38 protein-coding genes and 1 pseudogene (1 of these 39 running past the window's edge) are annotated in these 57671 nt (G+C 70.5%); 17 read left to right on the top strand and 22 right to left on the bottom strand.

Features of this window, described 5'->3' with window-relative positions; all coding sequences use genetic code 11:
* The 3 genes from ABZU25_RS22850 to ABZU25_RS22840 form a co-directional block, all read right to left on the bottom strand.
* On the bottom strand, positions 1-40 hold the 5' portion of the coding sequence (locus ABZU25_RS22850) for a hypothetical protein (protein WP_355031391.1). Its footprint begins 134 nt before the window's first position; only the first 40 of its 174 coding nucleotides appear in the window; the start codon lies at positions 38-40; the stop codon falls past the left edge of the window.
* Positions 41-274: 234 nt separating this feature from the next.
* Entirely contained in the window at positions 275-1525 is a 1251-nt protein-coding gene (locus tag ABZU25_RS22845) for an NAD(P)/FAD-dependent oxidoreductase (RefSeq protein ID WP_355031390.1), read from the bottom strand.
* Positions 1526-1614: 89 nt separating this feature from the next.
* Positions 1615-2106 (bottom strand): MarR family transcriptional regulator, encoded by a 492-nt coding sequence (locus ABZU25_RS22840; protein WP_355031389.1) that lies wholly within the window; start codon positions 2104-2106, stop codon positions 1615-1617.
* Between the two features lie 64 nt (positions 2107-2170).
* Here ABZU25_RS22840 and ABZU25_RS22835 point away from each other — a divergent pair, with 64 nt between their 5' ends.
* On the top strand, positions 2171-2890 hold the full coding sequence (locus ABZU25_RS22835) for a DUF3159 domain-containing protein (protein WP_355031388.1): 720 nt from the start codon (positions 2171-2173) through the stop codon (positions 2888-2890).
* Positions 2887-3243, top strand: a complete 357-nt coding sequence (locus tag ABZU25_RS22830) for an antibiotic biosynthesis monooxygenase (protein WP_355031387.1) — start codon at positions 2887-2889, stop codon at positions 3241-3243. Before ABZU25_RS22835 ends, ABZU25_RS22830 begins: the two co-directional genes overlap by 4 nt.
* A gap of 387 nt (positions 3244-3630) precedes the next feature.
* Here the strand turns inward: ABZU25_RS22830 and ABZU25_RS22825 are convergent, their stop codons facing one another.
* From ABZU25_RS22825 to ABZU25_RS22765, 13 genes are all read right to left on the bottom strand, one after another.
* Entirely contained in the window at positions 3631-9195 is a 5565-nt protein-coding gene (locus tag ABZU25_RS22825) for an amino acid adenylation domain-containing protein (RefSeq protein ID WP_355031386.1), read from the bottom strand.
* A complete protein-coding gene (locus tag ABZU25_RS22820; RefSeq protein WP_355031385.1) occupies positions 9192-12308 on the bottom strand; it encodes an amino acid adenylation domain-containing protein in 3117 nt (1038 codons plus the stop codon). Before ABZU25_RS22820 ends, ABZU25_RS22825 begins: the two co-directional genes overlap by 4 nt.
* Positions 12305-12493, bottom strand: a complete 189-nt coding sequence (locus ABZU25_RS22815) for an MbtH family NRPS accessory protein (RefSeq protein ID WP_355031384.1) — start codon at positions 12491-12493, stop codon at positions 12305-12307. Before ABZU25_RS22815 ends, ABZU25_RS22820 begins: the two co-directional genes overlap by 4 nt.
* The gene (locus tag ABZU25_RS22810; RefSeq protein ID WP_355031383.1) at positions 12493-13446 is read right to left on the bottom strand and encodes a TauD/TfdA family dioxygenase; all 954 of its coding nucleotides are present in this window, start codon (positions 13444-13446) and stop codon (positions 12493-12495) included. Before ABZU25_RS22810 ends, ABZU25_RS22815 begins: the two co-directional genes overlap by 1 nt.
* A 22-nt stretch (positions 13447-13468) precedes the next feature.
* Positions 13469-18940, bottom strand: coding sequence for an SDR family NAD(P)-dependent oxidoreductase (locus tag ABZU25_RS22805; RefSeq protein WP_355031382.1), 5472 nt, complete (start codon positions 18938-18940; stop codon positions 13469-13471).
* Between the two features lie 14 nt (positions 18941-18954).
* Positions 18955-22476: an amino acid adenylation domain-containing protein gene (locus tag ABZU25_RS22800; protein ID WP_355031381.1), complete on the bottom strand. Its 3522-nt coding sequence runs from the start codon at positions 22474-22476 to the stop codon at positions 18955-18957.
* Positions 22473-22715, bottom strand: coding sequence for a hypothetical protein (locus ABZU25_RS22795; RefSeq protein ID WP_355031380.1), 243 nt, complete (start codon positions 22713-22715; stop codon positions 22473-22475). The genes ABZU25_RS22800 and ABZU25_RS22795 overlap by 4 nt, the downstream gene beginning before the upstream one ends.
* A complete protein-coding gene (locus tag ABZU25_RS22790; protein ID WP_355031379.1) occupies positions 22712-22906 on the bottom strand; it encodes a hypothetical protein in 195 nt (64 codons plus the stop codon). Before ABZU25_RS22790 ends, ABZU25_RS22795 begins: the two co-directional genes overlap by 4 nt.
* Positions 22903-25986, bottom strand: a complete 3084-nt coding sequence (locus tag ABZU25_RS22785; protein ID WP_355031378.1) for a thioesterase domain-containing protein — start codon at positions 25984-25986, stop codon at positions 22903-22905. The genes ABZU25_RS22790 and ABZU25_RS22785 overlap by 4 nt, the downstream gene beginning before the upstream one ends.
* Complete coding sequence (locus tag ABZU25_RS22780) at positions 25983-29495, bottom strand: AMP-binding protein (protein WP_355031377.1); 3513 nt, start codon at positions 29493-29495, stop codon at positions 25983-25985. The genes ABZU25_RS22785 and ABZU25_RS22780 overlap by 4 nt, the downstream gene beginning before the upstream one ends.
* A 748-nt stretch (positions 29496-30243) precedes the next feature.
* The gene (locus ABZU25_RS22775; protein ID WP_355031376.1) at positions 30244-31278 is read right to left on the bottom strand and encodes a PQQ-binding-like beta-propeller repeat protein; all 1035 of its coding nucleotides are present in this window, start codon (positions 31276-31278) and stop codon (positions 30244-30246) included.
* A gap of 207 nt (positions 31279-31485) precedes the next feature.
* Positions 31486-32745 carry a HAMP domain-containing sensor histidine kinase gene (locus ABZU25_RS22770; RefSeq protein ID WP_355031375.1) on the bottom strand — a complete coding sequence of 420 codons (1260 nt, stop codon included), beginning with the start codon at positions 32743-32745 and terminating at the stop codon, positions 31486-31488.
* Positions 32742-33392 (bottom strand): response regulator transcription factor, encoded by a 651-nt coding sequence (locus ABZU25_RS22765; protein ID WP_355031374.1) that lies wholly within the window; start codon positions 33390-33392, stop codon positions 32742-32744. The genes ABZU25_RS22770 and ABZU25_RS22765 overlap by 4 nt, the downstream gene beginning before the upstream one ends.
* A 135-nt stretch (positions 33393-33527) precedes the next feature.
* Between ABZU25_RS22765 and ABZU25_RS22760 the strand changes: the two genes are divergently transcribed.
* The 7 genes and pseudogenes from ABZU25_RS22760 to ABZU25_RS22730 form a co-directional block, all read left to right on the top strand.
* Positions 33528-34058, top strand: coding sequence for a hypothetical protein (locus tag ABZU25_RS22760; protein ID WP_355031373.1), 531 nt, complete (start codon positions 33528-33530; stop codon positions 34056-34058).
* Positions 34055-35158: a peptidoglycan-binding domain-containing protein gene (locus tag ABZU25_RS22755; protein ID WP_355031372.1), complete on the top strand. Its 1104-nt coding sequence runs from the start codon at positions 34055-34057 to the stop codon at positions 35156-35158. The genes ABZU25_RS22760 and ABZU25_RS22755 overlap by 4 nt, the downstream gene beginning before the upstream one ends.
* Entirely contained in the window at positions 35155-35847 is a 693-nt protein-coding gene (locus ABZU25_RS22750) for an ABC transporter ATP-binding protein (RefSeq protein ID WP_355031371.1), read from the top strand. Before ABZU25_RS22755 ends, ABZU25_RS22750 begins: the two co-directional genes overlap by 4 nt.
* A gap of 11 nt (positions 35848-35858) precedes the next feature.
* Positions 35859-37064, top strand: coding sequence for an ABC transporter permease (locus ABZU25_RS22745; protein ID WP_355031412.1), 1206 nt, complete (start codon positions 35859-35861; stop codon positions 37062-37064).
* Between the two features lie 255 nt (positions 37065-37319).
* Positions 37320-38552, top strand: a complete 1233-nt coding sequence (locus ABZU25_RS22740) for a hypothetical protein (RefSeq protein WP_355031370.1) — start codon at positions 37320-37322, stop codon at positions 38550-38552.
* A 476-nt stretch (positions 38553-39028) separates the two neighbouring features.
* Positions 39029-39334 (top strand): DUF1877 family protein, encoded by a 306-nt coding sequence (locus ABZU25_RS22735; protein WP_355031369.1) that lies wholly within the window; start codon positions 39029-39031, stop codon positions 39332-39334.
* An 18-nt stretch (positions 39335-39352) separates the two neighbouring features.
* Positions 39353-39619 (top strand): annotated as a pseudogene (locus ABZU25_RS22730) (alpha/beta fold hydrolase); the annotation flags it as partial.
* Between the two features lie 339 nt (positions 39620-39958).
* Here ABZU25_RS22730 and ABZU25_RS22725 read toward each other — a convergent pair.
* Together ABZU25_RS22725 and ABZU25_RS22720 are read right to left on the bottom strand one after the other, a co-directional pair.
* Entirely contained in the window at positions 39959-42064 is a 2106-nt protein-coding gene (locus tag ABZU25_RS22725) for a hypothetical protein (protein WP_355031368.1), read from the bottom strand.
* 1206 nt (positions 42065-43270) lie between these two features.
* Positions 43271-43633, bottom strand: coding sequence for a VOC family protein (locus ABZU25_RS22720; RefSeq protein WP_355031367.1), 363 nt, complete (start codon positions 43631-43633; stop codon positions 43271-43273).
* Positions 43634-44017: 384 nt separating this feature from the next.
* Between ABZU25_RS22720 and ABZU25_RS22715 the strand changes: the two genes are divergently transcribed.
* Genes ABZU25_RS22715 through ABZU25_RS22705 form a run of 3 tightly spaced genes read left to right on the top strand, consistent with a single transcriptional unit; the run spans position 44018 to position 46787 of the window.
* On the top strand, positions 44018-44608 hold the full coding sequence (locus ABZU25_RS22715; protein WP_355031366.1) for a transposase family protein: 591 nt from the start codon (positions 44018-44020) through the stop codon (positions 44606-44608).
* Between the two features lie 47 nt (positions 44609-44655).
* Positions 44656-45339, top strand: a complete 684-nt coding sequence (locus ABZU25_RS22710; RefSeq protein WP_355031365.1) for a response regulator transcription factor — start codon at positions 44656-44658, stop codon at positions 45337-45339.
* Complete coding sequence (locus tag ABZU25_RS22705) at positions 45336-46787, top strand: HAMP domain-containing sensor histidine kinase (protein ID WP_355031364.1); 1452 nt, start codon at positions 45336-45338, stop codon at positions 46785-46787. The genes ABZU25_RS22710 and ABZU25_RS22705 overlap by 4 nt, the downstream gene beginning before the upstream one ends.
* Positions 46788-46950: 163 nt before the next feature.
* On the opposite strand, the gene ABZU25_RS22700 is transcribed toward ABZU25_RS22705, so the two are convergent.
* From ABZU25_RS22700 to ABZU25_RS22690, 3 genes are all read right to left on the bottom strand, one after another.
* On the bottom strand, positions 46951-49092 hold the full coding sequence (locus tag ABZU25_RS22700) for an MMPL family transporter (RefSeq protein ID WP_355031363.1): 2142 nt from the start codon (positions 49090-49092) through the stop codon (positions 46951-46953).
* A gap of 85 nt (positions 49093-49177) precedes the next feature.
* On the bottom strand, positions 49178-49516 hold the full coding sequence (locus tag ABZU25_RS22695; protein WP_355031362.1) for a hypothetical protein: 339 nt from the start codon (positions 49514-49516) through the stop codon (positions 49178-49180).
* Positions 49517-49568: 52 nt separating this feature from the next.
* Positions 49569-50249 carry a hypothetical protein gene (locus tag ABZU25_RS22690; RefSeq protein ID WP_355031361.1) on the bottom strand — a complete coding sequence of 227 codons (681 nt, stop codon included), beginning with the start codon at positions 50247-50249 and terminating at the stop codon, positions 49569-49571.
* Positions 50250-51174: 925 nt separating this feature from the next.
* Here ABZU25_RS22690 and ABZU25_RS22685 point away from each other — a divergent pair.
* From ABZU25_RS22685 to ABZU25_RS22670, 4 genes are all read left to right on the top strand, one after another.
* Positions 51175-52977: an RHS repeat-associated core domain-containing protein gene (locus tag ABZU25_RS22685; protein ID WP_355031360.1), complete on the top strand. Its 1803-nt coding sequence runs from the start codon at positions 51175-51177 to the stop codon at positions 52975-52977.
* Positions 52978-52986: 9 nt separating this feature from the next.
* Entirely contained in the window at positions 52987-53223 is a 237-nt protein-coding gene (locus ABZU25_RS22680) for a hypothetical protein (RefSeq protein ID WP_355031359.1), read from the top strand.
* A 131-nt stretch (positions 53224-53354) separates the two neighbouring features.
* Entirely contained in the window at positions 53355-53744 is a 390-nt protein-coding gene (locus ABZU25_RS22675; protein WP_355031358.1) for a transposase, read from the top strand.
* A gap of 635 nt (positions 53745-54379) precedes the next feature.
* A complete protein-coding gene (locus ABZU25_RS22670) occupies positions 54380-54739 on the top strand; it encodes a hypothetical protein (protein WP_355031357.1) in 360 nt (119 codons plus the stop codon).
* 1000 nt (positions 54740-55739) lie between these two features.
* On the opposite strand, the gene ABZU25_RS22665 is transcribed toward ABZU25_RS22670, so the two are convergent.
* Entirely contained in the window at positions 55740-56792 is a 1053-nt protein-coding gene (locus tag ABZU25_RS22665) for a glycoside hydrolase family 3 N-terminal domain-containing protein (RefSeq protein ID WP_355031356.1), read from the bottom strand.
* A 614-nt stretch (positions 56793-57406) separates the two neighbouring features.
* Here ABZU25_RS22665 and ABZU25_RS22660 point away from each other — a divergent pair.
* Positions 57407-57589 carry a hypothetical protein gene (locus ABZU25_RS22660; RefSeq protein WP_355031355.1) on the top strand — a complete coding sequence of 61 codons (183 nt, stop codon included), beginning with the start codon at positions 57407-57409 and terminating at the stop codon, positions 57587-57589.
* The last annotated feature ends 82 nt before the right edge of the window (positions 57590-57671 follow it).

Here is a 57671-nt window from a genome sequence, read left to right as displayed (position 1 = left end):
TGGGCGGATACTGTTCGGGATCGAGATCCGGTCCAGTCATCAGGCGAGTATCCGTCGTATCCCGGACCGCCGCTCATCGGGCCCGCGAGCTGGGCAGCCCACCCCTCGTCTCAGGCGACTGACGGCGCTGGTTCGTTGGCTGCCTGCCACCTCGGACAGTGCCCATCGGCGCCGGCCAGAGCCCACTCGCCACGATGACGGTGGCGCGGGTCGCGCCGTGAGGCCGACCGCCGGTTCGGCGAAGCCACGATGGCCCGCAGAGATTCCTGGTCGATTAGATCGACGGCCCGAAGATCTTGCGCCGTAGGGCGGGGATGGTCGCGCTAGCACGGAGAAGCGCACGGAATGCGGTCCGGTTCGTTGGTGTGGCGAGGGCGGCGTTGGTGGCGTTTCGGGTGGAGAGTGCTAGGGCTTGGTTGGCGTAGTGTCGCATCGCCGTTTCGTAGACGCCGATGCTATTCACCGGATCGGTGCCGGTCTTGAGGGCTTGGCGGAGGTGGTCGGCGTCGCGCAGGGCGGTGTTGGCGCCGATGCCTGCCATGGGTGTCATGTTGTGGATGGCGTCGCCGAGAAGTGTGACTCGCGAGGGTGCCCAGTCGGGGAGCTGAGGCATGGTCCGTAGCGGCACGGTGGTGATGGTCGCGGCGTCCGTGGCATCGACCAGGGTCCGTAGTGGTGCTGCCCAGTCGCGGACGCGTTCGGTGACGAGTCGTTTGAGTTGGATTCCGTCGAGGTCCTGCACTGCCTGCGGGTACGAGTTTCCCGATCCGGCCCAGGCCCAGACGACGTACTCGGCGGCGCCGTTGCTGACGTCGGTGTTGTCGGGATCGCCACTGGGCCAGGTGGAGAGGAACATCCACCCGTTGCGGGCGGGGACGACGTTGTTGATGCCGCCATCGGTGAAGTCGGCTGGTAGGGCGGCGGCGACGGCGCCTGCCAGGGGGACGCGACCGGCGATGTTGATGATGCCGAGTTCCTGACGTTGCAGGCCAGGAAGACGCTGGTGGCGGACCCGGGAGTTGCTGCCGTCGGCGCCGACCAGGATGTCGCCGTCGGCGTGGGAGCCGTCGGCGAAGAACGCCCGGACGCCGTCGCTGCGCAGCTCGTAGTGGGTGAACTTCTTGCCCCAGTGCACGAGAGGTTCCGCGTCGTCTTCGGTGCGGGTGTTGTGCAGGAGGGCTTCGTGGAGCTTGCCGCGGCTGATCGCGCGGCGTTTGGTGATCGGGTCGGTGGTGTCTTCGGGGAACCTCTTGTCGATGGTGGCCAGGACGCCGCGGCGGGGGTCGTGGAACCGGACGATCAGCGGTACGGAGGTTCCGGCCGCGTCGACCATCTTCCAGTTCTCAGCGGGGAGGCAGGCGTGCAGGGCACGCAGGCCGTCGGCGTTGAGGTGGATCCCGTAGCTGGCCGGTTGCTGTGCACGGTGCGCCGACCGTTCGAACACTCGGGCGTCGATTCCCGCGCTTCGTAGTCCGTGCAGGAGAGTCAGGCCGCCGAGGCCCGCGCCGATGATGAGAACGCGCATGAGGTGCTGCCTTTCGTGCCAGCGAGCCGGCGGTAGGGCCCGCCGGCCGACACCGGGCGGCCCGAGACGGGCGGTGAGCTGCCGGAGTATCAGGCGGGTGGGTTCACGGGGGCGACCATCGTGCGCAGGAGCCGCTGGAGTTGCTGGGCCTGCGCAGCAGTGAGGGGAGCCGTTGCGGCCGAGGCCGCGGGTTCGGCAGCCTGGTGCGCCTGGGCGAAGACCTCACGGCCGTGCTCGGTCAGGGTGACGGCCCGCAGCCGCCGATCACCGGGCACCAGCTGGCGTGAAGCGAGATCGAGTCGTTCGAGGTCGTCGACAATCCGGACGATCGAGGCTTTGTCGTGGTTTGTGTGCACGACGAGGTCACGTTGGCTGAGCGGCCCCGAGGCGTGCAGCCGCATCATCACCATCAGGTGGCGCCGCTCGATGCCGAACGGCGCCAAAGCAGCGTCCATCGCCGCCGCTACGCGATCGTGCGCCCGACGCAGCAGTAGCCCGATCGCAAAGGGCGACCCCTCCTCCGGGTTTTCCGGAGTGCCGGACGTAGCTGACTGGTCGGCAAAAGCTTGTTCGTTAGGCACACCCGAACACTATCTCACGGGACACAGGTTTGCAAGAAACCGTTTCACGTGTAACCATCTTGCCATGAGTAACCAACGAACCACCCTGGAGATCGGCGATCGAATGCCCGAGTACGACGCCAGCAGCAACCCCGAACCACGACCCCGACCTGGCCCGCAGCAGGGCCGCCACCAGGGACCGGAGTCAGGATGGGCGGCGATCAGGCAAACCTGGAGCGACCCTGAGCGCTGGGTCGGGATCCTCGTGGCCGCGGCCCCGAGCCTGGTGTTTGTCGCGGCGAATGTGGTGGCCTCCCTGTACCCGGCGATCACCGCCGCTGCCGTGACCGCTCTCGCCGGCCTGGGCTACCGGCTGGCGCGCCGACAGTCGCCGAGGTCGGCACTGATCGGCATCCTGGTGGTGGCGGTGTGCGCGGTGGTCGCCGCGGTTACCGGCCAAGCGCGGGGCTTCTTCCTGGTCCCGACGCTAATCCCGTTCGCCGTGATCATGGCCTGCCTGGCCACCATCATCGCGCGCCGCCCGTTGACCGGACTACTGCTCAACCGGGTCACCGGCGGCCCGCACGACTGGTACCGCAACGCCGCGCTGCGCCGCGTCCACCTGACCGCCACCAGTACGGCGATCGGAATCAACGTCATCAACGCCACCGTGCAGGTGATCTTCTACGACCGGGGCGACACCATCGTGCTCGCTGTCGCCCACGCGGCCACGGGACCGGTCTTCGCCACCCTCGTCGCGGTCACGATCGTCGCCGTCCGCAAGACCCTGGCGGCTCAGCGATGACCGCCCCAACCGAGCACCCAGCAAACCGACCAGACAAGCCGGCAGCGACCAGCGGCGAGCTGACCGTGACGAGCGTCTTCACCGTGACCGAACAACACCAAGACCAGCTGTACGCGCTGCTGACCGCCAACGGCCACGACGTCCTGGAGCACACGCCCGGATTCCTCGGCTCGACACTGAGCCGATCCGACGACGGGCGACATGTCATCCACCACGCACGCTGGCGCGACGACGACGCCCTGGCGGCGATGCTGGCCAGCCCTGGCGGCCGTTCCAGCATGGCGGCTTCTCGTCCGCTCGCCGACGTGCAGGTCATCCGTTCCCACCACACCCTGGCATTCGACGCATCGTGACAACCACCCAGACCACGCCATCCGGGCAGCCTCAAGCCACTTCGTCGAAGCGGCGGTGGCCGATCTGGCTGTTCCAGCTCACCATCATCCGGTGGTTCCATACCTAACCCCCGGCTCCTGCCTCCGCGGAGTGCCGCGAATACGGCGCACGGCGGCGGTATGCCCAGGACGACCAGGGGCACTGTCGTCGGCTACTTATCTATTGGTGGTACGACCGCAGCCCGGCGAGGCTTGGTCGAGGTAACTGGTGGGTCGCTCTTTCCGCGGCACCACCCTGACACCTTCGGGGACGGCCGAAGAGGTCTCCAGCCTGAAGGGTCTGCTCAGGACGTTGCCCGTTGGATCGGTGTCTCGAATGACGGAACCGCGGCGGCCCCTTCGCAGTCGTCACACCCCGACCGGCACCCGTTCCTCCTCGCGCTGCGCGGCCCGGGCCGCCAGCCGACGCTCCCGCTCCTGCGCACCGATCACGTCGTCGGGCAGCGAATCCGCGACCTCAAGGTCGAAGCGGCGGAGCAGCCGGATCGCGAACCCGCCCAGGGTGATCAGGATCAGCGCCGCACCGAAGCAGACGTACGCGAAGCCGATGCCCCGACCCTGACCGGTGCCGATCACCGCGCCCACCGACCCGGCCAGAGCCCCGTCCGGGGCGAGCAGCGGCTCGAACAGGCGGGTGGCCGCCGGGGCGATCAGCGCGAACCCAATGGGCAGGGTCGACCAGGAGATGGTCTGGTTGAGGCTGAACACCCGGCCGTGATAGCGCTGCGGCACCTTGACCTGGACGATCGTGGCGTAGATGGACTGTGCCGTGGTCATCGACATGGCCAGCCAGAACGCACCGACGCAGATCATCGCCACGGACGCGTCCAGGCCGACCAGGACGCAGCCGACCGCCGTGCCGAGGTTGCCGATCAGTACGCCGATCATGCGTCGGTTGCGGGGACCACCCCAGAGCGACATGAGTACGCCGCCGGCGACCGCGCCGAGGGCCTCGGCGAGGGCCACCTGGGCCACCTGCGTCGCGTTGCCGAAGGAGAGCACCAACGGGGTGGTGAGCACCAGCGCGGGCGCCAGGAAGATGTTGCCCAGCGCGAAGTAGCCCAGCATCAGCCGGAAGCCACGGTGCCGCCACGAGTAGCGCAGACCGTTGGCGATCGCCACCAGCAGTCGCTCCCGGGGTCGCCATCCGAGCAGGTCGGGGAAGCGGACCACGGACAGGGTCACCACCGCGATCACATAGCTGGCCACGTCGAGCAGCAGGATGCCCTTGAGGTCGATCGCGGCCAGCAGGCCGGCTGCGAAGACCGGCATCAGCAGCATGGCGAACCCGTTGGAGAGCTGGGTGATGCCCATCGCGTGGCCCAGGTAGCGCTTGGGCACCAACTGCGGCACCGCAGACTGGAACGCGATCCGTTGGAACGAGCCGGCCACCTGACTGAGCGCCACCAGGCCGTAGATGTGCCAGAGCGCCAGGTTGTCGGTCCAGAGCAGCGCGGCCAGCACGAGCTGGACCGAACCGGCACTGCAACTGGCGATCATCATGATCTTGCGGCGGCTGATCCGGTCGGTGATCGCCCCGGCGATGGGCAGCACCAGCACGCCGCAGATCAGCGCCAACGCCCAGAGCAGACCCAGGTCGGTCACCGAGCCGGTGCGGGTGAACAGCCAGATCGGCAGGGCGAACGCGGTCAGCGCCGAACCGGTGGTGGAGACGAGCTGCCCGACGGTGACCGACACGAAGCGGGCCATGCTGGGCCGAACCACCGGCATGTCCGGGACGACGACGGCGTCGACGCCCCGGGTGTCGGCCACCGCCCAGCCGGCGTCCTCGCCCCGTGCCTGCGGGGTCAGCTCACCGACGTCGCCGGCGATCAGCGCCGGGTGCACCTGGGTGACGATCTCAGTCAGTTCCTGCGCGCGGTACTTGAGGAAGAAGTGCCCGGCCTGGTCGAGCACCACCAGCCCGAGGCGGTCACTGAGGAACTGCCACTCGGCGTACCGCTCGATGTGGTAGTCGGTGACCGGGTCCTCCGAGCCGACCACCGAGATGATCGGGGCGCGCAGCTTCACCGCGCCCTGGTCGAGCAGGGCGGTGAAGTATTCCTCGGAAGCCCGGGAGTCGGCCCGCATGTTGCTGATGATCCGGTCCGCCTGCTCCGGCTCCAGCTCGTCGGTGTCCACACCCATCGACTTGAGCCAGCTCGCGTAGTGCTTGTTGCTGCGCAGCTTCTCCAGCTCGGTGCGCACTGCCGCGAACAGGCCCTTAGGCCGGGCGAACGGGAACATCGCACCGATGTAGAGCGCGGTCAGCTCCCGCCCGGCGGCCTCCACCTTGCGGGCCACCTCGGCGACGATCGCGCTGCCCACGCCGCAGTGCCCGTACAGGGCGAGCGGGCCCTCGACGCGCTCGATGATCTCCTCGGCGACCCGGGTGGTCAGCTCGTCGAAGGGCAGCGCGTCCTCGGTGAGCCCCACGTCGTGCCCGGGGATGGCCAGCGACCAGAGCGCGTGCCCGGCCGGCAGCGCGTCCGCGAGGGGCTGGTAGACGATCGCGCTGCCGCCGCCGTACGGCACGCAGACGTAAGTGATCACTCTTTGGGCCGGCGAGATCGGCTTGGTCAGCTCGTAGAGCAACCGACGGGGCCCGTCGCCACCGCCACCGGACATGAACGTGGCCAGGTCGCGGATGGTCCGCTGCTGGAACAGGTCCATCACGCCGACTGGCCGCCCACCATGCTCGGCCTTGCGGATGCGGGCCACCACCTGGGTCGCGAGCATCGAGTGCCCACCCAGGTCGAAGAAGTCGTCGTCGATGCCGAGGGTGGCCACACCGAGCACCTCGGACCAGATCCCAGCGAGCAGCCGTTCGGTGTCGTCGCGCGGCTCCACGAGCGCCACCGAGGCGGCGCGGGTGACGACCGGCGCGGGCAGCGCCTTGCGGTCCAGCTTGCCGTTCGGGGTCAGCGGCAGGGCGTCCAGGGTGACGAACGCCGCCGGCACCAGGTACTCCGGAAGGGTCTCCTTGAGTGCCACCTTGACCGCGTCGTGCTCGGCCGCGCCGACCAGGTACCCGGTGAGCCGCTTGTCGCCGGGGGTGTCCTCGCGGACCAGCACCACCGCCTCGGTCACCCCGGGCTGGGCGCGCAGCGCGCTCTCGATCTCGCCCAGCTCGATGCGCAGGCCGCGCAGCTTGACCTGGTGATCGATGCGGCCGAGGAACTCGAGCACACCGCCGGGCCGGTCACCGGGCGCGACCTGCCAGCGGGCCAGGTCGCCGGTACGGTACAGCCGGGCACCCGGCTCGCCGGAGAACGGGTCGGGCACGAACCGCTCCGCGGTCAGCGCCGCCCGACGGTGGTAGCCGCGGGCCAGCCCCACCCCGCCGATGTGCAGCTCACCCGCGACTCCCACCGGGCACGGGTTGCCCCGGGCGTCCAGCACGTGCAGCCGCACGTTGCTGATGGGCGCACCGATCGGCACACTGGCCAGCTCGGCCAGCAGCGCCGGGTCACACGCCCAGGAGCTGACGTCGATCGCCGCCTCGGTCGGGCCGTACAGGTTGTGCAGGCCACAGCTGGGCAGCCGGGCGGTGAAGTCCCGGGCGGCGGCGAGCGGCAACTCCTCACCGCTGCAGATCACCCGGCGCAGCGCCGTGGCCGCCTCGACGCCGTCCTCGGCGAGGAAGACGGTGAGCATGGACGGGACGAAGTGGGCGGTGGTGACCCGCTCGGACACCAGCAGGTCGCGCAGGTAGCCGGCGTCCTTGTGACCGCCCGGCTCGGCCAGCACCAGCCGCGCGCCCTCGCGCAGCGGCCAGAAGAACTCCCACACCGACACGTCGAAGCTGGCCGGGGTCTTCTGCAACACCGCGTCGTCGGCGCCGAGCCGGTAGGTGCGCTGCATCCAGTCCAGTCGGTTGACGATGCCCCGGTGGGTGTTCGGCACACCCTTGGGCCGGCCGGTCGAGCCGGAGGTGTAGATGACGTACGCGAGGTGCGCCGGGCCGGCCGTCGGCGTCGGGTCACTCGTCGGCTGGTCGGCCCAGACCGCCTCGTCGTCCAGGGCGAGCACGGTGGCGTCGGTCGTCGGCAGCACGTCGCGCAGGTGTGCCTGCACCAGCACCACCGGCGCGGCGGCATCGGTGACCATGAAGGCCAGCCGGTCCGCCGGATACTCCGGGTCCAACGGCAGGTAGGCGCCGCCGGCCTTGAGCACGCCGAGCAGGCCCGCGACCAGCTCCACCGAGCGTTCCGCGCAGATACCGACCAGGGTCTCCGGGCCCACCCCGCAGGCGCGCAGCCGGTGCGCCACCCGGTTCGCCGCCGCGTTCAGTTCGGCGTACGTCACCGAACGGCCGGCGAGCCGCAGCGCCACCGCGTCCGGAGTACGAGCGGCCCGCTCCTCGATCGGGGCGTGCAGCGTCTGCTGCCGGGGGAAATCGTGGTCGGTGTCGTTCCACCCGGCCAACAGCTCCCGCTCGGCGGGTGCGAGCAGATCGAGCGCGGAGACCGGCAGATCCGGGGTGGCGACCACGGCGCGCAGCAGCGTGGTGAGCCGGTGCGCCATCCGCTCGATGGTGGCCCGGGTGAACAGGTCGGTGTTGAAGACCAGCTTGCCCCAGAGCCCGTTGCCGGTCTCGACGGCGTGCAGCTCGAAGTCGAAGCGGGTGGCGCGCAGCTCCATCGGATGCCACTCGAAGCCGACGTCGGCGTCCTCGGCCACCCCTTCGAACCGGCCCATCTCGTAGTTCTGCAGCACGAACATCGCCTGAAACACCGGTGAGCGGCTGACGTCACGCGGCAGACCCAGCTCGTGCACGACCCGGGCGAACGGCACCTCGCCGTGCTCCAGCCCGTCCAGCACCGCGCGGCGGGTCCGATCCAGCAGCTCGGTGAAGGTCGGGTCGCCGGCCAGCTCGGCACGCATCGGCAGCATGTTGATGAACATGCCGACCAGGTTCTCCAGCTCCGGAGCGGACCGGCCGGCCACCGACGCGCCCACCGCGAAGTCGTCCTGCCCGGCGTGCCGGGCCAGGAACACCTGGTACGCGGCGAGCAGCGTCATGAACATCGTGCCGCCGTAGGCACGGGTCAGCGCGGCCAGCCCCTCGGTGGCGGCGGCGTCCAGTGTGAACTCGACGAAGTCACCCCGGTACGTCTGGGTGGCCGGCCGCGGCAGGTCCAGCGGCAGCTCCAGCGGGGTGATCCCGGCGAGGCGCTCCTTCCACCAGTCCACGTGCCGCAGCGCGCCCGGCCTGGCCAGCTCCCGTGCCTCCCAGACCGCGAAGTCTCCGTACTGGACCGGCAGGGCGGGCAGCTCCCGGTCGCGGTAGCGGGCGATCAGGTCACGCAGCAGCACGTCCACGGACCAGCCGTCACCGACGATGTGGTGCTGGCCGAGGAAGAGCACGTGCTCGTCGACGTTCATCCGGTCCGGAGTGCCGTCTTGCGGCGCGGAGGCCGGATTATCGTCGCAGGCGGCCAGCCGGATCAGCAGAGCCCGCAGCAGCGGCCCGTTGGCCAGGTCGAACGGCTCGACGGCCGCCTCGTCGACCAGTGCCTGGGCGGCGGTGTCGTCGGCGGCGTCCACCACGGTCAGCGGCACCTCGACGACCTCGTCGAGCACCACGGTGGGCCGGCCGTCCGAGTCGGCCGGGAACCGGGTGCGCAGCGACTCGTGCCGATGGGTCAGGTCAGCCAGCGCGCGGCGCAGCGCCGCGACGTCCAGCGGGCCACGGACTCGCAAGGGCACCGCGATGTGGTACGCCGCCTCGCCGGGAGCGAGCTGGTCCATGAACCAGACCCGCTCCTGGGCGTACGACAGCGGCACCTCGGCGTCGGGCGGGCGGGGAGTGATCCGCGCGGCGGGCGGGCTGCCTGACCGGCGGCGCAACCGCTGGGCGATCAGCGCCTGCCGGGCGGCGTCGCGGGCCGAGTCCTTCACGTCGGTCATAAGGGGGTGTCCTTCTCCGCCGCGAGCAGCGCGGCGACCTCGGTTTCGGAGAGTTCGTCGAGCTCGGCGGCGATCCGCTGCTCGATCTGGGCGGCCAGGTCGGCCACCACCGGGCTGCTGAACAGCGCCCGCATCGGCAGCTCCACGTCCACCTCGGCGCGGATCCGGGCCATCGCCCGCATGCCGCGCAGCGAGTTGCCGCCGAGGGCGAAGAAGTCGTCGAGCGCGCCGACCTTCTCAAGTTGCAGGATCTCGGCGTAGACCTCGGCGACCAGCACCTCGGCGTCGGTACGCGGGGCGAGGAAGCCGTCGGCGGTGGCGGCGGTCGGTGCCGGCAGCGCGGCGGTGTCCAGCTTGCCGTTCGGCGTCAGCGGCAGCGCGTCCAACCAGACGAACGCGCTCGGCACCAGGTGCGCGGGCAGCTCCTGGGCCAGGTCTGCGGCGAGCGTCGCCTCGTCGACCCGGCCGACCAGGTAGCCGACCAGGGTCGGCTCGCCGTTGTCGGCGCGGACCACCACCGCGGCCTCGGCCACGTCCGCGCGGGCGCGCAGCACCGACTCGATCTCGCCCAGCTCGATCCGCATCCCCCGGATCTTGACCTGGTTGTCCCGGCGGCCCAGGTATTCCAGTGCCCCGTCGGCCCGCCAGCGGGCGAGGTCCCCGGTGCGGTACATCCGCTCCCCCGGCGGCCCGTACGGGCAGGGCAGGAAGCGCTCGGCCGTCAGCGCCGGCCGGCCCAAATAGCCCCGGGCCAGTTGCGCCCCGGCGATGAACAGCTCACCGACCACACCCGGCGGCACCGGGTTCAGCGCGCCGTCGAGCAGGTGGACCCGGGTGTCCCAGGTGGACCGGCCGATCGGCACCGGCCCGGCGGAGACCGGCTGCTCGGGAGCGATCCGGGCCGCGATACAGCCGACGGTCGCCTCGGTCGGGCCGTACTCGTTGATCACCGCCACCTGGGGGTGGGTGGCCCGCCAGCCAGCCAGTTGTTCGCCGGTCAGCGCCTCCCCGCCGATCACCAGATCGGTGGTGGGCGACAGGGCGTCGTCGAGCAGCGGCAGGTGGCTGGGGGTGACCTTCAGGAAGGTCGGCGGGCCACCGGCCCGCGCCGCCGGGGTGTCGATGCCGGCGAGCCGGACCGTGCCCCCGGCGGTGAGAGGGCCGAGCAGCCCGGTCACGGTCAGGTCGAACGAGACCGGCGAGTGCAGCAGCGCGACACCGGCCAGCCCCGGGTAGGTGTCCCGGGCCCAGGCCAGGTACGCGGTGACCGCGCGGTGCTCGACCAGCACGCCCTTGGGCCGCCCGGTGGAGCCGGAGGTGTAGAGCAGGTACGCCGGGTGCTCCGCACGCAACGGCGTACGGCGGTCGTCATCGGTGAGGTCGGCGGAGTCCAGGTCGGCGGCGGTCGTGTCGGTCAGCACCAGTGCGTCGGCGGGGGCCAGCGCGGCCGTCTCCGAGGTGGCCAGCACGAGCGTCGGCTCGGCGTCGGTCAGCAGGTAGCTGATCCGGTTCGCCGGATAGCCGGTGTCCACCGGCAGGTACGCGGCACCGGCCTTCAGCACCGCGAGGATGGCCACCAGCAACTCCACCGAGCGGGGCAGCAGCAGCGCGACCCGGGTCTCCGGGCCGGCACCGCGCTCGACCAGCAGCCGGGCCAGTTGGTTGGCCCGAGCGCTCAGCTCGGCGTAGCTCAGCTCCTCCCCGTCGCAGACCAGCGCGATCGCGGCGGGGGTGGCGACGACCTGCCGCTCCACCTCGGCCACCAGGGTGATCGGGGCGACCGCGTGCCCGGTGTCGGTCCAGGCGCGCAGCAGGTCACGTTCGGCGTCGTCGAGCAGCGGCAGCGCCGACAGCCGCGTCCCCGGGTCGGTCACGGCGGCGGTGAGCAGCCGCAGGTAGCGGGCGACGACCGCCTCCGCGGTGGCCCGGTCGAACAGGTCGGTGCGGTAGACCAGCCGGCTGGTGCCGCCGGTGATGTCGAAGGCCAGGTCGTCCTTGGTGGTGCCCAGCGGCACCGGGTCCAGGCCGGAGTCCGGGATCAGGTTCAGCGCGGTCTGGAACACCGGCTGCACCGACGGGTCGCGCTGCGGGGCGACCGCCTCGACGATCCGCTGGAACGGGGCCTGCCCGTGTTCCATCGCGTCCACCAGGCCGGTCCGGACGCGGCCGAGCACCTCGGTGACGCTCGGGTCGCCGGTGAGGTCGCACCGCAGCGCCACCTGGTTGACGAACATGCCGATCAGCGGCGTCAGCTCGGCGGTGTCGCGGCCGGCGGTGGAGACGCCCACCACCACCTCGGGGTCACCGGAGATCCGGGAGAGCAGCGCCGCGAAGGCAGCCAGCAGCACCATGTACGGGGTGGTCGACGTGCCGGCGGCGAGCCGCCCGACCTGGTCCAGCAGCCCGTAGGGGAGGTCGAAGCGCACCTCGTCACCGGCGAAGCCGAGCTGGGCTGGGCGCGGCCGGTCAAGCGGCAGGCCGGTCACCGCCGGCGCACCGGCCAGGTGACCGCGCCAGAAGGCGAGCTGCCGCTCCAACTCGGTGTCGGTGAGCTGGTCGCGCTGCCAGACGGCGAAGTCGGCGTACTGGATGGGCAGCTCGGGCACGTCGGCGGGTGCGCCGGTCAGCGCGGCCCGGGTGAACGCGGTCAGCTCGGCGTCGAAGAGCACCGCCGAGTGGCTGTCGAAGACCGCGTGGTGCACCACGAACTGCAACCCGACCCGGTCGGCGGCGAACCGGACCAGCCGGGCCCGCCACGGCGGCGGGGTGTCCAGCGGGATCGGGCTACGCGCCAGCTCGGCGAGGGTCTCGTCGTAGCGAGTCTCCCGCTCGTCGGCGGGCAGACCGGTCAGGTCCAACTCCGGCAGTTCCAACGGCTCGACGGCCCGGACCACCTGCACCAGCGCGCCGTCGACGATCCGCAGGTGCGTACGGAGCGACTCGTGCCGGGCGACCACCTGGCCGAACACCTCGGTGGCCTGTGCGGCGGTGACACCGACCGGGAACCGCCACGGCGCGGAGACGTTGTAGACCGGTGACCCGGGGTCGAGCTGGTTGGCCGTCCACACCCGCTCCTGGGCGAAGGACGCCGGGAAGGTCCACTCCTTGCTCATGACGCCCCCTCGCGTACCGAGCGGGGGCGCATGTCGGTCCAGACGGTGTCGATGTGCGCCAGGCACTCCTCGCGGGTGCCGGCGAAGCCGGTGTCGTGCCATCCCGCCGGGAGGTCCCGCTCGGCCGACCAGATCGAGTACTGCTCCTCGTCGTTGCGCACGACCAGGAATCGGGGCTCGGCCATCACTGCTCTCCGTTGGTGTCAGGGGTGTGCGGTTCGGCCATCGCGACGGCGATCTTGCGGGGGCCGGTGAACGGTTCCCGGCCGTGCGCGGCGGTCATGTTGTCGACCACCAGCACGTCGTCGCGGTGGTAGTCGAAGCGGACGCTCGCGGCCCGGTAGGCGGCCCGCAGGTGGTCCAGGACGTCGGCGGGGATCTCGCCACCGTCGCCGTAGTAGGTGTTCGACGGCAGCCCGTCGGCGCCGAACATGTCCAGCAGGCCCTCCTGGAGGTCCTTCGCGAGGCTGCTCACGTGGAAGAAGGTGGCGTGGTTGAACCAGCGGGGAACGTCCGAGCCGGGGCGGAGGTGCACGGCGTCACGCACCGCACGGGTACGCAGCCCGTCCCGGCCCACCCACTCCAGCGTGATCCGGTTGGCCGCCGCGTACGCCTGCACCTCGGCACGATCGTCGGTGCCGAACACGTGCTGCCAGGTGGTGCCGAAATCTTCGTGGAAGTTTCGCATCAGCATCCAGCGCCGGCGTACGAACTCCTCGCGTACCGCCGGGTCGATCCCCCGGTAGACCTGACGGATGTCGGCCAACGGGGTGGCGCCCAGCGTCTGCGGCGCGGTGATGCAGTAGAAGAACAGGGTCAACGGCCACCGCGCCTGGTACGAGTTCTCGTTGTGCAGAAAGATCTCCTCGTCCGGTGGGTAGTCGGTCGAGGTGTACACCCGGCCCTTGATGGCGTGCCGGGGCGAGGACCGCTCTGTGTAGGTCAATGGTTCCCCGGACAACGCCCGGACCACCTGGTCGAAGCCGTCCACCCCGCCCACGTCGAAGCCGCGGAACAGCAACCCACCCTGGTCGGCCAGGGTGGCCCGCAGCTCGGCGCGGCGATCGGTGATCAGCTCGGTCAGCGCCAGGCCGTCGGCTTCGACGACCACGGGCAGCGTGGCGATCGTGTCGCTCATTGCTCTCTACTCCTGATTCTCGTTACGCGCGGGGCAGTCGCGGGATGGCGGAGGTCGGCGCCGGGGCGGCCGGATCGTCGGTGTTGGCGGCACGCAGCTCCTCGATTCGGGCGGCGAGCCCGGCCACCGTGGGGGTCTCGAAGAGGCTGCGCATCGGCAGCCGCACGCCGGTCGCCTTGCGCATCGCCGCGATGAGCTGCACCGCGACCAGGGAATTGCCGCCCAGGGCGAAGAAGTCGTCGTCGACGCCGACCTCGGCCACCCCGAGCCCGTCCTCCCACACCCGGGCGATGATCTTTTCCAGCTCGGTGCCCGGTGCGGCGCCGCCGTCCCCGAGGCCGGACCGGGTCGAGCCGGTGACCGTGTCGTCGCCGGCGAGGTCGTCGGCGGTGACCCGACCGGCCCGATGCCGGATGTCGGCCACCGTCCGGGTGGCGATGACGACCTGGGCGCCGAGACCGGCGGTGAGGCTGCGGCGGAACGCCTCCGCACCGTCCACCGGCCGGATGTCCTCGGTCGAGGCCAACGACGGGGCATCGACCGTGGACGTCTCGGTCAGGCCACCGGTGACCGCCCCCTGGTCGACCCGGCGCAGCACGAAGTCGCTGATCGCGACCAGTTCCCGGCCGTCCGGGTCGCGCAGTGACAGGTCGGCGGCGACCACCTCGTCGGTGTGACCGGGCCGGTGTCGCAGCTCGCTGGTGAACCGGGCCGGCAGCGGCCCGCGCACCACGATCCGGCCGTAGGACAGCGGCAGGTAGGCGCCGCTGCCCTGGCCCCGGCCGAACGCGGTCGCCACGTCCAGCAGCGCGGGGTGCAGGCCCCAGGCGGGCAGGTCACCGATCGCAGCGGCAGGGGCCTCGATCACCGCCAGCTCGGTGTCGTCGGCCAGATGGTGCTCGTCCAAGGCTGCCCAGCGCGGCCCGAAGGTGAGCATGCTGGTGCGGCCCCGGCCGAAGGACGCGTCGTCGTCCACCCGCCGACCGGTAGGTTCGACGCGGTGGGCCGGCGGGGTGGGCTCGTCGGTCCAGCCGGCTCCACCCCGTACGTGGGTGCGCAGGAGACCGCTGGCCAGGCTCCGGACGGCGAAGTCGGTGCCGCCGTCGTCGGCCGGCGTCAGCTCCACCCGGTACTGGGCGATGGTGCCGTCGGGCACCGCGAACGGCTCCAGGAAGACCACGTCGCGCAGCTCCACTGCCGCGTCCCCGTCGGGCGCGGGCATCGCGGCGGCCACCGCGGCCCGCACCGACTCCAGGTGGGCGGTGCCCGGTACGACCGGTACGCCGGCGATCCGGTGCTCGTCGAGCAGCCAGTGGGTGCTGGCGCAGACCAGGCCGTGCAGCACGGTCTCCGTCGGCCCGCTGACCTTCGTGGTGAGCACCGGGTGGTCGACGGTGCTGGTCACCGTGTCGCGGCCGAAGGCCCGGAACCCGGCCGGCGCGGCGGTCTCCACCGCCATGCCCACCTCGGCCCAGCCGCCCCAGTTCTGCGACAGCACCGGAGCCCGCCAGCCGGCACCCGAGCGGGCGTGCGCGTCCAGGAACGCGTTCGCGGCGCAGTAGTCGACCTGCCCGAAGCCGCCGACCACCGCGGTGATGGACGAGCAGAGCACCACGAAGTCCAGCGGCAGGTCGCCAAAAACCTGGGCCAGGGCGAGCGTGCCGGCGAGCTTGGGAGCGAGCACCCGCTCGGCCTCGGCCCGCTCCTTGACCTCGACCATTCCACCGCCAGGCAGACCGGCCGCGTGCACGATGCCGTCGATGCCGCCGTACGCGGCCTGCGCGGCGTCGCGGACCCGGCGCAGGTCGGCGGGGTCGGTGACGTCGGCGGCGAGCACCAGCACCTCGGCGCCGGCGGCTTCCATCCGGCGGATCGCCGCGATGGCCCGACCGGCCCGGTCGTCGCCGTGCACGGCGAGGTGGTCGTCCCACCGCTCACGCTCCGGAAGCCCGGAGCGGGCCAGCAGCACCAGCTTGGCGCGGGCGCGGGTGGCGAAGTCCTCGGCCAGGGTGATGCCGATGCCGCCGAGCCCACCGGTGATCAGATACCGGCCGCCGTCGCGCAGCGCGCCCGGCTCCCCCTCGGCGTCGAGCGTCACCTGCTCGACGTCGGCCACCCAACGCCGGCCCCCACGTAGGGCGACCTCAGGCTCCCGAGGACGGCGCAGCTCGGCGACCAGCGCGGTGACGTCGTCGTCGGCCGGGTCCGCGTCGACCAGCCGGACGGCCAACCCGGGTAGTTCGGCCGGGAGCACCCGGGCCAGCCCGGCGAGGGTGGCGTGCTCCGGGCGGCGCAGGTCGTCGCCGCGCACATCGCCGGTGCCGGCGGTGACCAGATTCAGGACGACGTCGCCGTCCTCGCCGGTCAGGCCGGCGCCGGCCAGCGCCTGCACCAGGTGCAGGGCGCTGAAGAAGCCCAGCTCCTGGGCCGCCCAGGTGGCCGCGATGTCGGTGCCGGTCGGCGCACCGTCCAGCGTGAAGGCGTGCACCAGCCGGGTCGGCAGTCCACCGTCGGCGATGAGCGCGGCGACCAGCGCCTCATGATCCGAGCGCACCCCGGGGCGCAGCCGGTAGCCGCCGTCGGCGGTGAAGGCGTCGCCGGGGCGTACCGGGACCGGGTCGGCACCGGCGGCCCGCAGGCCCGCGACCAGGGCGTCGCCGCGCGCGCCCGCGGTCAGCACCAGGCAGCGGCCCAGCGACCCGGTCGGCGGCAGCGGCGCCGCCTGCCGCCAGACCGGCACCGCGAACCACTCGGGGAGCGGTCGCGGCCCGGTCTCCACCGGAGCGGCGGCGACCTGCTGCTCCGGGTCCGGGTCGATCCAGTAGCGGCGGCGCTCGAACGGGTAGCTGGGCAGCGGCACCCGCCGCGCCGCCGGGTCCACGTCGAACCGTACGGGCAGCCCGGCGCACCAGAGCGTGCCGGCGGTGCCGAGCAGAGCGGCCAGGTCGCCGGTGGTCTCCCCGGCGGCGGGCAGGCTGCCCAGCGGGATGAGCGGTCGCTGCTCCGGCGCTGCCTTGGCGACCTGCATCCGGGCCAGGCTGGCCAGTTGCCGGCCGGGACCGCACTCGACCAACTGCCAGGTGCCCGCCGCCAGCAGGGTGGCCACACAGTCGCCGAAGCGGACCGGCTGGCGCAGGTGCGCCGCCCAGTACGCCGGGTCGGTGGCCTGCGCGGCGGTGATCCAGGTGCCGGTCACGTTGGAGAGGAACGGCGCGGTCGGCGGGCGCAGCGACACCGTGCCCATCAGCGCGGTGAACTCGGCGAGGATCGGCTCCATCATCGGCGAGTGGAACGCGTGCGAGGTGCGCAGCATCTTGGACTTTGCCGTCAGCGTCGCCGCGAACGCCTCGACGGCGGCGGTCTCGCCGGCCACCACGCAGGTCCCCGGCCCGTTGACCGTGGCCACCGAGAGCCCCTCGGGCAGTACGTCGGCGACCGCCGACTCGTCCAGCGAGACGGCGAGCATCGACCCGGTGGGCAGCGACTGCAGCAGCCGGCCCCGGGCGGCGACCACCCGCAGCGCGTCCGGCAGGCTCAGCACCCCGGCAACGGTGGCCGCGACGTACTCACCGATCGAGTGGCCGATCATCGCGGCCGGGCGTACGCCGGTGGCCTGCCAGAGCGCGGCCAGGGCGTACTCGACGGTGAACAGCGCCGGCTGGGTGTAGCGGGTCTCGGTGAGCTTCTCCCCCGCCATCGGATCCCGACCGAGGATCAGGTCACGCAGGTCGATGCCCAGGTCGGGAAGGAGCAGTTCGGCGCACTCGTCGACGACGGCAGCGAAGCGGGGCTGCTCGGCGTGGAGCTGCGCGCCCATCCCGGCGTACTGGGAACCCTGACCGGAGAACAGGAGAACGACTTTTGGGGCTGGACGCCCGGTCGATGGTTGCGCTCTGCGTTTCGGGGCGCGCAGGGCCGTGACGGCGCTGCGGAGATCCGACGCGACCACCGCGCGGCGGTGCGGGTGCGGGCGGCGGCCGGCACGCAGGGTGTGCGCGACGTCGGCGAGGTACGCGGGCCCGGCGTCCGCGGCACCGTCCAGGTGGGCGGCGAGGCGCTGCACCGCGGCGTCCAGGGCGCCCGGGGTGGCCGCGCTGACCTGGAGCAGATGCGCCGGGCGCACCCGGCGGTCGGTGCGGTACGCCGCCGGCGCTTCCTCGAGCACGACGTGCGCGTTGGTGCCGCCGATGCCGAACGAGCTGACCCCGGCCCGGCGCGGCCCGCCGTCGGTGTCCCACTTGGTGAGGGTGTTCGCCACGTAGAACGGGGTGTCGGCGAACTCGACCGCCGGGTTCGGCGTCTCGTAGTTGATCGTCGGTGGGATCAGCCCGTGCTCCATGGCGAGCACCGTCTTGATCACGCTGACGATGCCCGAGGGTTGGCTGAGGTGGCCGATGTTGGACTTCACCGACCCGATGCCGCACCAGCCCCGCTCGTCGGTGTCCCGGCTGTAGACGGCGGAGAGCGCGGCGACCTCGATCGGGTCGCCCATCGCGGTGCCGGTGCCGTGCGCCTCGACGTAGCTGATGGTGCGCGGGTCGATGTCGGCCATGTCGACGGCCTGGGCGATCGCGGCCACCTGCCCGTCGACGCTGGGCGCCGTGAAGCCCACCTTGCCGGCGCCGTCGTTGTTGATGGCGTTGCCCCGAACCACGGCACGGATGTGGTCCCCGTCGGCGATCGCGTCGGAGAGCCGCTTGAGCAGCGTCACCCCGACGCCACTGCCCCACACGGTGCCGTTGGCGGCGGCGTCGAACGGGCGGCACCGGCCATCGGGCGAGGTGAAGCCCTCCATGCCGAGGTAGCCGACGTGCGGCAGCTCGATGTTGACACCGCCGGCCAGCGCCATGTCGCACTCACCGTTGCGCAGTGACTCGCAGGCCAGGTGAAACGCGACAAGCGAGGTGGAGCAGGCGGTGTGCACGGTCAGGCTCGGCCCGCGCAGGTCCAGCCGGTACGACACGTTGGTGGCCACGTAGTTCGGCGAGTTGCCGGTGGCGATGGAGACCGCGCCGTGTGGGTTGCCGCCGACCCGCTGGTGACGCAGCACGTAGCGGTGCAGGTAGGTGTTGCCGCCGGTGCCCGCGTACACGCCGATCGCGCCGTCGTAGCGGGCCGGGTCGTAGCCGGCGTCCTCCAGCGCGGTGTGGCAGGACTCCAGGAACAGGCGGTGCTGCGGGTCGGTCAGCTCCGCCTCCCGGGCGGTCATCCCGAACAGCGTGGCGTCGAACTCGTCGTAGCCGTCGACCAGCGGGGCGCGGTTGACCCAGCCCGGGTCGTCGACCTCCGTGGGTGTCGCGCCCCGGGCGAGCTGCTCCTCCCGGGTCAGCTCGGTGGTGGACTCCACGCCGTCGACCAGGTTGCGCCAGAACTCGTGGACGTCGGCGGCGCCGGGCAGGCGCGCTGCCAGGCCGACGATCGCGATCGGTTCGATGCCGTGGTCAGGTGACTCGGTGACGTCGTCGGACTGGTCGGCTGCGGTCGGGTTGCTCATCAGGCTGTCCTTCGTCACGCGGAGCCGCCGGGGCGGCGAGGTGGGTTACGACGGGTACGGCCGCGGCGTGCGGCGGCCCGCAGGGCGGCCCGGGCCAGCTCCGGCCGGTCGGCGGCACCGTCGAGGCTGGCGGCGAGCGCTCGGACGGTGGGGTGGCGGAACAGGTCGAGCATGCGGATGGACCGGCCGGTCGCGGCGGTCAGCCGGGCGTGCACGGCGGCGAGCGCCAGCGAGTGCCCGCCGATGTCGAAGAAGTTGTCGGTCACCCCGACCCGGTCGTGCTCCAGCACCTCCCGCCAGATCCCGGCGATCAGCTCCTCGGTCTCGGTGAGCCCGTCCGGGCCGACAGGCATCAGCGCGGGTGGGCGGCCGACCGGGTCACCGCCGGCGACCGTCATCGCGCCGAGCTGGGGCACCCGCACGGTGGGTCGGGGCAGCGCGGTGGCGACCTCGCGGGCCGGCGTGTCCGCCGCCGCGGCCAGCGCGCCCACCAGCTCGGCCAGGTCGGCGAGCAGGTCGTCGACGCGCCCGGCGTCGAACAGGTCCGGGTTGTAGACCACCTCGACGCCCGTACGACCGCCGTGCTGCACCACGTAGACGGTGATGTCGAACGGCGAGCCCGGCTTGGGCACCGACACCGGCTCGGCGGCCAACCCGGTCAACGTCAGCGTGGGCGGCGCGAAGTTGAGCACGTTGAACAGCACCTGCACCAGCGGTGCGCGGGCGGTGTCCCGGCCGACGCCGAGCGCCTCGACGATGCGTTCCAGTGGGGCCCCCGGGTGGGCGGTGACCTCGTGCAACTCCCCGGCACAGCGGTCGACCAGCTCGGCGAAGCTCACCCCGCCGGTGCGGACCCGCACCGGCACCGTGTCGATGAAGAAGCCGATGACGTCGTCGAAGGCGGCCAACCGCCGGTCGGCGACGATCGCCCCGAGCACGTGGTCGTCGCCACCGGTGAGCCGCGCGATCAGCTCACCGAAGGCCGCCAGCAGCACCGCGGCGACCGTGGTGCCGCGACGCTCGGCCAGCTCCCGGACCGCGCGGTCGGTGTCGGCGGTCAGCCGGACCGCCGCCTCCGCCCCGGCGTACGTCTGCACCGCCGGCCGCGGCCGGTCCCGGGGCAGGTCCAGCACGGTCGGCACGCCGTCCAGGTGCCCCGTCCACCAGGCCAGGTCGGGCCCGCCCCGCAGCCGGTCGCGCTCGGCACGCCACACCGCGTAGTCGGCGTACCGGGCCGGCAGCGCCGGCAGTGTGGGCGCCGTGCCGGCCACCGCCTGGGCGTACCCGGCGGCGAGGTCGTCGTAGCAGATCCGCTCCGACCAGCCGTCGAAGACGGCGTGGTGCCAGGTGACGGCCAGCACGTGCTCGGCCGGGCCGAGCCGGTAGACGGTCACCTGCCAGGGTGGCCCGGTGGCCAGGTCGAACGGATGCGCGGCACCGGCCGCGAGCATCTGGGCCAGCTCCGCCTCCGGCTCGGCGCTGCCGGTCAGGTCGACCACCGGCACCGCCACGTCGGTCGGCTCGGCGCAGACCGCGTAGGGCACCCCGGCGGTCTGCGGGATGCGCCAGCGCAGCACGTCGTGCCGCTCGGCGACGGTCCGCAGTGCCGCGCCGAGGGCCGCGATGTCCAGCGGGCCGAGCAGCCGGTGCGCCACCGCGATGTTGTACGGCGCGCTGGACGGCGCGAGCTGGTCGACGAACCAGAGGCGGCGTTGCGGTGGGGAGAGAGTGGGCGGGTTGCCGGTGCTCAGCCGGTCGTCGCCGACGGGTGCGGCGGCCACCCGCTCGGCGAGCCGGCCGAAGGTGCGCTCGGTGAACACCTCACGGGTGTCGAGCTGCCGGCCCAGCTCGGCGCGCAGCGCGGCGACCAGGCGCATCGCCGCGATGGAGTTGCCACCGGCGGCGAGGAAGTCGGTCGCCGGCCCGGGTGCCGCGCCGAGCAGCCGGGTCCAGATGCCGGCCACGGCCGCCGCGAGGGGACCACCGGGCACCTCCGGAGCGACGGTGTCGGCGGATAAGGCGGTGCGGGCCGCGGCCAGCGCGCGCAGCGCGAGGCGGTCCAGCTTGCCGCTGATCGGGCTGATCGGCAGGGCCGCGCTGCGCAGCACCCGGGCCGGCAGCATCGCCGTGGTCAACCGACTGCCGGCGTACGCGCGCAGCCGCGCGTCGTCGGGGGCATCCGCCGGAGTGAGGAACGCGACCAGCTCGGTGCCGGCCGGACCGGGCACCGCCTCGACGGCCACCCCGGTCACCCCGGGCAGGTCGGCGAGCACCGCCTCGACCTCGCCCAGCTCGATGCGCTGCCCACGGATCTTCACCTGCCGGTCGGCCCGGCCCAGGTAGACGATCCGCCCGTCCGGGTCCTGCCGCACCAGGTCGCCGGTGCGGTACAACCGCTCGCCGGGCAGCCCGGAGAACGGGTCCGGAACGAACCGCTCGGCGGTCAGCGCCGGCCGGCCCAGGTAGCCGTCGGCCAGCCCGGGCCCGCCGATCAGCAGCTCACCGGTCTCGCCCGGCGGCACCGGGTCCAGCACCGCGTCCACCACGTACGCCCGGTGGTTGGGCATCGGCCGGCCGATCGGTACCGGGTCGACCTCGGTGGCGCTCAACGGGCCGCTGACCGCCATCACCGTCGTCTCGGTGGGGCCGTACGCGTTGAGAAGGCGGCGGCCGGGCGCCCAGCGGGCGGCCAGCGCGGCCGGTACCGCCTCGCCGCCGCAGAGCACCGTACGCCAGCCGGTCAGCTCGGCCGGGTCCAACATGGCCAGCACGGTGGGCGTGATGAAACCCCAGTTGACCTCGTGCTCGATGATGAACCGGGCCAGCCGGACCGGGTCGGCGCGATCCGATGCGCCGAGGAGCTGCACCGTCCCGCCGAGCAGCAGCGGCACGAACAGGTCGATGGTGGCCGCGTCGAACCCGAGCGACGCCAGGCCGAGGCTGCGTACGCCGGCGTCGGCACCGCTCAACGCGGCCACGCCCGTCACGAACTCCACCACGTTGCGGTGGCTGGTGAGCACACCCTTGGGCCGACCCGTGGAGCCCGAGGTGAACAGCACGTACGCCGGGTCGCCGGGCCGGGCCGGGCAGGGCGCGAGTGGGGCCGGGCCGGGCAACCCGACCGCCTCGACGCCGGGGGCGTCACCGAACTCGGTCTCGGCGGCGTCGCCGACCACCAGGGAAATGCCCGCGTCGGCGGCGATCCCGCGAAGCCGCCGACGCGGGCCGCCCGGCTCCAGCGGCACGTAGCAACCGCCGGCCAGCAACACCCCCAGCACCGTCGCCACCAGCTCCGGCCGGCGGCTGCCGCACACTCCCACCCGACTCTGCCGGCCGACGCCGCGGGCGCGCAGCGCGGCAGCCACCCCGGCGGCCTGGGACAGCAGCTCGGCATAGCTGAGCCGGCTGTCCCACTGGCGCACCGCCGTCGCGTCCGGCGTACGGGCGGCCTGCGCGACCACCAGCTCGGCGATCATCGCGTCCGGCCAGGGCAGGGCCTCGCCCCGTACGGCGTTGCTGGACACTAGGTCGGTCACCCGTTCCCCCCGGGATAGCTGTTCGGATCGGTCATCTGCAGGCGCAGCTCACCGACGTAGCCGCGGCCCTGCGCGTCGGTCACCCAGCTGTCGCCCGGTGCCGGTAACAGCTCGGTGACCACTACCGCGCTGTCCGGCCCGATGCGGGCGGCGGCGTCGACCATCGCGCACAGCGACCGGGCGTAGAGCGGGCCACTCAGGTCCACGTAGCAGGGCTTGACCTCGGTGCTGATCTTCACGAGGCGAACGCCTTGTCGAACGCGTCGACGGCCGACCGCTCGTCGGCCGTGTCCACGCCGGAGAGCAACGCGTCGGCAGCGTCCGGGGCGGCGAAGTCGGCCAGACCCTCGGCCGGGAAGCCGGCGGTACGCAGCACCACGTCCCGCCACACCGACCAGCCCGTCCCGCCCAGTGGCAGCACGTGACTCATCGGAACGGTTCCGGCTCGTCGGCGTCCACGATGTGCAGTCGCAGTTCACTGAAGTAACGCCGACCGGCCCCGTCGGGCACCCAGGCGTCCTGTTCGGTGGGCAGCATCTCGCTGACCACCACCGTCGTGTCGTCGCCGCCGTCACGCCGGGCCGCCCGGACCATCACGCAGAACATGTCAGCGAAGACGGGGCTGCTCAGGTCGACGAAGCAGGGCTTGGTCTCGGTGCCGAGCTTGACGTACACCTGCTCGGGCAGGCCCAACCGGCGTCGCCAGTCCCGTACGGCCAGGAAGCGGGCCCGCTCACCCTTCGCCGCGCCGAAGTCGCACGCGCCGACGGTGGTCCGCCAGGTCTGCCGGGCCACGACGAGCCGGTCCAGCGTGATCCTCGGGGTGTACGGGGCGGCCGCGACCAGCTTGAACCCGTCCACGGCGTGCAGGCTGAGCAGCCCGGCGCAGACCTCGGTCAGGAGCCAGCGCTGCCCGTCGGGGGCCACGACCGTCAGTCGGCCGTCCTCGTCCCGCACGGTCAGCGCCACCGTGGGCAGCACCCGGTCCGGGTCGGCGTTGGGCGCGGACGCGAAGGCCACCTGCCGGTCGGTGGGGCCGATCAGCGCCTCGGCGATCCGGCTGGTGCGGCGCGGCCAGTCGGTGGGATAGAGCAGCCGGATCCGGTTCGGGCCGAGATCGGCCGCCAGCGCGTCGCGCAGCCGCTCCACGTCCGGATGTGCGGCCGTGAACACCGCACAGTCGAACGACGGCCAGGCGGCGTGCAGCTCGCCGAGCACCACGGTGTAGTCGCCGCGGGCCAGCGCGTCGGCGTCGGCCGCGCAGATCTGCAGGTCGGGGCTGTGCAGCCGGGAGTTCGACCAGTTTGGCCGGAGAACGGGGAAGACCTCGTCGACCCGAGCGGCCAGGTCCGCCACGTCCAGCCGCACGTCGGTGCTGCCCGGCGGCAGGTCGGCCAGCCCGAACAGCCCCGCCCAGCGGGCCGCGAAGTCGCCCGCCACCGCGTCGACCGGGCGCGGCCCGCTGCCCCAGAACATGCCCTGGACCAGGAACCACAGGTCGGACAGGGCCACCGGGGCGTCGCCGGCCTCGGCGCGCAGCTCGTCGTACAGCTCCCGGAACACCACCGCGTACGCCTCCTCCAAGGCGCCGGCCAGCCAGCGGGCGGCCCGCAGCAGCACGGCGAGCGGGGCGGCGATCCCGTCCAGCAGCGGTGCGCCGAAGACCACGTCCAGGTCACGGCTGGTGTCCTCGTAGCAAAGCGTCCGACCGGCGTACATCTGCCCGGCCCGGCGCTGCGCCGGCTGCCCGGTCAGGTCGGTGAACGTCTCGTCGAGCGCGTTCAGCGCGGCGTGCAGCCGGTCCGGATCGCCGGCCGCGGCGGCGACCGCGTCCCGGGCGGCGCACAGCCGATCGAAGCCGGCCTGGGCGACGGCCCGCGCGGGGGCGTCGCCGACCTGCGTGATCCGCTGCCGCAGTACCTCCTCGGCGGCCGGGCTCACCGGCAGCGCGGCGTCCCAGGTGGCCAGGTCCCGCTGCACCAGCCGGTCGAGCAGCGCGTACCCGTCCTCCGGCCGACGCAGACCGACGGCCGGGTCGGTGACCAGCTCGTGGGCGGGGCGGTGGCCGTCGGCGGCACCGAGCAGTGCCGCCTCGACCGGCGACAGGGGCACCGGGGGTCGACCCGGCCGGCGCACCTCCCGGCCGGCGAGGCTCAGGTGCGCGGCGAGCTGGGGTGCCCACCAGCGGCGGACGGCCAGATCCTCGGCGATCCGCTGCGCGTACACGGTCAGCGCCCAGGACTCGAACCGCACCCAGCGGTCACGGGCCAGCGCCGCGCCCGGCCGGACCTCGGCGGCGACCGGCAGCTCCGGGTCGACAGTGACCCAGCAGCTCGGGCCGAAGAAGCCGACGGTCTCGTTCTTGCCGCAGTAGCGCTGCCAGTACCTGATGACGGCCCGTTCGCGCTCGCGCCTACGGGTGTTGCGGGGAGCGTCGGGGCCACCACGGACCAGCCCGTCCAGGGTGGGCAGCACCCCCCGGTTCTGCCAGGTGACCGCCTCGCGCAGCAGCGGGTCGGCGGCCAGCTCGGTGATCCGCCGGGTGGCGGTGGACAGCGCCTCGGCGAACTCCTTGTCGAAAACGTCGGCGCCTGTGCCGGTGGTCAGCAGCTCGTCGGCCGCCGCGGCGGCGTGCGGCGCGGACAGCAGGGTCAGCCCGTCGGCCGGAAAGCCGGTGCTGCGCAGAATGGCGTCGCGCCACACCGACCAGCCGGTGTCGCCCAGCGGGACCCGGTGCGCGGCGGCGGCCGCCCTCGGCGCGGCGGCCGGCGGTTCGGCGGTGAGCGCCGCGGTCAGGTCGGCGCGGATCGCGTCGGCCAGCTCGGGCAACGCATCGTGCAGGAAGAAGTGCCCGCCGTCCAGCTCGTGCAGGGTGAAGCCGGCGGCGGTGTGCTCCCGCCAGGCCGCGCTCTGCTCCCGGGTCACCGCCGGGTCGCGCCGGCCGGTGAACGCGATGATCGGCACCGGCAGCGGCTCCTCGGGCCGGTACCGGTAGGTGTCCACCCGCTCGAAGTCGGCGCGCAGCAGCGGCAGCAGCAGGTCGACCAGCTCGGGGTGTTCCAGCACGCCGGCGGGCAGGCCGCCGCCGGTCCGCAGCCGGCGCAGCAGCTCGTCGTCGTCCACCTGGGACAGCCCGTCGAAGATGTTGGGCGCGGTGACGTGCGGTGCGCGGGCGCCGCCGACGTAGAGCCGCAGCGGCAGTGGACGCCCGGCGCGGCGCAGCTCGCGGACCACCTCGAAGCCGAGCCGGCCGCCCATCGAGTGGCCGTAGATGGCGTAGGGCCCGGTGGCCCGCCCGGCGATGACGCTCGCCACGTCGACCACCCGGAACCGGGGGTCCTCGCTGATCCGGTTTTCCCGGCCGGGGAGCTGCACCGGCAGCACCTCGACGTCCGGACCGAATCGGCCCGGAAAGTTGCGGAACGCGCCGGCTCCGGCGCCGGCATACGGCAGGCAGAACAATTGCACCGGTGCCGGATCGCGGCTGCCGGCGGAGAGGAACCAGTTCACCGAACACCTTTCTGAGGAGGTTCGATCCAGTACCGCTGCCGCTGAAAGGGGTAGGTGGGCAGCGAGGTTCGTCGGACGCCGTCGGCCGGGTGCAGGGCCGTCCAGTCCAGGGACCGGCCGGTCACCCAACCGGCGGCCAGGTCGCTCAGCGGGCCGGCCGGACCGACCACTCGGGTGTCCGTGGCCAGTAACGCGTCGAGCGCGGCGACCGCGTCGGCCGGGGTGGTGGCGACCACCGCGGCCCGGCAGCCGAACTCCCGTCGGCCCAGCGCCAGCGTCGCGGCGACCTCGGCCAGCGTGGGCGCGGTGCCCGCCAGGTGCCGCCGCAGCCGGGTCAGGGCCGCCCGCAGAGCCGCAGGGGTACGCGCCGACACCGGCAGCAGGTGCGCGCTGGCCGACCCGGTGTCGACCGGCTCGACCGCGGGTGGTTGCTCCACCACGACGTGCGCGTTGGTGCCGCCCAGCCCGAACGAGCTGACCCCGGCCACCCGGCGCGGCACGTCGGGCCAGTCCCGCGCCTTCGTCGGTACGTAGAACGGACCGGCGGCCAGATCGATCTCCGGGTGCGGACGGGTGAAGTGCAGGTTCGGCGGGATGACCCCGTGCTGTACGGCCAGCACCGCCTTGATCAGCCCGGCGATGCCGGCCGCGGCGTCGAGGTGACCGATGGTGGTCTTCACCGAGCCGAGCGCGCAGGTCTCGGCGGGGGCGGCGCCCTCGTACACCTCGTGCAGCGCGGCCACCTCGATGGCGTCCCCGAGCGGCGTACCGCTGCCGTGTGCCTCGATGAAACGGACCTCGCCCGGGGCGACCTCGGCGGCGGCGAGCGCGCCGGCCACCGCGGCGGCCTGCCCGGCCGGCCCGGGGACGGCGTAGCCGGCCCGGTCGGCACCGTCGTTGGTGACCGCCCAGCCGGGCAGGATCGCGAGGACGCGGTCCCCGTCGGCCTGCGCGTCGGCGAGCCGACGCAGCGCCACCACCCCGACGCCGGAGCCGAAGCCGGCGCCCTGGGCGGCCTCGTCGAAGGCCCGGCAGCGACCGTCCGGTGAGGCCAGGCCACCGGGGGTGTGCCGGTGCCGGGGCCAGGTGACGCTCACGCCACCGGCCAGAGCGATGTCGCACTGGTAGTCGGCCAGGCTCTGCGCGGCCAGGCAGACCGCGACCAGCGAGCTGGAGCAGGCGCTCTGCACGGCCACCGCCGGCCCGGTCAACCCCAGCCGGTACGCCACCTGGCCGGGCAGGTGGTCGGTGAGCTGCCGGCCGATCAGGCGGGCCTCCCAGTCGTCCGGATCGACGTCACCGATCACGGCCGGGTTGTCCATCAGGTGAAAGAGGAAGTAACGGTTGACGGAGGTGGCGCCGTACACGCCGACGAGGCCGGGGAACCGGGTCGGGTCGTGGCCGGCGTCCTCCAGCGCCTCCCACGCGGTCTCCAGGAACAGCCGGTGCTGCGGGTCGGTACGGGCGGCCTCTTGGTCGCCGAAGGAGAAGAACTCCGCGTCGAAGTCGGCGATGCCGTCGAGCCGCCCGGTGGCCTTCACGTGCCGGGGGTCGGCGCGCAGCCCGGGGCCGACGCCCAGCGCCGCCAACTCCTCGTCGCTGTGGTCGTGGATGGCGTCCACGCCGGCGCACAGGTTCCACCAGAAGGTGGCCACGTCCGCCGCTCCCGGGAACCGGCCGGCGAGACCGACCACGGCGATCTCCTCGCCGGTGTACTCGCGGACGCCGACCGACGAGGAGTACGCACCGCCGGTGGACGGCGACGCGGTGGACGCCGAGGCGGTCGCGACGGGCGGGGCCGGCAGGTCGGCGGACGGCGGCGGGTCGACAAGTCGAGCCTGGGCGGCGACCGTCGGATGGTCGAAGAGCCGCAGCAGCGGCAGCCGGACCCCGAACCGTTCGGTCAGCCGCTGCTGCACCTGGCCGAGCAGCAGGGACTGCCCTCCGACGTCGAAGAAACTGTCGGTGCGGCCGACAGCGTCCCGGCCGAGCACGGTGCACCAGATGTCGTGCACGATCCGCTCGGTCGGGTTGGCCGGTCGATCCTCGGCCAGCACGGCCCGGGCCGGCGCCGGCAGCGCCCGTTCGTCGATCTTTCCGCTGACGGTCAGCGGAAACTCGGCGAGCGGCACGACGGCGCGGGGCAATGCGTACTCGGGTAGTTGCCGGGCCAGGGCGGCCCGCAGCGCGGCCGGGTCCACCGGTGTCCCGGTCGACCGGACGTACGCCAGCAGCTCGCCATCGCGGGCGATGGCACGCACCTCGGCGACGCTCGGCTCGGCGGCGAGCACCGACTCGATCTCGGTCAGCTCGACCCGGAACCCGCGCACCTTGACCTGCCGGTCGAGGCGGCCGAGGCAGCGCAGCTCGCCGGTGGGCAGCAGCTCGCCGAGATCGCCGGTGCGGTACGCCGGCACCCCGTCGGGGTCCAGCCCGAACCGGTCGCTGACCTGGTCGAGGTAACCGGGGGCGAGGTGCCGGCCGCGCACCACGATCTCGCCGTCCGGTGTCAGCCGCAGCGCGTACCCGGGCAGGGCGGTGCCGATCGGCAGCGGCCCGGTGGCCGTACTGTCGACGTCGGCCAGCGGCAACGCGGACCGGGCCGCGAAGGTCATCTCGGTGGCACCGTAGCCGTTGACGAGCACGCAACTCCGGGCGAAGTGACCCTGGGCGCGGGCGGCGTCGGCGTAGCTGGCCTGTTCGCCACCGAGCAGCACCACCCGGACCCGGTCGAGCCGGTCGACGCCGGGAGTGTCCAGCAGGTACCGGAAGACCGTCGGGGTGGAGTGGTAGACGGTGACGCCGTGCCGGGTTAGTTGCTCGACGGCGTACGCCAGCCCGTGGCGGCGCAGGTCGACCGGGACGACGGCGGCGCCGGTGAGCAACGCCGGGTAGAGGTCGGGGATGGCCGCGTCGAAGCTGAACGAGGCGAGCAGGCTGAGCCGGTCGTCCGGACGCAGGTCGAGGGTGGCGATCTGGTTGTCCACCACGTGCAGCAGGTTGCGGTGTGTCTGCCCGACCGCCTTGGGCCGGCCGGTGGAGCCGGAGGTGAACAGCACGTACGCGAGGGCGTCCGGGTCCACCGACACCGGCCGCAGCGGCGCCGGCCGCACGTCGACGGCGGGGACGACCCGCGTGCCGGGCCGGTCGGTGGCGAGCCGGCGGGCCAGCTCGGTGTGCTCGCCCCCGCTGAGCAGCACGGTAACGTCGGCGCCGTCGACGAGCTGGCGCAGTCGCTGCTCCGGGAAGCCCGGGTCGAGCGGCACGTAGGCGGCGCCTGCGGCGAGGGTGCCCAGCATCGCGGCGATGGTGCCGGCGCCGTGTGTGGTCAACAGTCCGACCCGGTCGCCGGGTTGAACGCCGGCCCCGGCCAGCAGCTCGGCGTGGCCGCCGGCCAGGCCGGCCAGGCCGGTGTAGTCGAGCGGGCCGGTGTCACCGAGCACGGCGGGATGGTTGGGCCGGGCGGTAGTGGCATCACCGAAGCGATGGATCAGCGTCGAGTTTCCCATCTCAGGACGCGCACATTGCTCCACACAGGACGGACACGCCGCAGTCGGCTACATTGATCATGATCCCCCCCAGGACTTCACAATGGAACGAGCATAGGACTCAATGCCTGGCGCGGAAGATCATTGACTAGAGTCGACCCGAAGGGCTAGCGGGTGATCAGACGAGGGATGACGAAAATCGTCCGATCATCCCCCTGGTGCAGCGGCGGATTTTCGCCTAAAACGATCACCAGGGGCTATTTTTGCGGTCGCACATTCATTGCGTAGAGGAATTTCCCGACCAGAGACATCGGGTCGCTCGCCGCAGACCACGCTCTGCGCCGTGGGTTAAGCGCGTGAACGGTTCCGGCGGGACGGGGCCGACAGCACCGTCGTCGTCGCGCGGCAACCGCGACACCATCTCCCGGAACTCCCGCACGGTGACCGCCTCGCACAGGGTGGCGAAGACGGCGCCAGTGCCGCTCCGGGCGGTGACCACTTCGCCAACCTGCACCCAATTTGCTCCCAGTTGCAAGGCCAGGCCAACCAGCGGCTCCTTACCGCCTTGACCTGCGCACACCCCCTGCCAGGCGACATAGGACATTCGACTAAATCGCAGAGCTGCGGAGCACTCCTCGGGAAACAGGACGCCTTACCCACTCTGGTCTGCGCAAATGTGGAGCCGCAGGCAGGGATGGGTGCAGTTGAGCCCCGTTCGATGCCGTTGGACGCAGTTCAGCGCTGGCTCCCGCAGCCGCATCGGTCGAGCTCACGTCGGCGTGTTCGAGATGTCGATCGTGGTGAGGTGGCCTTTGCCGATGGCGTGTACCAGGGATCGACCGTCGGGAAGTAGCCGGTCGATGCGTGCTGGCAGTCGCACGCAAGCGGCGATCTCCCCGGCCCGGTTCACCACGATGAGTTGGTTACCGGCACGGGAGAAAAGCGCACCTCCGAAGACGGGGACACCCTCACTGGTAGCACCACGCGGGAGGTGCGTCACCTCTGTGCGGGCACTGCGGTCGAGATCGATGATCGTGACGCCAGTGTCTTCGGCCAGCCACAGCGTTCGACCGGTGAGGATCGGCGGCAGCGATGGGAGGTCACGCTCGTGCCGCCACAGGATCTCCACGCCGCTGGCTGGGTGCAGGGCCATGACGGTGCGCCTGCCGCTGAGAAAGACGATGCGGCCGTCTTCGCTGGCGCTGAAGGCGATGCCGGAGTCGGGAAAGCGCACCGGCGCCGGCAGCGACCACTGACCTCTGGTAGCGCCGGTCCGAGCGTCCAACAGCAGCAGTGCCGCCTCACTGGCAGTCGCGATGAGGATCGCATCGGTCGCGCAGCCCCGCTCCAGGTCCAGCCGTATGGGCAGCGGCCAGGCCAAGCTGCTGTCCGGCGCGGGTCCCGGGAACTGGCCCGGAAGAAGCTCGCCGTTCGCCAGATCCACCCGTATCAGCGGACGGTAGCCGCGCCACCCGCCCAGGAAAGCGACAGATCCACAAACACTGATGTGGTGGCACAGGCGCAGCTTCGGTGTCGACCACGTCCGCTGCCCGCTGTGCAAGTCGAAACAATGCAGGACGCCAGCCTGACTCAGATAGAGACAGCGGTCCCCCGCGATGACGGTAGTGCCCCAGCAGTCCTCGACGCCCTGCTCCCACAACGGCGCTCCGGTCTGGGGGTCCAGTCGAACCAGACGCGAGTGCCGCTCCGCTACGACAAGGGCACCGGACGCCGCCGCCAGCGCCACCGCGCTCGAACGCAGGTGCAGAAGCCGCGACCACAGCACCTTCAGCGGTTGATCCACGATGCCTAGTGTCGCGCACGAACCCGAGGGTCTAGCGGCACGCCTTTACGCCAGGACGGCAAGCCTGGCGAGCAGGCCATCGATGACACCCCCGCTCATCGGCAGGGCCGGGTGTTCGCTGCACGGACTGCTCGTGACGAACTGTGACACCCGATCGGCGGCATGAGCGGATGCACAGCTGTGGCCGACCATAGCAAGTTTCCTGACTCACGGGAGCGGCTGTGGCGCGACGGCGACGAAAGGCACGAGCCCATCTTGCTCATCGGGCGTCATGTGCGTGCGAGTTCGATCCGCGTCCGATCGGGGCGGGGTCACGGGTAGGGTCACGGTGATCGTGAGGCCGCCGGAGGGCTCCGGCATGGCCACGACGGTGCCGCGGTGTGCGTGGACGATCGACCGCACGATGGCCAGGCCCAGGCCGCTGGATCCGGCTCCCGTGACGCGATTCGGGTCGAGTCGCTGGAACGGCTCGAACAGCCGGTCGATCTCGGCCGGCGGGATCGGTTCGCCGCTGTTGCGTACCACGACGAGCGCACCGTCGGGCCTATGGCGGGTGGTCATTTCGATCCAGCCACCCCGGCGGTTGTGCCGGATCGCGTTGTCCACGAGGTTTCGCACCAGCCGGTCCAGCAGGACCGGATCGCCGTCGACCGGCGCCGAGCGCAGATCGCTGGTGATCGTCACGTCGGCGGCCTCGGCCGTTTGGTCCGCCTCGCCCAGCGCGATGGCCGCGGTGGCCGCCAGGTCGTGTGCCTCGTGAACGAGCGCGCCGCGGTCGCTGCGGGCCAGCGCCAGCAGACCGTCCAGCAGCCGTTCGGCTCGGCCGGTGGCGGTCAGCGTGTGGTCCGCCATAGCCTCCCACTGCTCGATCGTGCTGTGCCGTTTGGTGCGCAGCACCTCGGTGCCGGTGCGGACGATGGCGAGCGGGGTGCGCAGCTCGTGTGCGGCGTCGGCGGCGAACCGGCGCTGGCTGGCGAAGGAGTCTTCCAACCGCGCCACCATGTCATCGAACGTGTCGGCCAACTCCTTGAGCTCGTCGTTCGGTCCGGTGAGCGCGATGCGCTCGTGGAGCCGGTCCTGAGAGATCCGACGCGTGGTGGCGGTGAGCTTCTGCAGCGGCCGCAGCATGCGGCCGGCCAGCAGCCAGGACGCGCCGAGGCCGAACACGGCGATGACCGCTAGCGCGATGGCCGAGGTACCGGCGGTGTCCAGCAGCGTGCTGGCGCGCAACTCGGCCATGGCCTGCCGTTTGACCTTCACGACGCGCTCCTGCGTCTCCTCGCCCGGCGTGGTCCCGGACTCCACCTGCACGTTCGCGGGTGGTCCGATCTCCGTGTACAGGCTGTGGTAGAGCATGGCGTAGTTGAGTGCGAGCAGCGCCGCGCAGACTACGACCAGCATCACCGCGTACGTGAGCGTGAGCCGCAGCCGGATCGACGGGTGCCACCGGCGGGTCTGGGCGCTCACAGCCGGTACCCCGCGCCGACGACCGTCTCGATCAGCCTCGGCTCGCCGAGCTTGCGGCGCAGCCGGCCGATGGTGACCCGGACCGCCGTGGTGAACGGGTCCGCATGCTCGTCCCAGGCCCGCTCCAGGAGGTCCTCGGAGCTCACCACGGCGCCTCCGGCCGTCATCAGGATCTCCAGCACCGCCAGCTCCTTTGTGGTCAGCGGGATGAACCGGCCGTCGCGCGTGACCACGCGGCGGGGGGTGTCGAAGGTCAGGCCGGCGCGCTGGAGGACCCGCGGTGCGTTGTTGGCGCGGCGCCCCAGCGCCCGGATCCGCAGCACCAGCTCGTCGAAGACGAACGGCTTGGGCAGGTAGTCGTCGGCGCCCAGAGTCAGGCCGGCGACCCTGTCGGCCGCCTCGCCGGCGGCGGTGAGCATGAGGATCCGCGCGCCGCCGTCGCCCGCCGTCAGCGCGGTGCACACCTGGTCGCCGTGAAGAAGCGGCAGGTCGCGGTCGAGCACCACGACGTCGTACCGGTTGGCTCCGGCCTTGTGTAGGCCGTCGATGCCATCCGGCGCGACATCGACGGCGAAGCCCCGGTCGCGCAGGCCCTCGGCGACCCGCTGGGCCAGCAGCGCTTCGTCCTCGATCAGCAGCACCCGCATCGTCCCAGTCTCCCCCAGCCCATGTGACATCGGCGTGACAACCCAGGTCACCGCAGCGTCACGGCACCCCTGCTCTCCTGTACCCGGGCAAAAGTGGTTGCCAGCGAACCGGTTACCGAAAAGAGGGAGAAACCGATGAGGAAATGGTTGCCGATCGTAAGCGCCATGCCGCTGATGTTGATACTCGCGGTCGGCTGCGGTACGACCCCCGACAAAGGCGTGGCGTCGGTGGATGGCTCCGGCCAGCCGAAGGCCACCACGAGCCCCACGCCCAGCCTGAGCGCCCGAGACCGGCAGTTCAAGTACGCGCAGTGCATGCGCGAGCACGGAGTACCCATGTCAGACCCGGTCTTCAACGGCGATAACGTCGAATTCGACCTCCCGAGGGGGATTGACCGGGCCACCCAGGACAAGGCACAGGCGGCGTGCGGCCAGTACCAGGGCGGCGGCAACGGCGGTGCGCCGGCGGCGGACAAGACCGAGGCGCTGCGCCAGCACTCCCAATGCATGCGTCAGCACGGGGTAGAGCACTTCCCCGACCCCGGAGCCAACGGGAACGTCGACCTCAACAAGTCGATCGAGAATGACCCGCAGTATCCGGCGGCAAAGACGGCCTGTGACGCCGTGATGGCGAGCCGCCACCCCAACGGAGGGCCCACCAGGTGAGCGAGACGACCGATTCGGCGCCCGGCCGGCGGGCGGTGCGGCGACGGGCGCGGGGCCGGGCCGCCGCAGTCGTCGGCGCGGTCGTGCTCATGGGCGCGATGGCCGTGGTCGCCGTGGGCCTCGGCGGCCGCAGGCCAGAGGCGCCGTCGGCGGCGAACCTGCCAGCGGGCACGGCACAGGTGACGCGGGAGACGATGCAGGACACCAACGAGGTGGCCGGCGACCTGGGCTACGGCACGCCGATCGGGCTACCCGGGCGGATCCCGGGGACCGTCACGGAGGTACCGCTGGCCGGCGACGTCATCACCCGGGGACAGCCGCTGTACCGGGTGGACAACGACCCAATTGTGCTGATGTACGGCGACGTGGTCGCGTACCGGCCGCTCAGTACCGGTACCCGTGGCCCAGACGTGCGCCAGTTGGAGGCCAACCTGCGGGCGCTCGGCTACGTCGGGTTCACCGTCGATGACCGGTTCACGGCGTCGACCAGGACGGCGGTACGGCGCTGGCAGAAGGACCTGGGCATCACCCAGACCAGCAGGGTGGAACCGGGACGGGTGCTGTTCGCCGCCGGCCCGGTGCGGGTGGACAGCGTCACGGCGAGCGTGAACGGGGCCACGGGCGACGGGCAGGATGTGCTGAGGTACACCGGGACAACCCGGCGGGTGACCGTCCGGCTGGACGTCGCCGACCAGCGGCTGGCCCGCAAGGGTGCCGACGTGCAGATCCGGCTGCCAGACGGGAAGCAGGTGCCGGGTCGGATCGACCGTGTATACACGGTGATCCAGCCGGCGAACACCCCCGACGGCCAGCCCGAGACGAAGGTCGAGACCCTCGTCGCGCTGAACGATCCGAGGGCCGCCGTGGGCGTCGAGGCCGCGGTGGTCAACGTGGTGTTCACCGCCGCCGAGCGCGAGGACGTCTTGACGGTACCGATCGCGGCGCTGGTGGCGCTCGCCGAAGGCGGCTACGGCGTCGAGGCGATCGAGGGCGGCACCACCCGTTACGTGCGGGTGGAGACGGGGCTTTTCGCCGCCGGCCGGGTCGAGATCAGCGGAGACGGGCTGAGCGCCGGCATGACGGTGGGAATGCCGGCATGATCGAGCTGACCGACGTCACGAAGGTGTACCCCGGTGGCGTCCACGCCCTCGCCGGCGTGACCCTCAGCATCCGGACCGGCGAGCTGACTGCGGTGGTGGGCCCCTCCGGCTCCGGCAAGTCCACCATGCTGCACATCCTCGGCACCCTGGACCGGCCCACCGCCGGCCGCGTGGTCATCGACGGGCACGACGTCTCGCTGTTGTCCGACCGGCAGCTCTCTGCGCTGCGGGCGAGGCGGATCGGCTTCGTATTCCAGCAATTCCACCTGGCCGGCGGCGCGCCGGCGCTCGACAACGTGGCCGACGGTCTGCTCTACGCCGGCGTGCGGCGGGCCGACCGCCGCCGCCGGGCGCGGTCGGTGCTGGAGTGGGTCGGGCTCGGCCACCGGCTCGACCACGAGCCGCACGAGCTGTCCGGCGGGGAGCGGCAGCGGGTGGCCATCGCACGTGCGGTGGTCGGCGATCCGGCGCTGCTACTCGCCGACGAGCCGACCGGCAACCTCGACTCAGCCGCCGGCGAGGGCGTCATCGACGTGCTGCGCGCGCTGCGCTCCGCCGGAACCACCGTCGTTGTCATCACCCACGACCGCGACCTCGCGGCGAGCCTGGACCGGCAGGTGCAAATGTGTGACGGCCGCGTGATCGCCGACCACGTGTCCGCCCGCCACGACCCGGAGGTGAACCGGTGAGCACCGCAACCATGACCAGTTCCGAGCTGCTTCCGGCTCGGCTCGCGACCCGCGACGTGTTCCGGATCGGCGCGGCCGGCCTGCGAACACGGCCGACCCGCGCACTGCTGTCCGCGCTCGGCATCGCGATCGGTATCGCCGCGATGATCGCCGTGGTGGGCATCTCGTCGTCCTCGCACGAGGAACTCGATCGCCGGCTCGCCGCGCTCGGCACGAACCTGCTGACCGTCTCGCCCGGACACACCCTCAACGGCCAGACCGCGGACCTGCCCCCAGAGTCGGAAGCAATGATCGGGCGTATCGGTCCAGTCACCGCCACCTCCGCGGTCGGCATGATTTCCAACGTGAAGGTGTACCGGACCGACCGGATCCCGGTGGAGGTGACCAACGGACTGTCCGCCTTCGCCGCCCGGGTGACGCTGCCGTCGACCGTCGGCGCGACCGTCCGCAGCGGCGCCTGGCTGAACGGCCTCACCGGCCGGTACCCCGCAGTGGTACTCGGCGCGTCTGCGGCCCAACGGCTCGGCATCGGTCGAGCCAACACGGCAACCGAAATCCTGGTCGGCGGCGGTCGGTTCACCGTGGTCGGCATCCTGAACCCAGTGGACCTCGCCCCCGAACTCGACTCCGCCGTACTGATGGGCTGGGAGATCGCGGCCGAGCGGTTCCGCTTCGACGGACACCCAACCACCGTCTACACCCGCTCGTTGGAGAGCCAGGTGGTCGCCGTGAGCGGAGTCCTGGCCGCCACCGCCAATCCCCGGGCACCCGGCGAGGTCACGGTCTCTCGACCGTCCGACACGCTCAGCGCCAAGGAGGCCGCCGACGCCGCCCTCAACGGGCTGCTGCTCGGGCTGGGCGCGGTGGCCCTGCTGGTCGGCGGTGTCGGGGTGGCCAACACGATGATCATTTCGGTGCTGGAACGCCGCGCCGAGATCGGGCTACGCCGCGCGCTCGGCGCGAACCAAGGGCAGATCCGACTCCAGTTCCTGGCCGAGTCGCTGCTGGTGTCCGCGCTCGGCGGCGCGGGCGGGGTGCTGCTGGGCATCGGAGTAACCGCCGGGTACGCCGCGTACCAGGACTGGCCGGCGGTCGTGCCGGCCTGGGCGACCGCGGGCGGCCTGGTCGCTACCGTCGTCATCGGCGGCCTGGCCGGGCTGTACCCGGCGATCCGGGCGGCCCGGCTAGCACCGACGGAGGCGCTCGCCACACCGTAACGGCCGCCCTGCAACCCCGGCGGCGTTGAGTATCCCGGGCCGTCCGGGTTGTAGTGGGTGACTCGTGGCAGTCGGCTTAAGCGATGAGCCGCCGCGGCCTGATCAGTTCGCTCTCATCGGCCATGAGCGGACGCCGCCCTACCGAACTCCGCGGGAAGCCAGCGCTGACGCCTTCGGGCACTCCGAAGAGGTCTCCAGACTGAAGGGCCTGGTCACGGCGCTGCCCGTGGGATCGGCGTCTCAGATGACGGAACCGTGACGGACTCCAGCAGGCTCGCCCGCGATGCAGGGGAAGGCCTGAAGCACCAGGCACGGGTCGGACAACAGTGGGCACTTCGCTATACCTTGGTCGGAAAAACGATCACGGCGGCCATCCTCCTCCGCGTCGGCGGACAACCGGATGACTGGTCGGCTGGTTACTCACCTGGGTCGCCACCGGTTCGGTTCGAGGCGACGAGCGGAAGGGGTGGCGCGATGCGTCGCAGGGTGTTGTTGGGATCGGCGGCGGCGGTCGGCGCGGCCGGGCTCGTTGGCTGGCCGGCAGGCCGCGCCTCGGCAGCGACGACCGGGGCGCAGGCCCGGGGCGGGTCCAACTACGGCTGGTACCGAATCGACGGCTGCAACCGGGAACCGTACGGCGTCGTCAACTCGTTCCACAACGCCCCGGACGTGATCCGCAGCCAGCTCGCCGCGATGCGCGCCGCCGGTCAGCATCGACTGCGGGTGCATATCATCCACCGACGCCGCCCGGACACCGGTACCTCCATGGACTCGACCGGCGGCAACATCTCCACCTCGAACCGGCAGAACCTGACCGACCTGCTGCGCGCGATCGTCGACGCCACCTTCGCCGAGATCCAGGTGACGTTCATGCCTATCGGCGAGAACGCCGCCTACAACTGGTCGAGCTGGAACGAGGACATCTACCAGGAGAACTGGAATTTGATCGCCAACCTGCGCCCGATCATCGCCGGCGCCGGCATCCATTACCGGATCGACCTATGCAACGAGGCGGTGCCGACGAGCACCCAGCCGCTCCTACTCGCCTACACGCAGCGGCTGTGGACCGACTACACCGACGCCTTCGGCAAGAAAGACACATGCGGGTTCTCCGCCATCGGCGTCCCCGGCCGGATCGCGTATATCCCCCAGGTCTACGGGAACAACCCGCCGTACCTGTTCGACTTCCATTTCTACCGTCGTAACGTGCTCGTCGACGAGGGCGATATGTTCACCACCGCACACAACATGATGAACCAGTACGGCTACACCAATCAGGGCTGGACGATCGGCGAGGTGTTTTTCAACGACCCGGCCGCGGCCCGCACGCTGCGGCAGGCCATCGACAGCACCGGCCGGACCGTGTACTACCTCTTGCAATGGCCGGTGCTAGCGCCGCGCATCGACTTCCCCGACCCCACGTGCCCCGACGCGACCGTCCCGCCGCCCCCGGTCGACTTCGCGGCCTACATCGCACAGGGCTTCTGAGCGCTGCAGAAGGTTAGGGGTTCAAATCCCCTCAGCTCCATCACAAAGCAGCAGGTCAAGAGCGGGTTCTCGGATGATCGAGAGCTGAGTCGGTGCTCTTGCCGGTTGCCGGATGTGCCGACCGCGCTGGATCGGCGCATCCGGCGACCGGTACTACAACTTGCTCGCCCCCACGCCCCCCGATCCCGGCGACGAGGCGGAATCCATCCATTCCTGCTTTGGTCGGCACGACGGGAGCCGGTTCGATCCAGGTGGGATGACACTGCGTAGCAACCGATCGGCGGCGAGCCTGAGATCGGCGACGCCCTCCGCGGAGGCCACCACGTCATGCTGCCACGCGCCGGCCGGCCCGCCGACGACCGGCTTCCACGGCTGCACCGGCACCTCGCACGGGAGGCCTGGACCGCTGCCGGGCTCGACCACGATCGCGCCGAGGAGTACGCACGGGCGGCGAGACGGAGCCGGCGACCGTAAGTTTGCTGCTCTTCGGCGACCTTGACGATGAAGACGCAGAGATGCCCGATCCCGAGCTGGATCTGCACAAGTCCTGGCACGCCCTGCACTACCTGCTGGCCGGCAAAGCCAGGGAGGTGGACGACCCGGCCGCTGCGGCCGTCCTTGGCGGCGACGACATCGGCGAGGAGGGCGGTTACGGGCCGCCACGCCTCCTCGACGTGGAAACGGTCCGCGTCGTCGCCGCCGCGCTCGACATGCTGTGGTGGGAGGTGCACGAGCGGGCCGAGCTGAAGGGCAAGGGTTACCTCAAGGCGTCGCAGCCCTGAGAGGTCTTCTACGGCGACGCCGATCCGGAGATCGCCGAACAGGCCGTTGGGCGACTCGGACTCCATGCCTGGGCATCGACGCAGCAGCCGCTAACCCAGGCGGCGTGGCACACAATTCCCAGCACCTACATCGTCTGCGAGGCGGACAACGCCCTCCCGCCCTTCGCCCAGGAACTCATGGCCAAGCGGGCCGAACGGGTGCTGCGGATGAACTCCTCGCACTCGCCTTTCTTTTCTCAGCCCACGGAACTGGCCACGCTGATTTGGGCCGAACTCTCCGCCTGACGCTCGCCGCCGCCCGGTAGGGCATCGCCCAATCGGGCGTCCGAACCGGGCAGCGGGCTGGGCAGTCCGCCGAGGTGCCCGCCTGCTGCTCGGTGACGTTTAAATGGCGGCTGACTCCCAACGGCTAGGCATTTTTCGAGCATCTGAACGGGACAGCTTCGCTCCTCGACCATGAGCGGACGCCCCCGTACAACATGCGGAGCCACACCCGAGATCGGCGCGAGCGCGTGGGCGGCCAACCACTCGCGGTCTTTCGCGGCGGCCGACCGCTTGCCGAACCGGTCCGCTCGGCCCGGCGGTAATCCGCGGCGCGAACCCTTCACGCCGGGCTGTAGATCACTATTCGGGGGCGGCTTGCATGGCGAGGCGGTCTTGCAGGCGTGCGTGCCGGAACTGGTATCGCGGGCCGACGGTGCGCAGGACATGTCTGGCCCGGGCGTCTTCGAGGAAGTGCATCATCCGCAGCGGACCATCGCCCTGGACGCGCAGCCAGACGAAGACGAGGAGCGCCCGCCATACCCGAGACACCGTGACACCGAATCCCAGGCCGAACGCCAGATTGAAGGCGATTCCGCGCGCCGAGGGCACTCCGGCGGAGAGGACGAGGATGCCGCCCAGTCCGAGCACCGCACCGATCAGCAAGCCGCAGCCGAGATCACGCTTCCAACAGGTCCACGGATCTGCGGTGCTCCGGTCGGTGCCGGTAGGCCGGGCTCCGGCATAGACGAGCATCAGTGTCAAAGTGAAGGCCACGCTAACCACCAGCGTGTGGATCGGACTGGGCGCGTCTTCTCCGGGCTCGGGAAAGTAGGTGAACCGCAGCCGTATGAGCGCGAACTCCGCACCGGCCAGCATCAACCACCCCAGGACGGCACTCGGGGCGGCCACCGAGCGCAGCCGGTTGAAGGCCCACGCGCGAGGCTCGTCGGAGGTGCTACCGAACATCAGGTCGCCGCCCTGATGCGTGAGTAGCCCAGCAGGCATGCCAATGAGGAGCCCGAAGACGATGCCCGACGCGATGGGGGTGGTGGCTTCATCGCCGGTCACGAGGAGCAACCCCGAGACGATGGTGCCGATCACCCCTGAGACGGTGAACGTCATGACGAGCTGAACGAAGGAGGGTAGCCAACGGTAAACGCGCCACCAGGCCACGTCGCGATCGTCGGTCTCGTCGAGCCGCCAGGCGAGCCGGCCGAGCCAACGGCGTGCCTGGTCGACCGTGTAACGCGGCAGTGGGCCGTCGGTGTTGGGATGCTGGCCGTAGGCGTTGAGCAGAATGGTATCGAGCAGGTACTCCTCGGCTGCTTTGCGGCTACGCCGACGGCGTGGATCGAGCAGCTCGCCGAGCCGGTCCTCGCGCCCCTGCAGGTCGCGAACCAGGCTGAGCATCAAGGGGTTCTCCAGTGCCTTGATGAAGCCGTCGCGAGATCCGCCGCGCAGGCGCCGAAGCAGGCGTCGCCAGGTGGGTGTCGGCGGGCCGGGGAAGCGCTCCAGATAATCGGCGGCCTGCGCCGCCGTGTGCGGCATGAGCTCAAGGGTTGCCGCTCCGATCAACAGGCCCCGCCGAGCAGCGGCGTCGCCCATCTCGTCGCCGCGGCTGAGTAGCACCATGCGCTGCGCTGTCAGCGCGTTCAGCTTCTGCAGGACCGCTGGGCGCAACCGCGGCGGTACCGCATCGAGGCTGTCGAGGACGAAGGAAACGCGGCCAGCGGCCAGCATCTCGCGGACGACGCCCGGCCCGAAATCCGTTGATCGCAGGAAGGAATAGGTGTGCAGCAGCTGGGACGTGGCCCAGGAAAGGAAATCTAGCTGGCCCGGATTCCAGTCGTGGAGCCGCAGCATCACCGGCACGGGCGTGCGGGCCTGGTCGACCGGATCGAGCGAGCGGCGGTGGTTCAGCGCGCTGAGCACCAGCTGCAACGCAGCGCTGGTCTTGCCCGCCCCGGCGTCGCCGAGCAACACCACCCGCCCGGACGCCACACCGCCATAGACCTGGATTAGATCCGCCAGACTTCCGCTGTCAATCTCACCCAGACCGATTGCGCGCATCCCCGGCAGCGGAACCGCCCGATGTTCCGTCCACGTCGGATTGACGGCTGCGTCCCGTGATGCGCCAAGACCGCGCTCGGACCACTCCCAGCGAAGCGGTATGGGTGGCAGGACACGCAACCCCCGCTGTTCCAGATCAGACTCGACTCCCCCACGGATTTGATCGGCCAACCGGTCGACGGTGCGATCGATCAACTCCGGCGCAGGGTCCGGCCGGTGCACGAACCTGCGCCACAGCATGGGAATGGCCGGCACGGCTACCGCCAGCAGCGCCGTGAGGGCCTGGATGGGTCCGACATGCTCAGGATGCTCAACCAACCTGACATACCCGGCGGCGATGATGCCTGCTATCCCAAGGAGAACGATCAGCAGCAGACCCCGGCGGGCATTGGTCACAGTGAGTAGACTACCCGGCTCCCGGCCTGACCGGGTCCCGGCCGGTCGCCGCGAAGTCGCGGTCTCCCACCGCTCCCGCGATCTCGGCGGCCTGCGGTGAAACAGAACGCCTGACCCGCTTGACCTGAAGCGGACGTGGAGCCGCGGGTAGGGGCGGGTGCCGTTGAGGGATGTTCGACACCGTTGGATGCGGTTCAAGGACGTTCCGTGCACCCTGCTTCCTCCAGCCTGCGCTCCCCCCGGTCCTGTTCGCTGCTTGTGTGTGCTCGCGGTCGAACGGACAGTTCCGCCATCCGCTCATCGGCATGAGCCAAGGTTGTCCGGCTGGATAACCGAAGCGCCATGCCGATATCTTCGGGCACTCCGAAGAGGTCTCCAGACTGAAGGGCCTGGTCACGGCGCTGCCCGTGGGATCGGCGTCTCAGATGACGGAACCGTGGCGAACTCCAGCAGGTTCGCCTGCGATGCTCCACGTCGATCCACAGCAGACCTACAGGCATGGCGTTGGGCGACCCGAGACGCCGGCCGACGACGGCCATCCTGGAGCAACACGCCTGACCACTTCGACCTCTACTGGGAGGTCACGCCGCACCGCTCGATCTCCATCACCGCAGGTCAAAGCGCCTCGTCCCTGTCCGGCATCGGTGCGCACTTCGGGCGCGGAGAACTCTTCGCCAACCTGCACTCAACCTGCTCCCAGTTGCAAGGCCGGGCCAACCAACGGTTCCTTACCGCCTTGACCTGCGCACACTCCTCTGCCAGGCAACATAGAACGCTGTCGACTGCTGCGCAGAACCGCAGAGCACTCCGCTGTGAAACAGGACGCCGCACCGCCTCTGACCTGCGAAAACGAGAAGCCACAGCTAGGGGTGGGTGCAGTTGAGCGCCATTCGGGACCGTTGGACGTAGTTCAAGGCCGTTCAGGGCACCCCGCTGCTCCCAACGCGCTCCCCTCAAACCGGGCTCGCACCGGACCGTCGACCGATCGTGAATTGCCGGCGCCAGTACCTTGGTGGCGCCCGTACTGGCTCCCGCAGCCGCATTGGTCGATCGGGAAGGACGTCCACGATCGCCGCGCCTTGTCAGCGGCAGAAGAGTGTGTCGACGGCTCCACGCTCTCGCGGCCGCTTGTGATCAGTGTGCAACGACGACGGTGCGTACGACGCATCAGCAGGTCTCTGATGCTCGGTCGAAAGCCTAACCAGATCACACCCGGTAGTACTGCACGACGCAGAACTCGTTGTCCTCCGGGTCGGTCATGACGAGGACTGCGCCCTCTTGGTAGTCATGCCGTTCACCTGTCCACCGCCCGCCCAACATCCCGACCCGATCGACCGCTTCGTCAACGTCGGTAACGGCGATGTCGAGGTGTAGTCGCGTCTTGCCGGCCTTGGGCTCCGGGACCGGCTGGAATGTCAGCACCGGGCCGCCCCCGGCGACAGTGACGCGCCGCCAGCCGGGAAGAGACTCCGTCACGCGTCCTCCAAGCACCACGGACCAGAAGTCAGCCAGTCGCTGCGGATCCCGGCAGTCGACCGTGACTCCGGCAAGTCGGCCCAGTGTCTCCACGACACCGACCATAGCGACGATGTGCAGCCCGCTCCCACTGGGGCGCACTCATCTCGGCATGTGCGGACACCGTTCTGCTGCCGCCGCGAGGCGCCAACGCTGACGCCTTCGGGCGCGCCGAAGAGGTCACCCTGAAGGGCCCGCTCAGGACGTTGCCCGTGGGATCGGTATCTCAGATGACGAACCTGCAGCGGGCGTCGGCCCATTGACCCACATCAGTCAACGGACTTAGAACACCTGCAGGTTCGGCGTTGGGCATCCCGAGACGCTGCCGCAGCAGATGGCAGGACGAGGATCGGTAAGACATTCACCGCCGTACTCATGCGAGGCTCCAGGTAGGACAGCTGTCGACCAAGACTCGAAGCCCCGACCGGGAGCCTCGCCATGCTGTCCTACCCCGCCACGATTCCGTTGTCCAGCCGCACCCTGAACCACCTCGCCGAACGTATCCGCGACCACCGTAAGCAGCGCCGATCCCGATGGCGGCGCCTCGAACCCGGCCGGCAGGCGCTGCTCGCCTTGGCCCACCTGCGCAATGGCGACACCTACACCCGACTCGCGGCCGGCTTCCAGATCGGCGTCGCCACCGCCTGGCGCTACGTCCAGGAAGCGATAGCCCTGCTCGCGACGGCCGCCGATGACCTGGCCACCGCCATGGGACGGATCCGCCGACTGGCGTGCGCGATCCTCGACGGCACCCTGGTTCCGATCGACCGGGTCGCCGACCAGAAGCAGTACTACTCCGGGAAACACAAGCACCACGGCGTGAACGTGCAGGTCATCGCCGATGCCGCTGGCCGGCTCGTCTGGGCTTCACCGGCGCTGCCCGGTTCGGTCCATGACCTGACCGCAGCACGAACCCACGGCATCATCGAGACGCTGAGCGGGGCAGACGTGATTACCTTCGCCGATAAGGGCTACCAAGGAGCGCCCACGCCTACTGCCGTTGCAGTATTAATCCTGCCCTCAGGTTGATCGGGGAGGATGAGCGCAAAAGCATCAACTGGAGGGAGCGGGCCGGCGTGCGGATCATGATCGCCGATGACGAGGCGGCCATCCGTGAGTCGCTGGAGCGGGTGCTTCAGGTCGAGGGTTACGGCACTAGCACCGCCGCCAACGGTCTCGCCGTGCTCGACGGGATCGGTGGCGCGGCGCCGGATCTGCTGATCCTCGACGTGATGATGCCCCGCCTCGGCGGGTTGGAGACCTGCCGGCGGTTGCGGGCGGCGGGTCGGGATCTGCCGGTGCTGATGCTGACCGCCCGGGATCAGGTCTCCGACCGGGTCGCGGGGCTGGACGCGGGCGCTGACGACTACCTGCCCAAGCCGTTCGCCACCGAGGAGTTGCTGGCCCGGGTCCGGGCTCTGCTGCGCCGCCGCGCGCCGGGCGACGACGAGTCGCAGATCCTGTCGTTCGCCGACGTCCGGGTCGATCCCGACAGGTTCGAGGCGTGGCGGGGTGGGCGGCCGCTGTATCTGACCCGGACCGAGTTTTCCCTGCTACAGGTTCTCGTGCGCAACGCGACCCGGGTGTTGACCCGCGACGCGCTGTTCGAGGCGATCTGGGGCTTCGACATGAGCACCACCGCCAACAACCTTCAGGTGTACGTGAGCTATCTGCGCCGCAAGATGGAGGCCGAGGGTGAGCCGCGATTGATTTACACGCTGCGCGGCTTGGGGTACACGCTGCGGGAGACTCCTCCGTGAGCAGGCCCGCCGGCCGGGAACCGCGTCGGCTGATTCGATGGTGGCGCCGGCGGTCCCTGCGGACCAGGCTGACGGTGATCGCGGCGACGGCCATCGCGGTCAGCGTGTTCGTGGCCTTCCAGGTGGCCAGCGAGCTGCTGGACTCGGAGCTGCAGGACAACGCCGAGAATCAGCTACGCGCGGATTCCCGCGTCCTGGCGACGACCGTGGAGCACACCGGTCTGGCGCAGGTCCAGCTACCGCCGTATCCCGGATCCGGTCGGCTGGTGCGGGTCATCCTGCCCGACGGTTCGACCCGGACGCCGGCCGGCCAACCCGCGCTGCCCCCCGTCAGCGGGCACGCCGGGCGCGTGGCGCAGGGCGCGTCGGCCGACCTGATGGAGTCGAACGACAGCGACGACGACGGCTACCTCATCTACACGCTCCGGGCGGGCGACGGCGCGGTCCAGGTGGCCCGCAACAGCGACGACAGCCCGATCAACCGATTCGGGTTGGGCATGCTGCTGATCGGACTGCTCTGCGTGGCCGGGGGCGCCCTTGTCGGGCGGACCGTGGCGCGGACCGGGCTGGCGCCGATCGACCGGCTGACTGCCGCCGCGGTTCGTGTCGCGCAGACCCGGGACCTCGACGCCGACATCCCGGACGAGGGCGGCGGGGAGATCCGGCGGCTGATCCAGTCAATCAACGGCATGCTCGCCGCGCTCCGGGACTCCCGGCGGGCCCAGCGGCTGCTCGCCGAGGACGCCGCCCACGAACTCAAGACCCCGCTCACCAGCCTGCGCCTCAACGTTGAGCTGCTGATCCGGCTCGATCGGCGAGGCACCCTGGACAGCGCACTGCCGGCGGAGAGCCGGACCCGGCTGCTCAACGATCTCGGCGCCCAGGTGGTCGAGTTGAGCACCCTTGCCGCCGAGCTGACCGACCTGGCGCGCGGCGACGTCAGCGACGAGAGCACCGAGCTACTCGATGTCGCCGACGTGGTGGTGGCCGCCGCGACCCGGGCTCGTTCCCGCGTGCCCGACATCGAGGTCGCGCTCGACGTGACCTCCGTGTGGGTGAGCGGGCGTCCCGCTGCGCTCCAGCGGGCGGTGCTCAACCTCATCGACAACGCCGGCAAGTGGTCCCCCGCTGACCAGCCGGTCCAGGTCCGGCTCCGTGCCGAGGGCGCGTCGGCGGTCCTCGAGGTCGACGACGCCGGGCCGGGCATCGACGCCGCCGACGTACCGCGGGTGTTCGACCGGTTCTACCGTGCCGGGAGCGCCCGGGCGCTGCCGGGATCAGGTCTGGGGCTGTCGATCGTGCAGCGGGTCGTCGACGCCCACGCCGGCCGGGTCACCGTCGCCCGGTCCGCACGCGGTGGTGCGCTGCTGCGGATCATCCTTCCGGCCGCCGCCCCGCCCGCTCGGATCACGCGGCTCACCGCGGGGGTGGACACGGTGGCGCGCTGACCCGCTGCGGCACGGCGCCGGGGCCGCCACGGCGCGCGGTGCCAGGACCCGCCGCAGCGGGCGGCGCAGGACCAGGGCGTCGGACACGGTGACGGCCGCCGGGCCATGACAAAGATCCGGGACGGGCAAGAGCCCGTCCCGGATCTCGACTGTGCCGCCGCGTTCACCGTTGCGGCGCGGGCCCCTCCACGAGCGGCCGTTGATCGTCCGGCAGCTCCACCGGTCGGGACAACCGGCTCGGCCACCACATCCGCCGGCCGATCAGCAGGGTGAGGGCGGGCACCAGGACCGACCGCACCAGCAAGGCGTCGAGCAGCACGCCGAAGGCGACCAGGAAGCCGACCTCGATCAGCATCACCAGCGGAAGTGAGGCGAGGACCGCGAACGTGGCCGCTAGGACCAGGCCTGCCGAGGTGATGACGCCACCGGTGGCGGAGAGGGCTTTGAGCATGCCCTCTCTGGTGCCGAAGCGTACGGTCTCCTCCCGGGCCCGGCTGGCCAGGAAAATGTTGTAGTCGATGCCGAGCGCCACCAGGAACAGGAATGCCAGCAGTGGCACCGAATAGTCGACGCCCTTGAACCCGAGGATCGTGTCGAAGACGAACACGCTGCCGCCGAAGGCTGCGGCGAATGAGACGATCACGGTCGCCATCAGGACCAGAGGGGCCACGATCGTTCGGAGCAGTAGCCCGAGGACGATCAGGACGACGGTGAGCACCAGCGGGATCACCAGCTTCTCGTCGCGGGTGGTGGTGACCTCGGTGTCGAGGTTCTCCGCGCTCGGCCCGCCGACGATCGCCTCCGCCCCGTTCACCGCGTGCACGGCGGTACGCACCCGCTTGATCGTGTCATACTCCGCGGCGGTGTCCGGCGCGTCGGCCGGGAACACGGAGATGTCGGCCCAGCCTCCGCTGGTCTGCCCCGGGACGGCCAGGGCCACACCGCGAGTGCCCTGGACGATGTCGAGCACCCGCTCCTGGTGCGCCGGCCGCGTGAAGATCGTCATCGGCTGGCCGCCGAGCTCCGGGAAGTGCTGGCGGAGGACGGTGAAGCCGGTGACCGACTCCGGCGCGGACAGGAACTGGTCCTGCTCCCGCAGGGCGCCGGTGTTGCCCGCCAGCCCGATGGCGAGCACGCCGAGGACTCCGAGCGAGCCGAGCGTCGCCACCCACCGGCGGCGACTGATGGCGGTGCCGAGCCGTCCCCACAGCCCCGGCTTCTCCTGGAGGGCCGTGTTGAACCGCGGGATCGCCGGCCAGAAGATCCGCCTGCCGAGCACCACGAGCACCGCCGGGAACAGCGTCAGCATGGCCACCAGCGCGCACAGGATGCCGGCCGCGCCGATCGGGCCCAACCCGCTGGTGCTGTTCAGGTCGGCGACGAGCAGGCAGAGCAGGCCAGCGATCACGGTGGCCGCGGACGCGACGATGGCCGGCGCCGCGCCGCGTAGCGCGTGGACCATCGCGACCCGGACGTTCTCGTGGTGGTGCAGTGTCTCCCGGTACCGGGCAATGAGCAACAGCGCGTAGTCCGTGCCGACGCCGAATACCAGGATCGTCAGCAGCGCCGAGTTCTGGTCGTTGATCACGATGCCGAAGCCCTTGACGAGCAGGTAGACGGTCGCCATCGCGGTCAGTGCGGCCGCGCCCACAGCCATGAGCGGGATGAACCACAACACCGGGCTGCGGTAGGTGAGGATCAGCAGGAGCGTGACGACGACGACGGTGGTGAGGAAGACCTGCAGGTCGATGCCGTCGAAGACGGCGTCCATGTCGCCGTCGACTGCGGCGGGTCCGGTCACGTCGAGTTCCAGGCCGGCAGGGCGGTCCTTCGCAGCCTCACGCAATGGGCCGACGATGGTCTCCGGTGCGCCGTAGGTCGTGCTCAGGTCGAGGGTGAACATCATCGCCTTGCCGTCGGTGGAGGGTCTCGTCGGTGCGCCCTCCCCGTCCTCGCCGCCCGCCGCCGTCGCCTTCGGCGGGTACCGCTTGGCAAGGGTGTTGTGGTGGCGCTCGACCGACGCGCGGTCAGCGTCGGTCATGCCGCCGGCGCGGTGGTACACGAAGACGAACGTGTTCTCCTCACCGCCGGGGAGGCTGTCCTCCAGCGCCGCCACCTTGGTGGACTCGGCGCTGGCCGGCAGGGTGTCCACGGCTCTGTCGGTGGTTACCGAGCTCAACTTCCCGCTCAGCGGCACCATGACCGCCGCCAGCGCCACCCACAACCCGATCACCAACCATGGCACCCACCGGCCTGCCAAGCGACCGGCCGGCGCCTCCCCGGGCGGCGCTGCCTTGACTGCCATCACTAGCTTCCTCCATACGGGTTAGTTCGCTCATCTGATGCCGACTTCGTACCGAGCGAATCTGAGACGACCGTTAATGCGCCGCTCACGCCGGGTGGCCGAACCAGGTGCCGAGCGCACACACCAGCGCGGTGGTGTCCAGATCCAGCGCGGTGGGCAAGGCCCAGGCGACGCAGCCGTCGGGCCGGATCAGCGACGCGTCGACGTCCACACGGTCCGTGCGGGCGGTGACGGTGTTGACCCGTCCGGTCCACGCGGCCGTGGCGTCGCCGACCTCCGCGAGGTCGGCGAGGCCCAGCAGAAGCACACGACCCTCACGCAGCAGGTCCGCGGACCGGATCACCACGGTGGCGACGTCCGGACCGGGCCGCTCCAGGGTCGACTTCCTGTTGGCAGGGGAGTATGTGCAGATCAGAGGCGGCAATATTGGGACCTGCGGTATGTCACCGTTAGTTGGCGTCCATGGTGGTGTCGGCTCAGCCGTCGAACCGCATCCACCGGATTCCGAGCCCGCTCAGTGGGCGTAACACGCTACGGTGCACGGTGCCGATCGACATCGAGAACCTTCCGTGCCAGGAGTCGGTCACTTCGGCGATCATGCCCGGCGCGACGAAGAAGCGCGTCGAGTCATTCGGCCAGCGCCACGGCTCCCACGGCAGCGGCGTCAATCCTGCGGTGACGATCTCAACGTGCTCGGCTTCAAGCTGGGTGCTCAGGGCCATGTGATGGGCGTTCATCAGCGTCTCGCTCATCCGCTCGTGCTCTGGCCGCAGCCCGCACTCGTCCTGGTCGATCCACACCACGGGGTTGGCGTCCGAGGAGTCGAACAGCCAGGTGCAGCCTCCCTGGTTCTCGTGTCCGATCGGCATGAGCGAACGGCGCTCTACCGCCTCCGCAGAGACGCCAACGTTGAAGTCTTCGGGCCCGCCGAAGAGGTCACCGTCCAGGAAGCCCTGCTCAGAGGTTCGCCAGTGGGATATGGGGCTCAGCTCGCGGGATCCGTACCGACGCCACCGCGACGACAGCCAGAGCCGTGCATCGATGCGCTCTGACCTCGTGTTTGGCGCCGGCAGGCCCCAGTTCAACAGCCGACGCCAGCCAGTCGGGAGGGCTGGAGGCTTGACCTCTTCGGTATCCACTGGGAGGTCAAGCCGCACCGCTCAACCTCCATCACCAGGTCAAAGCCCCTGGTCTCTGTCCGGCCTCGGTGAGCACTTCGGGCGCGGAGACCTCTTCGCCAACCTGCACCCAATCTGCTCCCAGATGCAAGGCCAGGCCAACCAACGGTTCCTTACCGCCTTGACCTGCGCACACTCCCCTGCCAGGCGACATAGAGCCTTGTCGACCGCTGCACAGAACCGCGGAGCACTCCGGTGTGAAACAGGACGCCACACCGGCTCTGACCTGCGGGAACGTGGAGCCGCAAGCAGGGTCGGGCGCAATTGTGCGCCGTTCGGCGCCATTGGGCGCAGTTCAAGGCCGTTCAGGGCACCCCGCTGCTCCCAGTCTGCTCCCCTATCCGGACCCGGCACCGCAGGGATACGACAACAGATGCCCCGCCGCCCGTTACTTAATGAATCCCGAACGGTCCGTCGCGGCTCGCGGGATGCCTGCCCGTTACCCGACCTCTGAAGGTCTCCAAAAAGATCGGCAGCGTGGGCGGCGGCGGGCCGTTGACGGTGGTGGTCCGGCTCGTCGAGTACACGCCTGCACACCTCTGGGCCGGCCTCCTGCAAGACCGGCGGGCCGGCGTGTCCGGACCACATCCGTGACTTGAGGCAGCATGTTGATCGTGGTTGCGGCCCGCCCGCAATGCACACACCTCGCAACCGGGAGCCGACAAGCTCTGAACGCGAAGACCGGAACCGTGCGGGTCGCTGGAATCGCGAACGGCTCATCAGAGGGTAGGACACAGAGCCTCGTCATTAGGGTGCCGCGCGCTTCCGCCAGGGTCTGAAACCACTTCACAAGGAAGGAGTGGGCCACAACAAGCCGCGAGTGGTCACCGAGAAGACCAGCGCAGGAACGCTACGTACGACCACCACGACGTACGACAATGCGGGCCGGGCATACGAAACCAGCGTGGCTGCGGCGGTGGGACTCGGCACGGCGTTGCCGATCAGTCGCAACGTCTACGAGGCGGCGACCGGGCGGCTGCTGCACGTGCAGTCAGTGGTCGGCGGGCTGGCCACGGCGCAGGTCAGCAAGGGCTACGACGGCCTGGGCCGGCAGACGTCCTACACAGATGCCGATGGGACCACCTCCACCACCACGTTCGATCTGCTCGGACGGGTGGCGACCAGCAGCGACGGCAAAGCCACCCGGACCCACACCTACGACGGTGGGGCCGAGCGGCGTGGCCTGTTGACCTCGGTCAACGACACACAGGCCGGTACCTTCACCGGCACCCACGACGTCGACGGGAATGTGACGTCGGAGACCTGGCCTAACGGCGTACAGGTCACCACGGAGACCGACGAGACCGGCACCCCGGTCGCAATGACCTACACCAAGCCGGGCTGCGCGGCCACCGACTGCACCCTCTACACCGAGTCGTTGGTGGAATCGGCGCACGGCCAGTGGCGGAAGCGAGCGTCCAGCCTGTCGGAGCAGAACTACAGCTACGACCAGGCTGGCCGCCTCAGCTCGATCCAGGACACCATCGGGGGGCAGTGCACCACCCGGTCGTACGGGTTCAGCGCCTCGTCGAACCGCAAGTCGGCCACCACGTACGGCCCGGGTAGCGACGGTGTGTGCCAAACATCGACTGCGGCGTCGTCACGAGCCTGGACGTACGACACGGCGGACCGGGTGAACACCGCCGGTTACGGGTACGACGCCCTTGGCCGCACGACGACGGTACCCGCTACCGACACTGCCATGGCGTCGGGCGGGAACGTGACCGTCGCATACCACTCGACGGACCTGGTGGACACGATCACTCAGGGCGGGCGGACGACGGATTACGTCCTGGATGTGACAGGTGAGCGAGTTCGTTCGTGGACCGACAACGCCAGCGGTGTCTCCGTCCAGGCGGTACACCACTACGACGGGAATGAGGACAACCCGTCGTGGACACAGGAGACGGCGGACCGGTTCACCCGACCAGTGTCGGGCCTGTCGGCGATGGCCGGCATATTCGACAGCGACAGCGCCCAGATCGACTGGCAAATCACCAACCTGCATGGGGACCTAGTCGCGGCGATCCACGGTGGCGACGAGGGCCTGTCGAGCACCAGCGAGGCCGACGAGTACGGCACCCCGCGCGATCCACAGAACCTCGGGTCGCAGCGGTACGGGTGGCTCGGCGCCAAGCAGCGCGCGGCGGACACCCCGTCAGGAATCATCCTGATGGGCGTCCGTCTCTACAACACGACCACCGGACGCTTCCTCCAGACCGACCCGGTCGAGGGGGGCAGTTGCAACGACTACGATTACGCCTGCGCAGACCCGATCAACGCCTTCGATTTGGACGGCAAGCGGTGGTGCGGAAAAATCTGCGGCTGGGGACGTAACTCGGTGTGGCGAATGGCCTATCATGGGGGTCGGATGGCAATTACTGCAGCTGGGTTCTACGGTGGATTCAGCGCAGCGCGAGGCGGGTTTCGTGGGCTACGTTCCAGTTGGAAGACTTACAAGGCCATCAAGAAGAACGGTTTCAAGGCGACCTGGCGACCAATCAAGAGAATGAGTTGGAGAGACCGCTTCAACTATGGCGCGTCGGCCGGTGGGGCTTGGATGGGGTTCCACGACTTCAGGAATGACTCGCGGGAGTTCCGGCGAGCTTGGGGTGACACCAAGCGGGCTGGTGGTGCGAAATACTGCAGATTCGCTAGAAAGGTGAGCCGCTGGGCTTCCCGGGGCATGTATTCGGGATGCAGGTGAATGTGTATCATGACTAACGAAGAGCCGATCGAGAAGCGGGTTCGGCGCCGGGATTCGGGCCAGCATCCGGCCTTTCTGGTGGTGTACTTCATCATTGCCCTGGCATTCTTCTTCAATCACGATAATGTGTTGCTGCGACTTCTCGCCGGCGTGATGATGACCGGCCTGGCAGTGCAGTTCGCCGGCTTTCTCTGGAATCGGCTCCGAAGGAGGGCCAAGAGCATAGATCCGCCGGCGAGCGATTGAGAAGATTGGCCGGCTGTCGGCGCGCGACGTGAAAGAAGTGGCGAGAGGGTTCGCAGTTCGGCCCTCTCGCCACTTCTGCCGCTTCGAGAGTGGAGCGTTTGAATTCGTCGTCGGCGCCAGGTGCTGATGATGTGAAGCACGAAACCTGCCGTTCCGATCTGCACGGCATGGGCGACGTCACCGCCGCGAAGATCCTCGCCCGCTCCGGAGTCGTCAAGAGGTTCCGATCGGAGTCCGCGTTCGCCTCGTACTGCGGTGTCGCGCCGATAGAAGTGTCATCCGGTGACATCCAACGGCACCGCCTATCGCGCGCCGGCGACCGGCAACTGAACTACGCGCTGCATGTCATGGCCATGGCCCAGATCAAACGAGCGACCCCAGGCAGGGACTACTACCAGCGCAAACGAGCCGCAGGCAAAACCCACAAGGAAGCCATGCGCTGCCTGAAACAGCGCCTCGCCGACATCGTCTACCGCACCATGATCAAAGACACGGAGACCTCTCTGCTGCCCGCAGGTTGACACGAGAGGTGCCGTTAGCGAGACACGCCAACCCATGCATGGGGTTTCCGGGGGGTAAACGGGGGCATCGCGGTGGCCGGTGCCGTCGGAAGACGGGATGCCGGTTGGTGCCGTGCCCGGGGCACCAAAAAGTGCGCCGCACCTGGCCGCGTGCTGGTGATGCAAACAACCTACCCGCTGCCGCCCAGCGGACAGGTCTGATGGGCGACTCAGGACGATCACGACCGACGCGAGGACGGCCTTCGCTGGCGGACGCAGAGAGCTGCATCGGAGTCAGCCGACCTCCCGCTGATTGGCTGCCTGGCACGTGTGGGACAGGCTGACGGCCCCGATAAGTGGCGCTGCGCAACACGCGACCGTTCAACGAAGCGAGTCTCGGCTTCCGGATTTCCCGAGAATAAAGCGCAACACAGCTTCAATACCGAAAGTCATTTGCGTTGCAAATCGGCTAATCAATTAGCGAGCAGCCGTTCACCAGCAAGGATTGCGAATCCGGCCAGTTGCACTCGCATGCCCACTCCGAGGCACCTTTCCCAAGACCCTAGGGCGAGGGCAGCGGCTACAAGTGAGCGGGCTCGCATCATCGCCGGACCTACGTATTCGCTCGCAGAGTCTCGCGCCAGGGGAGCCTCATCTTGCTCTACGCACATGCCTGCGAGACCGATAAGCGCTTGCGCCTGCTGGTCTGGGTTGGCGATGCTGCGGGCGGTCGTCTCGGCCCGGTCGAAGTCCCCGGCACCGGCCACCACCTTGGCCAAGGTCGTCAACGCCCGTGCCTGCCGGTGCAGCAGCAGCGCATCGGTTACGTCCTGGCCGTGCCCCGCAACCAGCGGGTCCCGACCACGGTTGGCAACTCCCGTCCGGACGTCCTCGCCGCGAACGCGCCGGCCTTGGCGTGGAAGCGGCGCAGTTGCGGCGACGGCGCCAAAGGACCGCGACTCTACGACTGGGCAGTGGCCTCCCTGCCCGGCACGGCCACGGCCACTGGCTGCTGATCCGACGCAGCATCAAGGACCCCACGGACCTGGCCTACTACCTGTGCTTCGGACCCGCCGACACCCAGGACGAGGACCTGATCCGGATCGCCGGGACCCGATGGGCGATCGAGGAATGCTTCCAAACCGCGAAGACCGAGGTCGGCTTGGATCATTATCAGGTGCGCCGCTACGACGCCTGGTACCGCCACATAACACTCGTTCTGTGCGCCCACGCCTACCTCGCCGTCACCGCCGCCCACGCCAAAAAGGGGCACCGAATCCGACGACGGCCTCATACCACTCACCCTCGGCGAGGTCCGACGTCTGCTGGCACACCTGATCACCACCATCAGACCCTTCGACCACATCCATCGATGGTCACGATGGCGACGACGACACCAGTACCGCGCCAAAACAGCCCACTACCAGCGAAGACTCCAACTCCACCAGGTGCGGCTGGAGTACTAGGCGATGCCGCAGGCCCCACAGCGATCGCTTCGACCTACTCGATCGGCTACTCGCCAAAGATCGACCCAGTGAGCCCCACTACCACCTCGCGTTCCTCGCCGTGCCGCCCAGCGCAAGGCGGTCAGGACACGGCACGTCCCTGCTCAGCCCACCATCGCAGCCGACTCGACCAGTGAACCTACTGTCCTGGACTAGCACCACCCCGATGCCCAGAGCCTGCATGCCCGGCATGGCTACATCCCAGGATCGACGATTCAATTGCCCGAAGGCCCGGTCATCTGTTCCATGCGCCGCAGCCCACTCCACGGCGACATCCAACCGGCTAAGACCAGCGCCACCCGGGACCAGGCCCGCCAATTCGGTCTCTAACCATGGCCCATTATCGGCTTCATGTGCGGGCGCCCGGCCGAAGCCGTCAGTATCGGGCCAGTGCACATGCTGCAGCGCGCCCAGCCCCGGTACCCGCCTGATTCATGAAAACCTGGTGGTTCGGTGCCGGCTTGAGCCCGTCGGGCACCAGGGCGACCACCGCGTCGGGGTCGGCCGGCAGCTAACCGAAGTAGATCATTCTGTTGTTCACGACGAGCTGCGCAGCGACGAGAACGCTCACGACAGGTCCTTCCGCTGGGCATCGATCCGTCTTCGCGACGCCACGGAGCCGCCCGCCGCCCAGACAACGACGGATTGCCGACGAGCTGCGCCCCCGGGAAACCTCCGAGTCCAGCATCACGATGTCCACCCCGGCGGCCACTGCGGCGACCGCCGCCTGGGCCGGACCGCCGAGCGGCTCGTGCACCGCGGGAATCGACAAGTTCTCGCTCACCACCACACCGGCGAAGCCCAGCTCATCGCGCAGCAGGCCAAGCATGCGCGGCGATGCCAACGCCGGCTTGTTGTCCACGGCGAGCACGGTGTGACTGCCGACCATCACGCACGCCGCCTGCGCGTCAATCGCTGCCCGGAACGGCAGCAACGCACCCGGGCCGAGTCGGTCGATCACCGGCGCGACGTGGTGCGGGTCCCCACCAATCCCGCCCAGACCGGGAAAGTGCTTAGCGGTCGCCGCGACGCCAGCCCTCTGCACTCCGCGCGCGAATGCTGCCGCCAACAGCCCAACCCGTTCAGGATCTGAGCCGAAGGCGCGAGCGCCAACGGCAGCAGCCGCCGGCCACCCTGCGGTGTCGCACACCGGCGCCAGATTCCAGGTCAACCCCACCGCTCGAAGTTGCTCACCGATCGTCGCACCGGCAAGCTCGGCCAGGTCCTCGTTCGCCGCTGCCCCGAGCGCCAGATTTCCTGGCAACTGAGCCACGCCTGGCCAGTCCAGCGCGTTCAACCGGCCGCCTTCCTGATTCACGCTCAGCAACAGCGGCAGCGAACCGGCTGAGTTCTCGCTCGCCGTCCGGGTGACCTGACTCAACCGCGCCGGGCCTGCGACGATGGCTTTACTAATCCGGCCCGGCTCACTGCCGGCCTGCTCGTGCAGTGACTGAGCGCAATCGTCGGGCCGTAGGAACATCCGGCCGGGACGCACCAGCAGATCAATGTCAGCGGTAAGGACGGGATCGACTCCTACCGGCTGGCCGGGAAACGGACGTGGCATGGCAGCTCTCCCTCGCGACCGCAGGTCGACTAGTGGGCATCAACGGCAGGACGCGCGGAGTGACAATGCGGCCCTGACCGTGCCCACACATCGACCTTTGTCGGTTCCGAGCGCCTGGGGCAGGCATCGACGGAGTGCCATCGGTGTCGCTCGCTCGGAACCTGGTGCGGATGGTGCGCTTCGTTCCCCGCCGCTGACCGTGGCCGCTACTGTCAGGCCCGCGGCTGCACTACCGGCACCCGGAAGGGGGATCCCACCGTGGAAGCCGAACCCACAACTTCCCGCGCTACCCAACGGCTGGCCAGCCTGCTCCGAGAGGCGCAATGGGGGCCCGAGGCCCTCGCCCGACGAATCAACTCGGCTCTGGTGGCCCGAGGCAGCACCCGCAGAGTCAACCCAAGACCCCCTACAAATGGGTCTCAGACGGCGCTGTGCCGCACGGTGACATACCCGAACTCGTCGTCGAGGTACTTGCCGTCAAGCTCAGAATCGACCTGATGTTCGAGGACGTCTGGGGGGTAACCGCCCCGCGTTCGCATCCAGCGCTGCCGGCGAACCATTCAATGGATCTACCCTGGGACAGCAACGGACTGCTCAGCCTCGTAGGAGGACCCGTGCCGACCCGTCGCACTGTCATCGCGGTCACCGGCGCCGCGCTCACCGTCCACGCGTGGACCGCGCTGCATCAGCCAACCCCAGACCTGATCGCTGCTGCCGGAGACGGCGGACCGGTCACCCCACCGCTGCTGGACATGATCGACATTGTCGTCGCCCACGCACAGCAGCTAGTGCTGTGACCGGAAACGTTGGCCGGGTTGGGTGACACGCCGGTCGACGTTCCCGGTTGGGCGTTGGACGGGCTTCAGGCTGTCGGGATGG

It is taken from the genome of Micromonospora sp. NPDC005215 (assembly GCF_040607915.1).
GTDB lineage: Bacteria > Actinomycetota > Actinomycetes > Mycobacteriales > Micromonosporaceae > Micromonospora.
The sequence above is the reverse complement of the archived record's forward strand: the minus strand, read 5'-3'. Positions and strand labels throughout refer to the sequence as shown.

Bases quoted from the DNA above. Each gene is read 5' to 3' on its own strand.
- ABZU25_RS22845 (WP_355031390.1), bottom strand. From the start codon at position 1,525: ATGCGCGTTCTCATCATCGGCGCGGGCCTCGGCGGCCTGACTCTCCTG.
- ABZU25_RS22835 (WP_355031388.1), top strand. From the start codon at position 2,171: ATGAGTAACCAACGAACCACCCTGGAGATCGGCGATCGAATGCCCGAG.
- ABZU25_RS22830 (WP_355031387.1), top strand. From the start codon at position 2,887: ATGACCGCCCCAACCGAGCACCCAGCAAACCGACCAGACAAGCCGGCA.
- ABZU25_RS22825 (WP_355031386.1), bottom strand. From the start codon at position 9,195: ATGACCGACGTGAAGGACTCGGCCCGCGACGCCGCCCGGCAGGCGCTG.
- ABZU25_RS22820 (WP_355031385.1), bottom strand. From the start codon at position 12,308: ATGAGCAAGGAGTGGACCTTCCCGGCGTCCTTCGCCCAGGAGCGGGTG.
- ABZU25_RS22815 (WP_355031384.1), bottom strand. From the start codon at position 12,493: ATGGCCGAGCCCCGATTCCTGGTCGTGCGCAACGACGAGGAGCAGTAC.
- ABZU25_RS22810 (WP_355031383.1), bottom strand. From the start codon at position 13,446: ATGAGCGACACGATCGCCACGCTGCCCGTGGTCGTCGAAGCCGACGGC.
- ABZU25_RS22805 (WP_355031382.1), bottom strand. From the start codon at position 18,940: ATGAGCAACCCGACCGCAGCCGACCAGTCCGACGACGTCACCGAGTCA.
- ABZU25_RS22790 (WP_355031379.1), bottom strand. From the start codon at position 22,906: ATGAGTCACGTGCTGCCACTGGGCGGGACGGGCTGGTCGGTGTGGCGG.
- ABZU25_RS22780 (WP_355031377.1), bottom strand. From the start codon at position 29,495: ATGGGAAACTCGACGCTGATCCATCGCTTCGGTGATGCCACTACCGCC.
- ABZU25_RS22765 (WP_355031374.1), bottom strand. From the start codon at position 33,392: ATGCGGGTGCTGCTGATCGAGGACGAAGCGCTGCTGGCCCAGCGGGTC.
- ABZU25_RS22760 (WP_355031373.1), top strand. From the start codon at position 33,528: ATGAGGAAATGGTTGCCGATCGTAAGCGCCATGCCGCTGATGTTGATA.
- ABZU25_RS22750 (WP_355031371.1), top strand. From the start codon at position 35,155: ATGATCGAGCTGACCGACGTCACGAAGGTGTACCCCGGTGGCGTCCAC.
- ABZU25_RS22745 (WP_355031412.1), top strand. From the start codon at position 35,859: ATGACCAGTTCCGAGCTGCTTCCGGCTCGGCTCGCGACCCGCGACGTG.
- ABZU25_RS22715 (WP_355031366.1), top strand. From the start codon at position 44,018: ATGCTGTCCTACCCCGCCACGATTCCGTTGTCCAGCCGCACCCTGAAC.
- ABZU25_RS22700 (WP_355031363.1), bottom strand. From the start codon at position 49,092: ATGGCAGTCAAGGCAGCGCCGCCCGGGGAGGCGCCGGCCGGTCGCTTG.
- ABZU25_RS22680 (WP_355031359.1), top strand. From the start codon at position 52,987: ATGACTAACGAAGAGCCGATCGAGAAGCGGGTTCGGCGCCGGGATTCG.
- ABZU25_RS22665 (WP_355031356.1), bottom strand. From the start codon at position 56,792: ATGCCACGTCCGTTTCCCGGCCAGCCGGTAGGAGTCGATCCCGTCCTT.